The 57671-nt window shown below is 37.6% G+C and carries 43 protein-coding genes (1 of these 43 only partly in view); 21 read left to right on the plus strand and 22 right to left on the minus strand.

Annotation, left to right across the window (positions count from 1 at the left end; genetic code table 11):
* Together JML65_RS01740 and dnaE are read right to left on the minus strand one after the other, a co-directional pair.
* Window positions 1–970 carry the beginning of a fibronectin type III domain-containing protein gene (locus JML65_RS01740; RefSeq protein ID WP_202269716.1) on the minus strand. It extends 2717 nt beyond the left edge of the window, so only the first 970 of its 3687 coding nucleotides appear in the window; the start codon lies at window positions 968–970; its stop codon lies beyond the left edge, outside the window.
* 331 nt (window positions 971–1301) lie between these two features.
* Window positions 1302–5969 (minus strand): DNA polymerase III subunit alpha, encoded by a 4668-nt coding sequence (gene dnaE, locus JML65_RS01745; protein ID WP_115920842.1) that lies wholly within the window; start codon window positions 5967–5969, stop codon window positions 1302–1304.
* Between the two features lie 553 nt (window positions 5970–6522).
* On the opposite strand from dnaE, the gene JML65_RS01750 reads away from it, so the two are divergent.
* From JML65_RS01750 to JML65_RS01760, 3 genes are all read left to right on the plus strand, one after another.
* Window positions 6523–8658: a S8 family peptidase gene (locus JML65_RS01750; protein ID WP_202269717.1), complete on the plus strand. Its 2136-nt coding sequence runs from the start codon at window positions 6523–6525 to the stop codon at window positions 8656–8658.
* Window positions 8659–8733: 75 nt separating this feature from the next.
* Complete coding sequence (locus JML65_RS01755) at window positions 8734–10806, plus strand: thiamine pyrophosphate-dependent enzyme (RefSeq protein ID WP_202269718.1); 2073 nt, start codon at window positions 8734–8736, stop codon at window positions 10804–10806.
* Window positions 10807–11012: 206 nt separating this feature from the next.
* Window positions 11013–12041, plus strand: a complete 1029-nt coding sequence (locus tag JML65_RS01760) for a bestrophin family protein (protein ID WP_202269719.1) — start codon at window positions 11013–11015, stop codon at window positions 12039–12041.
* A 49-nt stretch (window positions 12042–12090) separates the two neighbouring features.
* On the opposite strand, the gene JML65_RS01765 is transcribed toward JML65_RS01760, so the two are convergent.
* Window positions 12091–12549, minus strand: a complete 459-nt coding sequence (locus JML65_RS01765) for an Lrp/AsnC family transcriptional regulator (protein ID WP_202269720.1) — start codon at window positions 12547–12549, stop codon at window positions 12091–12093.
* Window positions 12550–12706: 157 nt separating this feature from the next.
* Between JML65_RS01765 and JML65_RS01770 the strand changes: the two genes are divergently transcribed.
* Window positions 12707–13933, plus strand: a complete 1227-nt coding sequence (locus tag JML65_RS01770; protein WP_202269721.1) for an aminotransferase class I/II-fold pyridoxal phosphate-dependent enzyme — start codon at window positions 12707–12709, stop codon at window positions 13931–13933.
* Window positions 13934–13969: 36 nt separating this feature from the next.
* Here JML65_RS01770 and JML65_RS01775 read toward each other — a convergent pair whose 3' ends face one another.
* From JML65_RS01775 to JML65_RS01785, 3 genes are all read right to left on the minus strand, one after another.
* The gene (locus JML65_RS01775) at window positions 13970–14974 is read right to left on the minus strand and encodes a glycosyltransferase (RefSeq protein WP_202269722.1); all 1005 of its coding nucleotides are present in this window, start codon (window positions 14972–14974) and stop codon (window positions 13970–13972) included.
* Window positions 14975–15235: 261 nt separating this feature from the next.
* On the minus strand, window positions 15236–16663 hold the full coding sequence (locus JML65_RS01780) for an endo-beta-N-acetylglucosaminidase H (protein ID WP_202269723.1): 1428 nt from the start codon (window positions 16661–16663) through the stop codon (window positions 15236–15238).
* Between the two features lie 646 nt (window positions 16664–17309).
* Entirely contained in the window at window positions 17310–18473 is a 1164-nt protein-coding gene (locus JML65_RS01785; protein WP_047494230.1) for a class I SAM-dependent RNA methyltransferase, read from the minus strand.
* Window positions 18474–18609: 136 nt separating this feature from the next.
* Here JML65_RS01785 and JML65_RS01790 point away from each other — a divergent pair, with 136 nt between their 5' ends.
* Both JML65_RS01790 and JML65_RS01795 read left to right on the plus strand, forming a co-directional pair.
* Window positions 18610–19335 carry a class I SAM-dependent DNA methyltransferase gene (locus JML65_RS01790; protein ID WP_202269724.1) on the plus strand — a complete coding sequence of 242 codons (726 nt, stop codon included), beginning with the start codon at window positions 18610–18612 and terminating at the stop codon, window positions 19333–19335.
* The gene (locus JML65_RS01795; protein WP_202269725.1) at window positions 19335–20051 is read left to right on the plus strand and encodes a ZIP family metal transporter; all 717 of its coding nucleotides are present in this window, start codon (window positions 19335–19337) and stop codon (window positions 20049–20051) included. Before JML65_RS01790 ends, JML65_RS01795 begins: the two co-directional genes overlap by 1 nt.
* A 68-nt stretch (window positions 20052–20119) precedes the next feature.
* On the opposite strand, the gene JML65_RS01800 is transcribed toward JML65_RS01795, so the two are convergent.
* Both JML65_RS01800 and JML65_RS01805 read right to left on the minus strand, forming a co-directional pair.
* Window positions 20120–21523: an OmpP1/FadL family transporter gene (locus JML65_RS01800; protein ID WP_202269726.1), complete on the minus strand. Its 1404-nt coding sequence runs from the start codon at window positions 21521–21523 to the stop codon at window positions 20120–20122.
* 31 nt (window positions 21524–21554) lie between these two features.
* Window positions 21555–22643 (minus strand): hypothetical protein, encoded by a 1089-nt coding sequence (locus JML65_RS01805; protein ID WP_047494243.1) that lies wholly within the window; start codon window positions 22641–22643, stop codon window positions 21555–21557.
* A 144-nt stretch (window positions 22644–22787) separates the two neighbouring features.
* On the opposite strand from JML65_RS01805, the gene proS reads away from it, so the two are divergent.
* The 5 genes from proS (at window position 22788) to dnaJ (ending at window position 29126) form a co-directional block, all read left to right on the plus strand.
* Window positions 22788–24263, plus strand: a complete 1476-nt coding sequence (gene proS / locus JML65_RS01810) for a proline--tRNA ligase (RefSeq protein WP_047494246.1) — start codon at window positions 22788–22790, stop codon at window positions 24261–24263.
* Between the two features lie 119 nt (window positions 24264–24382).
* Window positions 24383–25714, plus strand: coding sequence for an OmpA family protein (locus JML65_RS01815; RefSeq protein WP_202269727.1), 1332 nt, complete (start codon window positions 24383–24385; stop codon window positions 25712–25714).
* Between the two features lie 113 nt (window positions 25715–25827).
* A complete protein-coding gene (locus JML65_RS01820) occupies window positions 25828–27162 on the plus strand; it encodes an Nramp family divalent metal transporter (RefSeq protein WP_047494252.1) in 1335 nt (444 codons plus the stop codon).
* Between the two features lie 197 nt (window positions 27163–27359).
* Window positions 27360–27896, plus strand: a complete 537-nt coding sequence (locus JML65_RS01825; RefSeq protein ID WP_047494254.1) for a nucleotide exchange factor GrpE — start codon at window positions 27360–27362, stop codon at window positions 27894–27896.
* 111 nt (window positions 27897–28007) lie between these two features.
* Window positions 28008–29126: a molecular chaperone DnaJ gene (gene dnaJ / locus JML65_RS01830; RefSeq protein ID WP_084086124.1), complete on the plus strand. Its 1119-nt coding sequence runs from the start codon at window positions 28008–28010 to the stop codon at window positions 29124–29126.
* A 120-nt stretch (window positions 29127–29246) separates the two neighbouring features.
* On the opposite strand, the gene JML65_RS01835 is transcribed toward dnaJ, so the two are convergent.
* Entirely contained in the window at window positions 29247–30128 is an 882-nt protein-coding gene (locus JML65_RS01835; RefSeq protein WP_047494258.1) for a DUF808 domain-containing protein, read from the minus strand.
* Between the two features lie 157 nt (window positions 30129–30285).
* On the opposite strand from JML65_RS01835, the gene JML65_RS01840 reads away from it, so the two are divergent.
* The 4 genes from JML65_RS01840 to JML65_RS01855 all read left to right on the plus strand — a co-directional run bounded on the left by JML65_RS01840 (window position 30286) and on the right by JML65_RS01855 (window position 32789).
* Window positions 30286–30783 carry a tetratricopeptide repeat protein gene (locus tag JML65_RS01840; protein ID WP_202269728.1) on the plus strand — a complete coding sequence of 166 codons (498 nt, stop codon included), beginning with the start codon at window positions 30286–30288 and terminating at the stop codon, window positions 30781–30783.
* Entirely contained in the window at window positions 30780–31373 is a 594-nt protein-coding gene (locus tag JML65_RS01845; RefSeq protein ID WP_202269729.1) for a Crp/Fnr family transcriptional regulator, read from the plus strand. The genes JML65_RS01840 and JML65_RS01845 overlap by 4 nt, the downstream gene beginning before the upstream one ends.
* Before the next feature lie 62 nt (window positions 31374–31435).
* Window positions 31436–31864: an SRPBCC domain-containing protein gene (locus JML65_RS01850; protein ID WP_202269730.1), complete on the plus strand. Its 429-nt coding sequence runs from the start codon at window positions 31436–31438 to the stop codon at window positions 31862–31864.
* Window positions 31865–31919: 55 nt separating this feature from the next.
* On the plus strand, window positions 31920–32789 hold the full coding sequence (locus JML65_RS01855) for an alpha/beta hydrolase (RefSeq protein ID WP_202269731.1): 870 nt from the start codon (window positions 31920–31922) through the stop codon (window positions 32787–32789).
* 44 nt (window positions 32790–32833) lie between these two features.
* Here JML65_RS01855 and JML65_RS01860 read toward each other — a convergent pair whose 3' ends face one another.
* The 8 genes from JML65_RS01860 to JML65_RS01895 all read right to left on the minus strand — a co-directional run bounded on the left by JML65_RS01860 (window position 32834) and on the right by JML65_RS01895 (window position 40342).
* On the minus strand, window positions 32834–33532 hold the full coding sequence (locus JML65_RS01860) for a DedA family protein (RefSeq protein ID WP_047494269.1): 699 nt from the start codon (window positions 33530–33532) through the stop codon (window positions 32834–32836).
* 86 nt (window positions 33533–33618) lie between these two features.
* Window positions 33619–34731, minus strand: a complete 1113-nt coding sequence (gene prfB / locus JML65_RS01865; protein WP_084086130.1) for a peptide chain release factor 2 — start codon at window positions 34729–34731, stop codon at window positions 33619–33621.
* Window positions 34732–35014: 283 nt separating this feature from the next.
* Window positions 35015–36121, minus strand: a complete 1107-nt coding sequence (locus JML65_RS01870; protein ID WP_202269732.1) for an NAD(P)/FAD-dependent oxidoreductase — start codon at window positions 36119–36121, stop codon at window positions 35015–35017.
* A 195-nt stretch (window positions 36122–36316) separates the two neighbouring features.
* Window positions 36317–37672, minus strand: coding sequence for an AAA family ATPase (locus tag JML65_RS01875; RefSeq protein WP_202269733.1), 1356 nt, complete (start codon window positions 37670–37672; stop codon window positions 36317–36319).
* A gap of 184 nt (window positions 37673–37856) precedes the next feature.
* Window positions 37857–38966 (minus strand): peptide-methionine (R)-S-oxide reductase MsrB, encoded by a 1110-nt coding sequence (msrB, locus tag JML65_RS01880; RefSeq protein ID WP_047494300.1) that lies wholly within the window; start codon window positions 38964–38966, stop codon window positions 37857–37859.
* A 23-nt stretch (window positions 38967–38989) separates the two neighbouring features.
* A complete protein-coding gene (locus JML65_RS01885; protein WP_047494281.1) occupies window positions 38990–39430 on the minus strand; it encodes a DUF417 family protein in 441 nt (146 codons plus the stop codon).
* Between the two features lie 79 nt (window positions 39431–39509).
* Entirely contained in the window at window positions 39510–39722 is a 213-nt protein-coding gene (locus JML65_RS01890; RefSeq protein ID WP_237390756.1) for a hypothetical protein, read from the minus strand.
* Window positions 39723–39787: 65 nt separating this feature from the next.
* The gene (locus JML65_RS01895; protein ID WP_202269734.1) at window positions 39788–40342 is read right to left on the minus strand and encodes a sigma-70 family RNA polymerase sigma factor; all 555 of its coding nucleotides are present in this window, start codon (window positions 40340–40342) and stop codon (window positions 39788–39790) included.
* Between the two features lie 295 nt (window positions 40343–40637).
* On the opposite strand from JML65_RS01895, the gene alaS reads away from it, so the two are divergent.
* The 6 genes from alaS to JML65_RS01925 all read left to right on the plus strand — a co-directional run bounded on the left by alaS (window position 40638) and on the right by JML65_RS01925 (window position 51261).
* Window positions 40638–43241: an alanine--tRNA ligase gene (alaS, locus tag JML65_RS01900; RefSeq protein ID WP_115918362.1), complete on the plus strand. Its 2604-nt coding sequence runs from the start codon at window positions 40638–40640 to the stop codon at window positions 43239–43241.
* A 193-nt stretch (window positions 43242–43434) separates the two neighbouring features.
* Window positions 43435–44913, plus strand: a complete 1479-nt coding sequence (locus JML65_RS01905) for a hypothetical protein (RefSeq protein WP_202269735.1) — start codon at window positions 43435–43437, stop codon at window positions 44911–44913.
* Window positions 44914–44978: 65 nt separating this feature from the next.
* Window positions 44979–46799 (plus strand): cytochrome-c peroxidase, encoded by a 1821-nt coding sequence (locus JML65_RS01910; protein ID WP_202269736.1) that lies wholly within the window; start codon window positions 44979–44981, stop codon window positions 46797–46799.
* Between the two features lie 334 nt (window positions 46800–47133).
* Entirely contained in the window at window positions 47134–49488 is a 2355-nt protein-coding gene (locus JML65_RS01915; protein ID WP_237390757.1) for a hypothetical protein, read from the plus strand.
* 58 nt (window positions 49489–49546) lie between these two features.
* On the plus strand, window positions 49547–49783 hold the full coding sequence (locus JML65_RS01920; RefSeq protein WP_047487860.1) for a hypothetical protein: 237 nt from the start codon (window positions 49547–49549) through the stop codon (window positions 49781–49783).
* 8 nt (window positions 49784–49791) lie between these two features.
* A complete protein-coding gene (locus tag JML65_RS01925; RefSeq protein ID WP_202269738.1) occupies window positions 49792–51261 on the plus strand; it encodes a M20/M25/M40 family metallo-hydrolase in 1470 nt (489 codons plus the stop codon).
* Window positions 51262–51390: 129 nt separating this feature from the next.
* On the opposite strand, the gene ilvA is transcribed toward JML65_RS01925, so the two are convergent.
* From ilvA to ilvD, 5 genes are read right to left on the minus strand one after another with little or no spacing between them, the layout of a single operon-like run.
* On the minus strand, window positions 51391–52653 hold the full coding sequence (gene ilvA / locus JML65_RS01930; protein ID WP_202269739.1) for a threonine ammonia-lyase: 1263 nt from the start codon (window positions 52651–52653) through the stop codon (window positions 51391–51393).
* A gap of 12 nt (window positions 52654–52665) precedes the next feature.
* Window positions 52666–53712 carry a ketol-acid reductoisomerase gene (gene ilvC, locus JML65_RS01935; protein WP_047487852.1) on the minus strand — a complete coding sequence of 349 codons (1047 nt, stop codon included), beginning with the start codon at window positions 53710–53712 and terminating at the stop codon, window positions 52666–52668.
* Between the two features lie 45 nt (window positions 53713–53757).
* On the minus strand, window positions 53758–54039 hold the full coding sequence (locus tag JML65_RS01940) for an ACT domain-containing protein (protein ID WP_052188586.1): 282 nt from the start codon (window positions 54037–54039) through the stop codon (window positions 53758–53760).
* Window positions 54040–54049: 10 nt separating this feature from the next.
* The gene (ilvB, locus tag JML65_RS01945; RefSeq protein ID WP_202269740.1) at window positions 54050–55774 is read right to left on the minus strand and encodes a biosynthetic-type acetolactate synthase large subunit; all 1725 of its coding nucleotides are present in this window, start codon (window positions 55772–55774) and stop codon (window positions 54050–54052) included.
* Window positions 55775–55784: 10 nt separating this feature from the next.
* Complete coding sequence (ilvD, locus tag JML65_RS01950) at window positions 55785–57464, minus strand: dihydroxy-acid dehydratase (RefSeq protein ID WP_202269741.1); 1680 nt, start codon at window positions 57462–57464, stop codon at window positions 55785–55787.
* Window positions 57465–57671 lie beyond the last annotated feature (207 nt).

The raw sequence follows: 57671 nt of genomic DNA on the forward strand, positions 1-57671 counted from the left end.
CCGGAGAAGAAATAGGTGTGGCCGTAGACTCAGAGACATCTGTCCATCCCGATACACTTGTAAAACCAGCATTAGCAGCTGTCAACTCTGTAGATCTCCATGAATTATCTCCTCTGGAAGGCCATGACCTCCAGTTTGAAACATTAGGCAGATCTCCTACAGAATTTCCATTACCCCAGGCAGAAAAAGTTTCAGTATAAGGCATGGAAGCATAAGACGGAGCTCCAATCCAGTTTCCCGGAGTATATTTAAAACTAAGACCAGAAGCCGGAACCGTATTTCCGTTAGTGGTTCCTAAAGTACAGGATGTAGTTGTAGATCCTGCCCCTGCAGTGGTGCTTGTCCAGTCCGTCCCTACTCTGTTATTCAAATCAGAGCTTTCTCCTCCTTTTAACCCTACCTGTCCACTTAAGGTCGCTGTACCGGAAGCGCAGTCACCATACATAATCTCTACGGTATTAGCGGTTGTATCCAATACGATCTGGAAATTTAACTTTTGGGCAGCAGAACCGCTATTACTCTGAAGGTCTGTAAACTGAATCACCAACTTAGAACCGATTGTTTCGTAAGCAATCTCCGAAGTAGTGGTATTGGCAGCTCTTAAATTAGCTGTAAATCCGGCTACCGCGCCTTCAAATGCGGAGTTGGTTGTCAGAACACTCGTATTACCGGCTGAGGGAGCAATTCCAAAGGTAATATACCCATTGTTGCTGATGTAAATACTGGTGTAGGTTTTACCATTGTATTTAAATGGAGCCGGCAAGGTAATAGCTGCAGAAGCAGCATCTGTATTCAAAGCAGTCCCGGACTGCCAGACAGTTTTACCTGCGGATAACGGAGTGTAGGTACCCAGACTCTGAACAAATCCATAGCCATTATTGGTATTTGGATTCGCAGTTTGTGGAGGACCTACCTGTGCAGATACGCTATAAAAAAAAGCAGCCATGCACGTGAGTAGAAGTTTCTTCATATATAGTAAATAAAATTAGAGGGTAAATGTAAATAAATATTCAATAAAAAATCATAAATTAATTTAAATCAATGTTTAAAAATCAATAAATACCAATTATTTTTAATTAAAATTAAACAATTATTTAATTTTAACGTTTTTTCATCAATCAATGACAAATTATAAAAAACTGATTATCAGTAACTTGCATATATGAATAATAAATCCATATAATAATCAAGCTTCTATTTAACATAAAATAATTTTTGATAAAAAATCACTAAATTCACCAAAACCCAATAAAAAAAGCGGCTAAAAAGCCGCTTTTACAGATATTTATTTACCATTTTTTTTAATTGAGATAAAATTCATACTTATTAAGCAGTTGAATTTCTTTGATAAGATCCCCATTGAGGTCTACAGAATGTTTCATAGACTGGACTTCTATATGAGAATCATCATCAATATTCTTAATAAAGAATTTTAGCTTCTGATTTCCTTTATTCCTTTCGAGAACTGTTCTGAAGAAATCAAGATCTTCAGGTCTTACGTCCATTACGTCCATTACCAGAGATATGCTTTTCGCAAATCTTTCAAATGCTTCCTGAAGCTCAATCACATCATTCACATTCACGAAAACCCGGCCATCTTTTACCTGGGCAAATTTGATTTTAAAAATCACAAACCTCTGAACTTCAAGCTTTTCTTTCAACCTCATATAATCCCTGTCTCCAAGCCTGAAAGAATAAGATCCGGAATAATCTTCAAGCGTTACAAAAGCTACTTTCTCACCACTTCTGAAACCGTCCTGAACTCTATATTCCGTAATTAAACCTGCTACAGTGTATTCTTTTCCACCGCCTCCGTTTTCTCTCTCTTTCTGCAGTGTTTTCCAGTCCTTCTTTTTCTCTTCAAACAATTCTTCCTGTTTATTTGCGAAAGCCTGCTCTTTGTAAGCATCTACCTCATCAAGATTGAGAAATGAAAAAGTCCCTTTGGGCTCTGCCTTTTTGGTTACCTCTTCTATAACTTCCTCTTCTCCTGCAACTACATCATCAGATACAATTTCAGTGAGATCAACCGTTTCATCCTGTGAATCCTGTTCTAAAACAGGTGTTTCATCAGTCCCGGTCTTTTCTCCTTCCTCTTTTTCCAGCACCGACTTCTTGGAAAGCTGCCCCTGCATAAACTGGAACTGGTACTTGAATTCATCCAATGGATGTGCAGAAAGATAGAATCCAATGATCTCTTTCTCCTTATTTAAGGTATGCATATTGGGCCATTCCGGACAAGGAAGTAACTTCGGCTGTTCAATCTGGACCTCTTCTGCAAAATCAGCAAACAGGGAATGCTCCATCTCATTTTTACTCTCCTGAAAACTCTGTCCGTATCTGATCAATCTTTCCAGATTGGTTCTTCCAGCCATATCGATATCAAAATACTGACCTCGGTGGAAGGAGTCCAGTTCATCAAAAGCTCCAGCCAGCACTAAACTTTCTGCAACTCTTTTATTCATCTGAGAAGGCAATATCCTTTCAAAGAAATCATATATATTTTTAAACCTACCGTTTTCTCTTTCTCTGGTAATTCCCTCACTAGGCCCTTCACCAATCCCTTTAATAGCTCCAAGTCCAAAACGGATCTGTCCTTTTTCGTTTACTGAGAATTTATATTGCGATTCATTAACATCCGGACCTAAAACATCAACGCCCATACTTTTACAATCCTCCATAAACATAGTGATCGAATCCGTATTGTTAATGTTATTACTCATTACACTCGCCATATATTCGGCTGGGTAATTGGCTTTCAGGAAAGCTGTCTGATACGCAATAAATGCATAACAGGTAGAGTGAGATTTGTTGAAGGCATATTCCGCAAAGGCCTTCCAGTCATTCCATATCTTTTCCAGCCTCTCCTCATTCAGGTTATTCTTTCGGCCTCCTTCAATGAATTTAGGATACATCTTATTAAGAACATCAATCTGCTTTTTACCCATCGCCTTTCTCAATGTATCAGCTTCACCTTTGGTAAAGTTGGCCAATTTTTGAGACAGAAGCATTACCTGCTCCTGATAAACCGTAATCCCGTAGGTTTCTTTCAGATACTCTTCCGTTTCCGGTAAATCATAAACGATTTCCTCAATTCCGTGCTTTCTGTTAATAAAGTTTGGAATATATTTAATAGGCCCCGGACGGTACAATGCATTCATGGCAATAAGATCGGCAAAAACCGTTGGCTTAAGCTCCCTCATGTATTTTTGCATCCCGGGACTTTCATACTGGAAAATTCCGACCGTTCTCCCTTCTTTAAACAGCTGATAGGTTCTGGTATCATCCAGAGGAATTTCATCAGGATCAATATCAATCCCATGTCTTTCCTTTACAAGCTTCAAAGCATCCTTAATGATCGTCAGTGTTCTAAGTCCCAGGAAGTCCATTTTCAAAAGACCCGCACTTTCTGCCACAGAGTTATCAAACTGTGACACCAAAATATCAGCATCTTTCGCTGCAATGGTTACCGGAACAAGGTTACTTACATCCTCCGGCGTAATAATTACTCCACAGGCATGAATACCGGTATTCCTGATACAGCCTTCCATTTTCTTGGCACTTGCCAGTACTCCATGCCGGGCATCATCAGGACTGTTAAGAACATACCTCATCTCATCAACAAGCATCTGTTCTTCCGGTTTTAATTTTTCATATTTTGCTAATGCTTTTGCAATATTCATCCCTGGTGTAGAAGGAATAAGCTTCGCAATATTATTGGTATCAGGAATCGGAACATCCAAAACCCTTCCGGCATCTTTAATAGCAGATTTTCCACCAAGAACGGAATAAGTAATGATCTGAGCGACCTGATTTTGTCCATATTTATCAATTACCCACTTAATAATCCTGTCCCTTCCTTCATCATCAAAGTCAATATCAATATCGGGCATGGAAATCCTCTCAGGATTCAGGAATCTCTCAAAAAGGAGGTCATATTTTACAGGGTCTACATTGGTAATTCCAATACAATAGGCAACCGCTGATCCGGCAGCAGATCCCCTTCCGGGGCCTACCCAAACTCCCATTTTACGGGCTTCATTACAGAAATCCTGAACAATAAGGAAGTATCCCGGATACCCCGTATTGGCAATTACTTCCAGCTCAAAGTCAAGACGTTCTTTTATCTCCTCTGTGATTCCCGTATCCACATACCTCTTTTTAGCCCCTTCATAAGTAAGGTGAGTAAGATATGCCATCTCCCCTCTTTTTCCTCCATCTACATCATCTTCAGCATGAATAAACTCTTCAGGAATATCAAATTTCGGAAGAAGTACATCTCTTTTGAGGGTATAAGGTTTAAATTTGGCAAAGAATTCCTCATAGGCTTCAAATGCATCCGGATAAGCGAGAAAGGCCTCTTTTATTTCATCAGAATTTTTGATGTAATATTCTCCTGTAGCCAATCCTCTTCTTTTTCCAAATCCCTTACCCACAGGGGTTGTAAGCTTTTCACCATCTTTAATACAGCTTACGATATCCTGAATATTGGAATCATCTTTATTGGTATAAAAAGTTTGGTTTTGAGCTAAAATTTTAACATTATATTTGTCTGCCAGGTACAGCAGAACTTCATTCAGGTGCTCCTCCTCAGGAAGCTGATGATTTTGAAGCTGAACATAAAAATCATCTTCGAAAGTCTCTTTCCACCACTTAAAAAGCTCTTCCCCTTTTTGTTCCCCGGTATTTAGAATGGCATCAGGTATATCTCCAAGAATTCCTGATGTCAGCGCAATAATACCTTCCTTATACTGAGCAATCAGTTCTCGGCTTATCCTGGGAACCCCAAAATAGAACCCTTTCAGGAATCCTATACTGGAAAGCTTGGCCAGGTTTTTATACCCATTAAAGTCTTTTGCCAGAAGAACAACCTGGGTTCTTCTATCGGGATCATCTTTGGTAAATTGTTTCTGTTCGTAACGTTCTGAGATATAAAACTCACATCCCACCACAGGAATCAGTGGTTCTGAAACAGGTTCTTCCTCATTAAATTCCTCTCCTTTTTCTTCCGCTTCCTGTTTTTTAGCCAGATATTCTTTATGTTTTTTTGCTCTGTCTCCATTAGTACCTTCCACAGCGGAAACAAACTTGAAAGCTCCCATCATATTTCCCAAATCGACCATTCCAACGGCAGGGAAGTTTTCATCAGTGGCTTTTTTAATCAGGTCATTGATACTCGAAGTGGCAGTCAAAGTAGAAAACACACTATGGTTATCAAAATTGAAATATTTACCCAGATCAATTTCGTCTATACTTCCAAAATCCTGCTGCTTTTTCTTATTGTTAAAGTCAGCAACCTGTCTTCGGATAACAATTCCAAAAGGTTTGATAGGATCAGGATAAAGACTTTTGAAATAAGCCAGCTGGTCTTCTGATATTTTCAGTATTTCAGCCGGAACCACACCAATCCTCATCATTTCGAAGAAAACCTGAGCCGTGGCATTTACGTCAGCAGCAGCATTATGCGCTTCATCGAATTTATTTCCGTAAAGTTTTTCGTATAATTCTTCAAGTTTCGGAGATTTGTATCTACCTCCACGGCCTCCGCCAAGCTTACAGAAGTCTGTTCCCAGGATCATGGTATCAGCCCTCGGTTTTTCCTGTAAATTATCTTCTAAATTTTTTCTATAAAATTCTGCTCCTACAATATTGTAGTCAAATTCAACATTATGCCCGGAAACTACCCTTACCCTTTCAAGAACTTTTGAAAACTCTTCGAGAATCTCCTGAAGATCACGACCTTCTTCATTGGCGATTTTTGTAGTAATCCCGTGAATTCTGGCAGCATTAAAGGGGATATCATAGCCTTCCGGCTTTATGATGTAATCCTGATTTTCAATTAATTTCCCATCATCATCATGAACCTGCCAAGCAATCTGAACCATTCTTGGCCAGTTATCTGAGTCTGAAAGCGGAGCATTAAAATTCTTTGGTAAACCGGTTGTTTCTGTGTCAAAAATTAAGTACATATAATTTTCTAACTTTTTTAAAAAAGAGAATGTAAAGTTACTTCATTTTTTTCTAATTCTGTTTTAAGACCATAATATAAATAACCGTTTCTATTTTACAAATATTGAAATAATAACGAATTAAACAAACCAAACAGCAATTAAATCAAATTAAAATAAATCAAGTCAATAAATATAGGTATTCACAAAAAAATCTATTTAAAATATTTTAAGTGGGCTTACTAAGGTTTTAGAGACTGATATCAGTCCGTATTTTTTAGTTTAATGAACAAAATGTAGAGATTATCTCCTTAGATATGTTGTCAGCCCCCCTTTTCACAGATATCATCCTACAATTAATTTTTAAAGTAAAATAATTCAAAAACACAAATATCCGGGCTTAGCAATCTTCTTTTCATGAAAAAATAAACCAAAAATTAAATATGAATTAATTAATTAAATCAAACAAAATAATAAATAAAATTAAAAAAGCATGATAATAACCAATAAACAATCAAACAAAACAACTTATTGATAAATTTACATCACACAAATTTAAAACACTATCAATGTCATGAAAAAAATCTTTATTTCGATCAGCACTTTAGCTATTTCATTAATCAGTGCTCAAAAAAGTAATGAGACTCTAATGAGAGAGTTTGAAAAGCAAAGAACTGAGAAAAGCAAAAAATTTGATGCTTACATAGAAAAACTCAAAGACAACAAAGAGGATCCAAAAACAATAGACGAACTCAAAAAACAAAAAAACAGTTTGGCTGGTTTTATGCCTGGGGGAGCCCCCACCTTCTATAGAGTCAAAGACTTCATACAGTCAAAAAATTCAAATGCTGACTACCTTCAGAATGGGCAGATTACCGGTTTATCAAGTTCATTTAATGGAGAGAATATAAAGTATACAGTTTTTGACGGTGGACGTGTTTTAGGGACTCATCAATTATTTAATAATTTACCTAACCGGATTACTAACAAAGAGAATCCGGGGGTAGCATATGACTTCCACGCAACGGCTGTATCAGGGTTTATAGGAGCTAAACCTTATAATCTAACCAAAACTTTTCTCGACGAAGGTGGAAATGTTGTAGCAAACGCCATCAACCTTAACCTGGCCGGTATTGCAAAAAACTCAAGAATGGACTCTTATTCATACGAAGATTCTGTTCTTCCAGGAAATACAACGCCGAGTAGTTTAAATCAAAAAATATTAATAGCACAGCCCAAAATTTCAAATCATTCCTATGGTCAAGAGTATGGTTGGTTTATTAATCAAGACCCCTATAATCCCGGAAACCGAGTATTGTTCTGGGCGGGAGAGAAACCAAGCATCGGCAGCAGGACATTAGAAGGAACCTATTATACAGGAGACAGGGATCTTGATAAAATTGTTTATAGCAATCCTTCATTTACCATTGTTAAAGCAGCAGGTAATTCTTATGGCACAGGTTCAGTGCCCGGTGTTCCCAAATACTATGAACAAAACGGACTACCTGTCCTGTTTACTACGTCCGATCCAGTGCCTCAAAACAATTGTGCACAAGGATATGACTGCCTATCGGATGCTGCAGCAAAAAACATCATTGTAGTAGGTGCCAATGATTTAATCACCACCAATAATGAAAGATACACCGGTATCCCAGACGTTATTCATTCATATTACAGCAGTGCCGGCCCAAGGGATGACGGGGGTATCAAACCTGATATTACTGCTACAGGAACTGATGTTGTTTCAGCTAGTGTAAAAAATACAAACCAGGAGGATTACATATACGACAGTGGCACTTCTTATTCTGCACCAGTAGTAACAGGTATTATCGGACTTTGGATGCAAATCAATAAACAGCTGTTCAATGGGGCAGAACTTAATGCTTCCTCGACAAAAACATTAATGGTCCACTCTGCTCTTGAAGCAGGGAATATCGGACCAGACCCATATTTCGGATGGGGACTGATTAATGCTAGAAATGGGGCAGAACTGCTTGTAGGAAAATCTAACAATTCTGTTATTTTCAATAATGAAACACTAACAAGTGGAATAACTAATACCAGAACGGTAACCGCATCGGGTAGCGAACCCCTGAAAGTTACTATTTCATGGATAGACCCGGCATATACAAATTTTGATGACAGTGACAATGCTTCATGGACACCCCTGTATAACAACAGAGCTTCCAGATTGGTCAATGATTTGGATCTAAGAATTATTGACACCGAAAACAATACGGTATATATGCCATGGAAATTAGATGCTAACAGCCCAATGACCCCAGCTACAAAAGGAGATAACAAAGTAGACAATGTTGAGCAGGTAGTAATCAACACTCCACCTGCAGGAAGAAAATATAGAATTGAAATAAAAAATAAAGGAACACTAATCAATGATGTGGGCGCTAATGCTCCTCAAAACTTTTCCATTATTGTAACTGGGTACTCTTCCGTGTTAGGAACAAAAGAGACCAATGCATTAAACAGTATTGCTATAGCTCCAACTGTTACAAAAGATATTATTAATGTATTAAAAGCTCCTAAAAAATCAACTTTCACTATTTATGATTTGTCCGGCAAAAAATTACAAAGCGGCACCATCAACAGCGATCAAGAAACCGTTGATTTATCAGCTTATACAAAAGGTATTTATATCGTCGAAGTAAAAACCGATCAAGAGGTTATAACTAAAAAAGTAATTAAGGAATAATCAATCAGACCATAATTTTATTGCAAAATACTAACAGTTGTTAGTATTTTGTTTTTTTATGTATATTTGCTTCCTATGGAAAATACACTTCACGAAAAAGTTTCTCAGGATATATTACTTAAAGCGTATAATCATATGATGCTGGCTAAAGCAATGGCCGATATTTACGAAGAAAACAGAAATGTCTGTAAATATGTACACAGCACCTCAAGAGGTCATGAAGCCATTCAGCTAGCAACTGCCTATCAATTAAAAAAAGAAGACTGGATTTCCCCTTATTATAGAGATGAAAGTATTCTTTTGGGAATAGGTTTTGAACCATACCAGCTAATGCTTCAATTATTGGCTAAAGCTGAGGATCCTTTTTCAGGAGGCAGATCTTATTATTCTCACCCATCAAGCAGGGATGAGAACAAACCTAAGATCATCCATCAAAGTTCTGCTACCGGTATGCAGACCATTCCTACAACCGGTGTAGCCCAGGGAATAAAATATATTCAGGACTTTAATCTTCAGCATTTTGAAAATAATCCTGTGGTAGTTTGTAGCCTTGGTGATAATTCGGTAACAGAAGGTGAAGTAAGTGAAGCATTACAATTTGCAGCATTACATCAGCTTCCCATCATATTTCTGGTTCAGGATAACGAATGGGGAATTTCTGTTACAAAGGAGGAAGCAAGAACCTGTGACGCCTATGACTTTGTCGCAGGATTTACGGGATTAAGCAGAATGAGAGTGGACGGAACTGATTTCATAGAGAGTTTCGAAGCAATGAAAAAAGCCGTGGATTTTGTAAGAACAGAAAGAAAGCCATTGGTTGTTTGTGCAAAAACGGTACTGATTGGTCACCACACTTCCGGTGTAAGAAGAGAGTTTTACAGAAACGAAGAAGACTTAACAAAACATAGAGCTAAAGATCCGGGAGAAATCCTTAGAAAACAATTACTGGAAGCAGGTATTGATGAGGATCATTTAAAACAAATCACAAAAAAGGCCCGCCTTGAAGCTGAAGAGGCTTTTGAAAGAGCTAAAAATGCGGAAGATCCAAAACCGGAAACCGTAATGCAGCACATCTTCGCCCCTACTCCTATTACTGAAGAAGCGGGAACCCGTGAACCAGCTAACGGAGAAAAGATCGTAATGGTAGATGCTGCCATCCATGCTATACAGGAACTTATGTGGAAACACCCTGAAGCGTTGCTTTACGGACAGGATGTGGGAGAAAGAATTGGTGGAGTTTTCCGTGAAACGGTGACTTTAGGAAAAAAATTCGGTAGTAAAAGAGTTTTCAATACCGCTATCCAGGAAGCTTATATCATTGGATCTACAGCAGGAATGAGTGCTGTAGGATTAAAACCTATCGTAGAAGTTCAGTTTGCTGATTATATATATCCGGGGATCAACCAACTGATCACCGAAATTTCCAAATCAAGCTACCTAAGCGGAGGGAAATTCCCTGTCAGCAATATTATCCGTGTTCCTATTGGAGCATATGGAGGTGGTGGACCTTATCACAGTGGCAGTGTTGAAAGTATCCTGGCCAATATTAAAGGAATTAAAATAGCCTACCCAAGCAATGCCGCAGACTTCAAAGGACTGTTAAAAGCAGCCTATTATGATCCTAACCCTGTAATAATGCTGGAACACAAAGGATTATACTGGAGTAAAGTTCCGGGAACTGAAGATGCCAAAACAATAGAACCTGCTGAAGATTACATCCTACCGTTTGGAAAAGGAAAAGTAATTATTGAAGCAGATCAAAATGAAACTGAAAAAGGCAGAACTTTACTAGTTGTTACCTATGGAATGGGAGTTTACTGGGCTAAAGAAGCTGTTAAAAACTTCAACGGCAGAGTGGAAGTTATTGATTTAAGAACTTTAATCCCACTGGATGAAGAACTTGTTTTTGAAAGAGTAAAAGCTCACGGAAAATGTATTGTTCTGACAGAAGAACAGCTTAACAATTCCTTCGCAGAAGCTTTCGCGCACCGTATTTCGAAAAACTGTTTCAAATATCTCGATGCGCCGGTAGAAACGATGGGATCTTTGGATGTCCCTGCCGTTCCTATCAATCTGGTGTTGGAAAAGGAAATGCTACCCAATGCGGAGAAGCTCTCCAAAAAGATCGAAGAAATGCTGCAATATTAAGCTTATCTAAAATAACAGCCTCTAATTTTTTTTAGAGGTTTTTTTTATGTTTTTTTTCATTACTTTTAATAAAGATTATCCATCTAAATCCCAGACCATTGTAACCAGGAAAAACTAAAAAATCATTGCTGACAGACACTTTACAATAAAACTCTATTGCAGTTTGGTATTCATTTTGTCTGCACACCAAAAACACATTCTTCTTTATGATCACTACAAAATACGTTAATTATAAACAGGTTCTTAATCTATCCGGTGCCCACCTCATCTTAATTTCCATCTGGTGTACACTGATTGCAGTCCTGTTTTATTTCTTCAATTGGCAATGGATGACTATTCCCTGGGTTCCGGTTGCAGTCATTGGTACGGCAGAAGCTTTTTTAGTTGGATTTAAAAACAACCAGGCCTACGACAGACTTTGGGAAGCCAGAAAAATATGGGGTGGAATTGTGAATTCCAGCCGGTCGTTTGCTTCCATGGTACAGGCCTTTGATACTAAAAATGAAGAAATAGGGGTGTTTGATCTGGAAGACCGAAAAAAAAGAATTATTTACCGTCATATTGCATGGTTATATACTTTCCGGGAGCAGCTTTTAATCCCTACGGAATGGGAGCATATCAGTACTGAGAATAAACTCGGAAGAATCAATTTAAGAAGAAACAGGCTGATCAAGGCAGGATTTCCGGATTACGGGAGAGCTCCTATTTTCCTGCATAAATATCTTTCTGAAGAGGAATATGAGCTTAAGAGTGAATATAAAAACTTTGCGACCTATCTGATCTCTCAGCAAGCCAAGGATATCAATGAGCTAAAAAATATGAATGCTATCACAGACTTCAATCAGGTGCAACTACAAACCTGTTTGAATGAGTTCTATGGTTTCCAGGGACAGGCAGAAAGAATCAAGAAATTCCCCTCCCCAAGACAGTTTGCCAGCACCGCATTTGTTTTCAACATCCTGTTTATCATGCTACTCCCTCTTGGATTAGTGAATGAATTTGCCAAACTGGGAGACTGGGGCATCTGGACCTCCATTCCTTTCTGTATCACCATTGGCTGGATCTATATTATTATGGAACTGGTAGGAGACTATTCTGAAAACCCTTTTGCCGGGCTTATGTTTGATGTTCCTATGCTTTCCATATGCAGAACTATAGAAATAGACTTGCTTCAAATGACTGGTGAGACTGATCTTCCGGATCCTATAGCTTCTAAAAATGGAGTCCTGGTATAAATAATGGTTGATGATCACAAGATAAAACAGATAATCAATATACCGTCTTTTACAAAATAATAGCTGTGGTATTTTTTACTTCAGAAATCATAAACGAGCTGTGCGTACTTGCGATGTGCTGAAGCGTCGTAAGTTTCGTCAGCATAAAACTACGGTAGTCTTCTATATCTCTCACCCCTATCTTGAGAATATAGTCGTAATCACCACTTACATGAAAACATTCTGTAACTTCTTCAAGATTCATCACTTCTTTCTCAAACTGCAATACAAATTCCTTTTTGTGCTGCGTTAATTTTACATGACACAGAACAATAAAATTCCGGTGGATCTTATTCCTGTCCAGTAAAGCTACATATTTGGAAATAACACCTGCATTTTCCAGCTTTTTCACACGCTCATAAATAGCTGTTACAGATAACCCAAGCTTGCCAGACAGTTCTTTGGTAGTTTGTTTACAATCTTCCTGTAAAAACAGGAGCAGTTTTTTGTCAGTTTCATCAAGTTCCATAGATAAATTTTTGGTCAAAATTTAATATCTCCGAAGATACTAAATATATTTTCTAAATAAACAAACAATCGCAGTTTTATATTCTATAAATTCAAATTTATGTTGTAATAATTATGAAAATGATGCAATTTGGTTCCATAAAATAAAGACAACGCTTATGGAAAATTTCAATGCAGCCAATGAAATACAGGATCTCCAGTATTTTGGTGAATTCGGGGGAGTGAATCCTTCTATTTCAGACAGCTCTACTTATACTTTCCTTTCCGCAAAAACAATGTTTGATACTTTTGAAGGAAGTGCGGAAGGATGTTATCTGTATTCAAGACACTCCTCTCCAATGAATCTTTATCTGGCTCAGGCACTTGCCAAATTGGAAAATACAGAATCTGCCAATGTAACAGCTTCCGGAATGGGTGCTATTACTTCCGTTCTGATGCAGGTATGCAAAGGTGGGGATCATATTATTTCCAGCAGAACAATTTATGGTGGAACCTATGCGTTTCTTAAAAACTTTCTGCCACCTTACCATATTGAAACATCCTTTGTAGATATCGGAAATTTCGAATCTATAGAAAATGCCATACGTCCTAATACTAAAGTCATTTACTGTGAAAGTGTAAGCAACCCGCTTCTTGAAGTGGCAGACCTTAGAAAGCTTTCGGAAATCTGTAAAAAACATAATTTAAAACTGATTGTCGACAATACTTTTTCACCTCTTTCCATTTCTCCAACATCACTTGGTGCGGATATCGTGATCCATAGTTTAACGAAGTTCATTAATGGAAGCAGTGATACTGTAGGTGGTGTCTATTGTGGAACTCAGGAATTCATTAACGATACAAAAAATGTAAACTCAGGGGCCTGCATGCTTCTTGGTCCTACTATGGACAGTTTCAGATCTGCCAGCATCTTAAAAAACCTGAGAACCCTGCACATCAGAATGAAACAGCACAGCTACAATGCAATGTATCTTGCCGAAAGATTTGAAAAAGACGGATTGAAAATATCTTATCCGGGGTTGGAGTCTCATAAAAACCATGAATTAATGAAAAGTATGATTCATGAAGAATACGGATATGGAGGACTATTGACGCTGGATGCCGGAACTACGGAAAAAGCCAATGAGCTGATGGAAATGATGCAGACAGAAAATCTGGGCTATCTGGCTGTAAGTTTAGGGTTTTATAAAACCTTATTCTCATGTTCCGGAAAATCTACTTCTTCTGAAATTCCGGAAGAAGAGCGTGCTTCCATAGGAATTTCTGATGGCCTGATCAGATTCTCCATCGGTTTGGACCACGACATAAAACGAACATACCAAAAAATGAAAGAATGCATGCTTAAAGTAGGTGTTCTTACCCATGAAAACATTCCTATACTCTAAATTTATTGTTATAAAAGCTGCCGGTTTTGGCAGCTTTTATTTTTTATGGTAATGATGAGGAAAAGCATCCTCCGGTTTCATCTTAAAAATATTCAGTAAAACCCAGGATTTCAGGAAGCCGTAGCCGTAAGAAAACATCTGGATATAAGTGGAAATAACTGCCATACCGGCAATACTTATATTTTTAGTAAGAACTAAGGCATGGAAAAGTACCAAAAAGGTATACAGCCCATAAAAAGCAAGGATAATCCCTCTTCCCAGCACAAAATATTCCAGAAACCCCATTATATATCCCAGCATAAATAACGTGGGAAAAGCAAAAGAGATCTTCACATAATCAGGATGTCTTTGATTAAGAATAGGCCTTGCACAACCGAATTGATAGACCTGTTTGGAAAATTTTCCAAAATCCACTCTTCGTTTGTGATACACCGCAATATCATCAAAAAAGGCTGTAGTAAAACCATTTTCCCAAAGTGTCATTGACAAATCGGGATCCTCTCCTATTCTCATTTCTGAAAAACCACCTACTTTTTCAAAAACCGCCTTTTTTACACCCATATTAAAACTTCTGGGCTGAAATTTTGAAACCGCTTTTTTACTCCCCCTGATTCCTCCTGTTGTAAAAACAGAAGTCATAGAATATGAAATAGCTTTCTGCATCAGATTAAAACCTTTATGCGCTTTATCTGCCCCACCAAATGCATCACAAGGAATACTAACGATATCTTTTTTAATATGCTCAATGTAATCCTTCTCAACGATTACGTCACTGTCTACAAAAACCAACCATTCATTGGCGGCTCTTGCTGATCCGTAATTCCTTGTCAATCCCGGTCCTGAATTATCCTTTCTGAAATATTTAATATCCAGAACTTCGTCAAAATGATGTATCGTAGGTTTCAGGTCTATCACAGAGCCATCATCCACAATAATAATTTCAAACTCTTTATCCGTCTGTTGGGTAAGGGAGGTCAGCAACTCAAAAAGCTCGTCTTTTCGGTTGTAAATAGCAACAATAATGGAAATACTAGGTTTCAAATTGAAAATTTTTCAAAATTAACCATTCATGAAGGAATTCACAAACAGTTTAACAGGTATTCACCGAAATTAACACCATCATGCTTTTAGACAGCATTTTAATCACGGGCTCCTGAGACAGTAATTCCCTTCGTTTGTTGATTTTAATATATTAAATTGACATTTTAAATAAATGAGAACCTATACTATTGATGGAAATATAAAAGATCCTTTCAAAAAAAAGAACAAATTTCAATTTGAAATCTGTTCTTTAAATAGAAACTATAATTTTACTAATTTCCATTTTTGGGCATTGCCGGTATTGGCTGCCCAAATCTGGATTTTTGTTCCATTGGCTGCAGAGCCATTATTAACATCAAGATTAGCACCTGGTGCATGAGCGGGAGACAGACTATAATAATCATTTCCCAGCGATGTTATTTTCCATTTTTGAGCATTCGTTCCATTATCTGTATATATCTGTACCTGAGTTCCATTGGCTGTACCTGAATTGGATACATCTAAAGATTTTGTAGGAGCATTAAGCGGCTGTAGCTTGTAGTATCCTCCACCCACATCAGTAATTTTCCATTTTTGGGCGGTATTACCATTAGAAGCCCAAAGCTGAACTTTTGTTCCGTCTGTTGTCCCTGCATTCAAAACATCCAATACACTAGTACCATTCGTTGCAGAAACCAACTGATAGGTGGCTCCGGAAGTAATTCCGCCTATTGGCGTTGTTCCGTCTCCATACACCGTATTTTGTCCATACAGCACATTGGTAGCACCCGAGAAATAGGAAGCTATATTGGTAGCACCCAAATCATAATACAGAAAAACACCATACCCATCATTTTTAGTTCTCTGTGCAAAGTTTGTAGCGGTAGAACTACTTGTAAAAGAAGAAGTTCCCGGATTTACATTCACTGCAGCAGCACCTTTATGAGCATTATCCAAACCCGGTATATTAGGAGCAGAATACGTACTGTAATAAGGATTCCAGGCATAATCTACTTTCGATCCAACCGTTACTCCATTATAAGAAAGATTGCTCGCGGAAGGACCAATATTGTAAAAAGAAATAATCTTTGTAGGAAGTAGGTCCCTAAGGGCAGTCACCAGATAAACAAATGAAGACTGATTAGGCTGAGCAGTTCCATTAGCCCCATAATTGGCGTATTCATCATCAAAGTCAATACCATCCAAGCCATAAGTATTCACAGCATCAGCTAATTCCTGAGCAAAAGCCTGGGCTGCAGCCTGAGTCGGAAAATTGGCAAATCCAGCTCCCTGGTGGTTGCCTAGAATTGATAACATGACTTTAATTCCTTTATCCTGCAGAGGTTTTATATAGGTATTTTTATTAGTAAGTACATTGGTAACCTGATCATTAAAATGCAAATAGGCCTTCTGGGTAGAAGTATTATAGTTGATGTTGGCAGCAAAAATAATGGCCACATCAAAAAGCTGCCTTCCATCCGCCAGTTTATATTTACCTACTTCCCGGATATCATTATTATTCACCTCAACATACATAACAGAAAGAGGATTCTTTCCAAAAGCAGCAACTTTGGAATTCAAATCTCCCCTGGCTGATAAAGATTGACCTTTTGAAGTTGTTGAATCTTCCAAACGATCAGAATTACATGAAACAATACAGAACATGCTCATCAATAAAATACATAGAGATACTAAACTAATTTTTTTCATAATACAATTGTTTATTTCAAATGTAAAATAAGACCCAGTAAATCATTAATGATAAATTATCAAAATCATACACTATTTTATCAAAAAGAAATAAATAAAATAAACAATAGTAAATAAAAATACAAAACAAACAACAGATTCTTATTTTTTCAAAAAATAAGATGATATTAAAAAAACAAACCGGAATTAAAATATAAACATATGACTAAAGCTGTTGAAAGAAAAAGTAAACAGCAGCAGAAAAAAAACATAGAAAATAAGCTTCTGAAATAAAACAATCCAAGAATATAGAGTGCAAAACAACAGACTGATGAAATCAAAAATCCAATTAAAATAGTAATAACCCATACATGTAAAGAATATTGAACGGGTCTCGGGTTTTTAATAACAAAGAAGAATAATACGAAGCCTATGCAAGCAAGGCCAATACTTATCCACTCTAGTTTGTATTTGGATCTTCACTTTTTTGGAGGTTGATGACCCTTCTCATTGGAAGTCGACGAACCTCCCAACAACTCCAGCGCATCAAAAACAACACCTATTATATCAAAAATATTCCAGGACATAGATTAACTTAAAGGTTAAACAAAATTTTGAATATCTAAAAGCAAAAACCCTTCCATAACAGGAAGGGTCTATAAAATATTTATTGATTTTCGAGTTTGTGGATCTTTTTAGTTCCTTCATACATCTCATATTGTAAAAATCTGGTTTCCAGTTTTCCATTGAAAAGTTTAATCTTTCTGGAAGGACGCAGCCCTATTTTTTTAACAGCTTCCAAATCGGATGAAATTAACCAAGCTAATGTATTCGGATAGTTTGTTTTAAAGGTATCCCCTATTTTTTTGTAGAAATCATCGTCATTGATAGAGATTCTTTCATCATAAGGAGGGTTAAATACCATCAGTAATGGGAAAAGTTCTTTCTTGGAATCAAAAAAGTTCTGTTTTTTGATCTCAATCACATCTTCCATTTCCGCCGCATCAATATTTGCTTTGGCAGCATTCAGCATTTTGCCATCAATATCATATCCTACAATCTTTCCATCGAACTGTTTCACTCTATTAATTCTGAACTCTTTGATTTTCGAAAACAGATCAGCATCATAATTTTTCCAGTTTTGGAAAGCAAATCCTCTTCTGAAGATCTGTGCAGGAAGGTCCAGTGCAATCATAGCAGCCTCAATCAGTAATGTTCCCGAACCACACATAGGATCCAGGAAGTTACCTTTCCCATTCCAGCCGGCAAGCTGAAGCATCCCGCTGGCAAGGACTTCATTAATAGGCGCTTCTCCCTGCTCTCTTCTGTATCCTCTCTTAAATAAAGGATCTCCTGAAGAATCCAGTGAAATCATCACCAATTCTCTGTCGATATGAAGATGGAATTTAATATCCGGATTTCTTGTTTCTACATTAGGACGTCTCTTGAATTTATCCTGAAAATAATCTACAATAGCATCCTTCATTTTTAATGTCACAAACTGTGAATGCTTAAATGTTTCAGAATTCACTGTTGAATCAATAGCAAAAGACTGGTCAACACTCAAAAAGTCTTCCCATGGAAATTTAAAAAGCCTGTCATAAAACTGATGCTGGTTAAAAGCCTTAAACTCATGAATCGGCACTAAGATTTTTAATGCTGTTCTTGCTGAGTAATTAACTTTATAAAGAAAACCAAGATCTCCTTCACAATTTACCGCTCTGTTTTTAATTTCGACATTTCTTCCCCCTAATTTCTTGATTTCTTCCGCCAGAATCTGCTCAAGTCCGAAGAATGTTTTTATCTGAATTTTTATATTTTCTGTGTCCATAAGTAAAAATTAAAAGTATAAAGGTTTAATAATTAAAAGATTAGCTATCCAACGTATTGATCAATTGAATTTTTCAATCTTTTAATGTTGTAAAATACTTTGCTTTTAACCGCACAAATTTAGTTATTTTTGCATTATGGAATGGTTTGAATCTTGGTTTGATACCCCTTATTATCATTTGCTCTATAGCAACAGAGACTATACTGAAGCCGAAAACTTCATTACAAAGCTTACTGCGGACCTTCAGCTTCCGCCTAATTCAAAAATTATAGATCTTGCTTGCGGCAAGGGAAGACACTCCGTTTTCCTGAACAAACTGGGATATGATGTTTTAGGACTTGACCTGTCCAGACAGAGTATTGAATCTGATAAACAATTTGAGAACCAGACACTGGTTTTTGATGTTCACGACATGAGAAATCCTATTGATGCAGACCCTATGGATGCTGTTTTCAATTTATTTACAAGTTTTGGCTATTTTGATAATGAAAATGATGATAAAAAAGTTTTTCAGTCTGTATACAATGCTTTAAAACCGGGAGGTTATTTTGTACTGGATTATCTTAATGAAGAATATGTAAGAAAAAATATAGTTCCTGAGACCGTAATCACAAGGGGTAACATTGATTTTAAGATTCTGAAAAAAATAGAAGGCAGACATGTGATTAAAGATATTCGTTTTGAAGCAGATGATAAGCCTTTTCATTTCTTTGAAAAAGTAAAACTCCACACATTAGAAGCCATCAACACCTATGCTTCTGAATGTGGGTTTGAAAGAATAAAAATCTGGGGAGATTACCAGCTGAATGAATTTGATAGAGAAAGTTCCCCACGTTGTATCAATTTATTTAAGAAAAAATAATGACCACAGTACTTTTACTGATTTTAAGTGTAATTGCAGGAGTATTTCTGGGAAAACACTTTGGCAAAAAAGAAAAACTGGCTAAAAATCTCTTGATCTTAAGTGCCGGTTTTTTGATTACGATATGCCTGAATGAAGTCTTTCCACAGGTTTACACCTCATCAGAAAGCAAGAATCTTGGAATATTTGTGATTGCAGGTGTTCTTTTGCAGATGATTCTGGAAGCATTAACCAAAGGTTTTGAACACGGACATTTTCATCACCACAGCGAACACAATATACTTCCTGTTGCTTTAATGGTAGGGCTATTTATTCATGCCTTTATAGAGGGAATCCCTCTTGCCAATGAAGAACATGAATTGTCACCTTACCTACTCGGGATTGTATTTCACAATCTACCGATCTCTTTTATTCTGGGAGCATTTTTGTTCAACAGGCATGAAGAATCAAAAAGTAAATCATCATATCCTTCTTTACTGATTGTCGCTCTTTTTGCACTCGCTTCACCTATGGGAATGTTATTAGGAAATTATTTCAACCCAAATCTGCAGCCCTATTTTCTGGCTATCGTAGGAGGGATTTTCCTTCATATTTCCTCAGTGATTATTTTCGAGAGCAATAAAAACCACAATATAGACTGGGTAAAAATAGGACTGGTAGTCCTGGGAGTTTCACTGGCGCTTTTTATGCATATCTTCCACCAGCATCCACATTAATATATACTTTAAAAAAATAAAAAAGCTCCGAATATTCTTCGGAGCTTTTTATGTATATGTTCAGAAACTTAGAATTTCCATCCCAAAGTAAGGAAGAAATTATTTCTGGTATTTTTCACATTGGAAACTGCATAAGCATCGCTGCTTACAATATTCGATGGAGAGTAATAAGCAGAATCTACCTGATCTGAAAGCACTCCTCTCAAGAAAGGATTATTGTACTTTGATGTTATATTCTGGTAAGAAGCATCAATATAGAATGATTTGAAATCATATCCTATACCGAATGAAATAAGATTTCTGTCACTCAACATAAGATTACTGTATGACTGATTGTCCTGGGCAATACCGGCATCATTATAACTGCTGATAGCAATAGCATCCATAGGACTGGAAATATAAGAATAACCTCCTCTCAGTCTGAATTGCTGTACTCTGTATTCAGCCCCCAGTCTAAGCTCTGATAAGTTTTTGTAATTATCCTTAAAGAAATCGTTCAGTTCTCTTTCCGCTGATCCATACACTTTATAATCAGGCTTTGTAAGTCCTAGTGTATAATCTACGTTCAATGAAAAATTCTTATTGGCTACGAATGCAGCACTTACCGTTGCCTTAAGCGGTGTAGTAAGCTTTCTGTTCTCATACCCTATTCCATCTCCTGTATTGGCATCGTTATAATAATTATAATCTCTGTCAATAGTCCAGAAAGTAGGTGTTTCCAAAGCTGCTCCCACTCTGAAATTAGGACTTAGCTTCCCTATTACCCCTAATGAAGCAGAAAACCCTGAAGATCTTTCAAAATATGGAGTATTCTGCTTACTGAAATATTCTATAGATTTATTTTGAATAGATTGGAAAGCTGCTGCATCATATTGATCGATTGATGTACTCAAAAAGTTAAGGCCTGCTCCAACATAGAAGCTATGATTATAATTCGCTCCTACCCCAAAACTCATTTTTGATAAATGACCATATCGGTTATAAGCGTGTCCTGCAAATGCTGAACTTTTATCCGTATCAAAATCATAAATCATTTTATTATTCCCAGCCGATTCTACATAATTATCAAGAGACTGATTGGAATAGTTGATCCCTATGTTGATAAACTTCCATGCTGTTTCGGTCATCAATGGAAAAGCAATAACACCTCCCACATTTCCAAGATCAGTCTTGGTTTTGCTATAGTCTAAGGTAGAACCTGCCCAAGTACTGCTGTTTTTATTACCGGCAACAGATAAAGTTCCTGAAATCTCTCCGGAAATAGCAACTCCTAAACCTGCCGGGTTGGTAAGCAACGAGTTGGCATCACCTCCCAATGCTCCATTAGCACCTGCCATCCCATTAAACTTAGCCGATCCCACCATAGGAGAACTGGAATAAACATCTACAGTATTCCTTATCACGGAAACATCCTGTGCCTGCGCAAAGAAAGCCGCAGAAACACTCATTAATACTAAAGATTTTTTTAACATTATTTATTAATAGTTTATTTTAATTTGAAAATTATCTGAAGCCTCCGCTACCTCCGGATCTCATGCCGCCTCCGCCGCCAGATCCACCTCTGAAGCCACCGCCTCCGGAATTGAAACCACCACTTGATCTGAAGCCTCCGGAATCATTAGATCTGAAACCTCCGCTGTTATTATATCTTGGTTGTTGATTATATTCAGGTCTTGGTTGTGGAGAAGAATTACGGAATCCTCCAGAATTTCCTTGTCTGAATCCACCATTAGTATTAGAATCTCTGAAGCCTCCGGTATTTCCTTGTCTGAATCCTCCATTGGTATTAGAACCTCTGAAACCTCCGGTATTTCCCTGTCTGAAGCCTCCATTTGTATTGGAATCTCTGAAACCATTGTTACTGCCGTTTCTGAATCCTCCTGTGTTACTTGGTCTGTAAACATTATTGGTTACCCCCGGATTACCAACGAATCCTCTTCCATCAGCACCACTTCTTCTGTATGCCGGTCTGTTGTAGTAACCACCACCCCAGTAGCCTCCTCCATAGCCCCAATATGGATTACCATAGTATCCACCCCAGAATGGATCATAATATCCGCCCCAGTAAGGACTTCCCCAGCCAATAGAGCCTCCCCAGCCCCAGCCGAAAGATCCGCCCCAGCCCCAGGACAATCCCATATTCCATCCCCAGCCACGGTTCCAACCCCAATATGGGCTATAGCCACCGTACCAGCCCCAAGGAGATCCATATCCCCATGAGTTGTCATAATAATTGGTTTGAGAGCCTGCATACATTCCCCAATCGGAATCTGTTGCATTGGTATTCCAGCTTGGATTCGTACCGCTCCATTCGTTATATTTATTTTGTTGGTCTCTTGAATTCTCCTGTGCATTCTGAATCACGTTAGAATCCTGATAGTAGTCATAATATTCGCCTACTCTGTTTCCGCTACCATTAATGATCACTCCTTCCGGCAGCGTATCCTTGTTAGGGTCATAATAAACCCCGTCTGTCTCGCTATACCCTCCCATCTGAGCACCACAAGACATAAGCAATAATCCGCCTGAAACGGCTAAAATCCCTTTAGATTTAAGCAGGCCAAGCAAATTTTTATGTATATTTCTTTTCATGATAACGTAAAAATTTTTAAATTAAATTATATTTGCAATCTGTACCAAAAATGTACCAAAAGACTGGTAAATAAATCTATCAAAAATAGATTTTTATTTTTAGATAACAATAATGTACAAAAGTTAAAAAAATTTAAAAAAATAATGGCAAAATTAACCTCAAGAAGCGAAGATTACAGCAAATGGTATAATGAGTTGGTTGTAAAAGCTGATTTAGCTGAAAATTCAGGAGTGCGTGGATGTATGGTGATCAAACCATATGGCTATGCAATCTGGGAAAAAATGCGTGATGAAATGGATAAAAGATTCAAAGAAACAGGTCACGTTAATGCATATTTCCCGCTTTTTGTGCCCAAAAGCTTGTTTGAGGCAGAGGAAAAGAATGCGGAAGGTTTTGCAAAAGAATGTGCCGTAGTTACCCATTACAGATTAAAAACAGATCCAAATAATCCGCACAAACTGATTGTAGATCCTGATGCTAAGCTTGAAGAAGAGCTTATTGTACGTCCTACTTCTGAAGCGATTATCTGGAATACCTATAAAAACTGGATTCAATCTTACAGAGATTTACCGATATTGATTAACCAGTGGGCGAATGTTGTACGTTGGGAAATGAGAACCCGTTTATTCCTTAGAACTGCAGAGTTTTTATGGCAGGAAGGACATACGGCTCATGCTACCAAAGATGAAGCTGTAGAAGAAGCTGAAAAAATGAACGATGTATATGCAGACTTCGCAGAGAAATTCATGGCTATGCCGGTTGTAAGAGGTTTAAAAACACCATCTGAAAGATTTGCAGGAGCAGATGAAACCTATTGTATTGAAGCATTAATGCAGGATGGGAAAGCTCTTCAGGCAGGAACCTCTCACTTCCTGGGTCAGAATTTCGCAAAAGCATTTGATGTAAAATTCACCAACAAAGAAGGAAAAATAGAACATGCATGGGCTACTTCATGGGGAACTTCAACCCGTTTAATGGGAGCGTTGATCATGACTCACTCTGATGATTTCGGATTGGTATTGCCTCCAACTCTGGCCCCTATCCAGGTGGTTATTGTGCCTATTTTCAAAGGAGACGAACAGCTGAACCAGATTAGTGAAGTGGCTTTAGATATCCAGGCTAAACTAAAAGCCAAAGGTATTTCTGTGAAATTTGACAATGACACTCAGAATAAACCAGGCTGGAAATTTGCAGAATACGAATTGAAAGGTGTTCCTGTAAGAATAGCAATAGGACCAAAAGATCTTGAAAACAAGTCTGTAGAAATCGCAAGAAGAGACAATCTTACTAAGCAGTCACACTCTATTGAAGGGTTAGATTCTTATATCGAAGAATTATTAAAGACTATACAGGAAGATCTTTATACGAAAGCTTTAAACTTCAGAAAAGAAAATATCACTCAAGTAGATACTTATGAAGAGTTTAAAAAAGTTTTAGAAGAAAAAGGAGGTTTCATTTATGCACATTGGGACGGTACTGCAGAAGAAGAAGAGCAGATCAAGGACGAAACTAAAGCTACCATCAGATGTATTCCTTTGGATGATGATGTGGAAGAAGGGGTTTCTATGATCTCAGGAAAACCTTCTAAGAGACGTGTATTATTCGCAAAAGCTTATTAAAAATTTTAATAATTTCAAAAAAAATCATTAATTTCTAAAGAAATATTCAAAAAAAAGTGACTTTTGGACGGATTTTTGTTTAAATTTATCACAACATTAATCCAAAAAAATTTATTATTATGTCTTTAAATGTCATTGATTTAATTAAAGGACAATTAGGTCCCGCTTTGGTTTCGCAGGCTGCATCGCAGTTTGGAGAAAGTGAATCCGGTATTTCTAAAGCAATTGGTGGTTTATTGCCTGCCGTAGTAGGCGGATTAGCCAATAATGCAGACAATCCTGGTGTATTGGATGCAATAACGAAAGCCTCTTCAAGCGGCATATTAGGAAATTTATTGGGTGGATCATCCAGTAATCCTATTATTACCAGCTTATTATCTTCTCTTTTTGGAGATAAGGTGGGTGGACTTGTAAATTCCATTGCCAGTTTTTCAGGAGTCAGCAATAATACTGCAGGTTCCCTATTAAATCTGGTAACAGGAGCTACTGTAGGTACTGTTGGGAAATATGCAACAGATAATAACCTTGGAGCTTCAGGGATTTCCAGTTTATTGAATGATCAGAAAGGCATTATCTCTTCTTTACTGCCAGCAGGTCTTTCTTTAGCTTCTTTTGGTTTAGGTGCTGAAAATTGGTTTGGCCAGGCTAAAGAAACCGTTTCATCAGTAACTTCTACTGCTAAGGACAACATCGCCGAAGGTGTTGCTACAGCCAGAGAAAGTGTTTCTGAAGGAGCAAGAGAGGTAAGAGAGCAATTTAACAATAATAACAATAACAATGAAGGCGGTGGCTCAATCTGGAAATGGTTGCTTCCGCTTTTATTATTAATTGCAGCCGGATATTTCTTATGGAAACAGTGCGAGAAAAAACAGACGACAACGACCACTACAGCTGCGTCTGATTCAACAGCAACTGGTACTACTGTGGATACAGCAGCTACGACTGGAACAGCAACCCCTGCTCCAGCTACTGTTAAAACAGATGAAAACATTGACCTGAACGGAGTAATGCTAAAAGGTTACAAAGGAGGTCTTGAAGATCAGATGATTTCATTCCTGAAATCTGGCGGTTATAAAAATGCAGCGGATGATGCTGCATTGAAAGATAAGTGGTATGACTTTGACCATGTTAATTTTAAAATGGGAAGTTCTACAAACTTAGAAGCAGGTTCACAAGGACAATTAGATAACCTTGTTGCTATTTTAAAAGCTTTCCCGGATGCTAAAGTTAAAATCGGGGGATATACTGATAAAACAGGAAACGAAGCTTCTAATGTAAAATTATCTCAGGCAAGAGCTGACTATATCAAAGCTGCTTTGGCTAAAGCAGGAGTTGGAGCACAAGTACTTGGAGCAGAAGGTTACGGAAGTAAATTTGCTACAGTAGATGCTAAAGCTTCTGATGCTGAGAGAGCTGCTGACAGAAAAATGTCTGTAAGATTTGCAAAATAATCTTTAGATTCAATACAAATTTAATCCCGGAAAACAATTTCCGGGATTTTTTTGTCCTTTGATTTCCTCATTTATATTTATTTAATTAAATTTGTTAGTCATTTCTAACATTTATGAATTTCAACTTAAAAAACGCCTGGCGTAAAGATAAAACCCTACACTCATTACCAGAGGTTTATTCCTCTATTAAGATTCCTAAAAATGCATCATTCTGGAGAAAATATCTGGCATTTGCAGGCCCGGGTCTTATGATTGCTGTGGGATATATGGATCCCGGAAACTGGGCTACAGATATTGCCGGAGGTGCTCAATTTGGATACACCTTACTTTCCGTCATCCTTATTTCCAATATTTTTGCCATGGTGTTACAGCATTTATCCGTAAAACTCGGAGTTGTAGCAGAAAGGGATCTTGCACAGGCCTGCAGAGACCATTTCAATCCTACGACCAACTTTATACTCTGGATTTTTTGTGAAATAGCCATTGCGGCCTGTGACCTCGCCGAGGTGATAGGTTCTGCTATTGCCTTAAATCTTTTATTTCATATTCCTTTGACCTGGGGGATTGTTATTACAACGGTTGATGTTTTGATTATTCTTTTGCTTCAGGCGAAAGGATTCCGCTGGATAGAAAGCATTGTAGGCGGGCTTATATTTATCATCCTGTCCTGTTTTGTTTATGAAATCGTTATATCCAAACCTGCTTTTAATGAGATCCTTGGCGGCCTGGTACCACAGAAAGAAATTATCCAAAATCCGGCAATGCTCTATATTGCCATCGGAATTTTGGGAGCTACCGTTATGCCTCACAATTTATATCTCCACAGCAGTATTGTGCAGACCAGGGATTACACCCGGGATAGAGAAGGGAAAAAAGAAGCGATAAAATTTGCCACTTTAGACAGTACAGTATCCCTTATGCTTGCTTTTTTCATCAATGCTGCTATCCTTATTCTTGCAGCTGCAACATTCCATACTACAGGGAACGAACATATTGCTGACATCCATGATGCCTATAAAATGCTGACCCCTATTTTAGGAGCTTCCATGGCAAGTATCGCCTTTGCTATTGCACTGCTTGCTTCAGGACAAAATTCAACCCTTACCGGAACCCTGGCGGGCCAGATTGTAATGGAAGGCTTTTTAAATATCAGATTAAAACCATGGCTAAGAAGGCTTATCACAAGACTTATTGCTGTTATCCCGGCTTTAATTGTCGCTATTCTTTACGGGGAACAGGGAACAACAGATTTGTTGGTACTAAGCCAGGTTATCCTTTCTATGCAGCTTAGTTTTGCAGTAGTCCCTTTGGTAATGTTTACCAATGATAAAGCTAAGATGGGTGAATTTGTCAACAAACCTTTTCTTAAAGTATGTGTGTGGATCATCTCTATCATTATCATTATTCTAAACCTTTATTTACTGTATCAGACGTTTGCTGGAGAATAGAAACGTGAATAATGAACGAACACAATAATTTCAAATAGGCTGTTGAACCATCACATTAAGGATTGTCAACAGCCTATTTTGCTTCACAACGTCCCCTTTTTTCATCAGCAACAATGCTTTTCTTTTTCTGCCTTAATGTCCTGATTTTTTGATTTGGCAGAATCTTTGTCAAACAATCTGTAAATAAATATTGAATTATGGAAAACCAGGATATTAACGAAGAAAGCATCAATAATCAAGGAGAAAACAATATTCAGAACGAAGCCGTATCTGAGGACAATGTGACAGCTACTCCTTCTGCTGAGGAACTTTTGGCAGAAGAGAAGGACCGTTACATCAGATTGTATGCTGAGTTTGAAAACTATAAAAAAAGAACATCTAAAGAGAAGATGGAATTCTTCCAATATGCCAATCAGGATATGATGGTATCTATGCTGGGAGTATTAGATGATTTTGAAAGAGCATTAAAAGAAATTGCTAAAAACGGAAACCCATCTGATTTACAAGGCGTTGAACTTATCTATCAGAAATTCAAAAACAGACTTGTGGAAAAAGGGTTAAAAGCAATCGAGGTAAAAGCCGGAGACAGCTTCAATGTAGACTTCCATGAAGCTATTACTCAAATCCCTGCTCCATCAGAAGATTTAAAAGGGAAAATTGTAGACGTTATTGAAACAGGATATACTTTAAGTGATAAAGTAATTCGTTTTGCAAAAGTAGTAACAGGAAACTAATAGTATAAACGGTAAATGATGAGTGGTAATTGATAGGTAGCTATACTTTTATTACTAAATTTTAAATATCTTTTATCATTTATCAATCATCAATTATAGATATAGAAAGTCATGTCAAAAAGAGATTACTACGAGGTTCTGGAGATCAGCAAATCTTCATCAGCCGACGAAATAAAGAAAGCATACCGAAAAATGGCCATCAAATTTCACCCGGATAAAAATCCAGGAGATAAAGAGGCTGAGGAAAAATTTAAAGAAGCTGCTGAAGCCTATGAGGTGTTAAGCGACGACCAGAAACGTGCCAGATATGACCAGTTCGGTCATGCCGGAGTAGGTGGAAATGGTGGTTTCGGAGGCGGAGGCTTCGGAGGCGGAATGAATATGGAGGATATTTTCAGCCAGTTTGGAGATATTTTCGGAGGTGGTTTCGGCGGTTTCGGCGGTGGCGGCGGAGGACGCCAGCAGGTGAAAGGTTCTAATTTAAGAATCAGAATCAAGCTGAACCTTGAAGAAATGGTGAACGGTACCCAAAAAACCATTAAAGTTAAAAAAATGAAAGTAGCAGAAGGTGCTACTTCAAAAACATGTCCTACCTGTAACGGTTCCGGTGTTCAGGTTAAAATAATGAACACGATGTTCGGTCAGATGCAGACACAGGCTACCTGTGGTACCTGCCAGGGAATCGGGAAAGTTGCAGATAAAATTCCTGCAGGCGCTAATGCACAGGGGCTTATCAAAGATGAAGAAGAAATCACTATTAATATTCCGGCCGGTGCCAGAGATGGTATCCAGCTTAATGTAAGAGGGAAAGGAAATGATGCTCCATTTGGAGGAATTCCGGGAGACTTACTGGTTATTGTAGAGGAAGAAGTAGATGCAACGATCAAGAGAGAAGGTGACAACCTTCACCAAGAACTGTATGTATCATTTGCAGAAGCTGCACTGGGAACCAAGAGAGAGATTCCTACTGTAGGAGGCAAAGTGAAGATTACCGTAGATCCGGGAACACAGTCCGGAAAGATCTTAAGACTGGCAGGAAAAGGTCTTCCAAGCATCGACAGCTATGGAAAAGGTGATATGTTTATTCACATCAATGTTTGGACACCACAGAAGCTGACCAAGGAACAGAAAGATTTCTTTGAGAAGCAGATGTCCAGCGGAGAAATGGTTGCAGAACCATCCGGTAAGGAAAAAACTTTTTTTGATAAAGTGAAAGATCTATTCAATTAATATAGAGAGGCCTTAGGGTCTCTTTTTTTCACTACACCCTAACGGAGCTGATCAAGTCAATATAAAAAATAAAATCCTGTACTGCAATAGTACAGGATTTTTATAATATCTTAATTGGTTTTATTTTTTAGTAGCTAAAGAATATATTCCCTTACCTATAGTGAATAGGGCTACAGCACCCAATCCTCCTACAATTCCAAAAGTAAATTCTTTAAGCATAGCTGGCCATGTTGGTAATAATTCATGCAAATAATGGATATTATGAGCGAAAATCCCTCCTGAAACCAGAATCAAAGCGATTGTTCCTACTACTCCCAAAACTTTAATAATAATAGGCAACGCTTTTACCAATAAGTGTCCAAGCTTGGAAAAGAATCCCTTATCATGGCTTTTTTTGATCAGCTTAAACCCAGCGTCATCCATTCTTACAATAAGAGCAACAATTCCATATACTCCTACAGTGGCTATAAATGACACAAAAGTTACTGTTAAGATTTGGGTAATCAACGGGTGGTTTTCCTGAATAACAGTACCTAATGCAATAATGACAATCTCAATAGAAAGAATAAAGTCTGTTCGGATAGCTGAATTTATTTTTGCTTTTTCAGATACTTCAGAATTGTCTTCCTCTTTGCTTTCTTCCACTACTTCATGTCCTTTTTTAGAACGGTGAAACAGGAATTCAATAATTTTTTCTACCCCTTCAAAAGCCAGATACAGACCTCCCAGAATAAGAATCATCTCAATAGCAGGCTTATACAGCCAGTTGAGCAAAAAGGCAATGGGAAGAATAATCAGTTTATTAATAAATGAACCTTTGGTAATAGCCCATAAAACCGGAAGCTCCCTCGAAGAAAGAAAGCCTGTAGCTTTTTCAGCATTTACAGCCAGGTCATCTCCTAAAATACCTGCAGTTTTCTGTGTAGCTATTTTACTGGTAACTGCTACATCATCCATCAATGCTGCAATATCATCTAAAATTGCAAAAAAGCCTGAAGCCATATTTTAATATTTTTTTAATATTTGTTAAGTCCAGCAAAAATAATTATTTAATTCCGTTTCCTTATTCATAATACGACAATAATTTTAAGAATAAACAAAATCATAAAGGAGTGCATCTTTTTCAACATTTTATATCTTTGTTTAAATTGTTATAAAAATGAATGACCAAGCCAACTGGGAAACCCAATTACAGTCTATCTGGCTGAAATTTGGAAAAATAAGCAATGAAGAATTCATTCAACAGATTAAAGATCATACAGTATTATTTTCAGGTTCACAGGCTATCCCCCATTTTGAAATGGCGTGTGCTTTTGACTCCACGGGACATGAAAAGGAAGCTGAACCATTATACCGATCTGCATTAAATCTCGGATTATCAGGTTTACGAAGAAGAAGAGCAAGAATTCAGTTGGCAAGTACATTAAGAAATAATGGAAAAATAGAGGAAAGCATCCATATTTTAAGAGAAGAAAAAGCAAATTATTCTGATGAATTGAATGATGCCATCGATTCTTTTTTAGCCCTTTCCCTCTATTATGCAGGCGAAAACAAAGAAGCATTATCTCTAGCCTTAAAAGCATTATCCCAACATCTCCCCAGATACAATAGTTCTCTGTACCGATATGCTGAAAACTTAGAATCCCCTCAACCATGAGCAACATACATATTGATCTTGAACATAGCCTTACTTCATATTTTACTAATATTGATGCTGATGATTTAAAAACAATCGTGTCTTTTTTTAAACCGGAAGTTCTTAAAAAGAATGATTTTTTCCTGAAGTCAGGGAAGAAAAGCACAAAATTAAGTTTTATCAGGTCGGGATTTTTAAGGATCTTTTGTGAAACTGAAAAAAAAGAGATCACACAATGGATTTCCACTCAGGGATATTTTGTAACGGATCTTTCCAGTTTTATGTCTGATATTCCTGCAAGATGGACTATTCAAGCTCTTACGGATACAGAATTATACACCATTGATAAAACTGACTACGAAAAACTACAGAGCCGGGTTCCTCAATGGCATATCTTGGAAAAAGCCTTCATTATTCACTGTTTCACTACTATTGAAACAAGAGTTTACGGGCATTTATCAATGACGGCTGAAGAAAGATACTTATGTTTTTTCAATGAAAACCCTCAATTATTCAATCAAATTCCTTTGCAGTATATCGCCTCAATGCTTGGGATGACCTCTGAGACTTTCAGCAGGATAAGAAATAAAATTGCTACAGGAAATCTTTGATTTTTGTCAAGTGGATTTTTAGTATTCTCACCGAACTTTGCCTACATAAAAATCATTTTATCATGTCAAAGAAAATAGAAACAGAAATTACCATTCATGCCAGCCCTGAAAAAATATGGAAAATATTAACCAATTTTCAGGACTATCCAACCTGGAATCCCTTTATTACCAGTATCCAGGGATCTGTAGAAGAAGGTAATCAAATACAGGTTACCATTGAACCAAAGGGAGGAAAAGGAATGGTTTTCAAACCTGTCGTTTTATCCAAAAAAGAAAATAAAGAATTAAAATGGTTAGGAAAACTGTTGTTCAAAGGAGTATTTGACGGTGAACATTATTTTGAACTGATTGATCATAAAAACGGCACCACCCGGTTGATCCAGTCAGAACAATTTTCGGGTTTACTTGTTCCCTTTTTTAATTTTGACAATACAGCCGCCGGCTTCAATATGATGAATCAAAAATTAAAAGAATTAGCTGAAAAAAGCTGACCGGGAATTATTCGGAACGGTCTCCAAATCGTCATATTTTTCTTACATTTGATGTATGAAAAAGCTAGTCCTCAGATATCATTTCTTTGTTTTAGGATGTATAAGCTTTATATTCCACTCATGTAATACCAGATTCAGGGTTTGGGTAGGTCAGGGAGGCCAGCAGAAAATCTATAATTTACAATATGGTGAGCATAAAAGGCAGAAAATGGATATTTTTCTTCCCAAAGATTATGCCCAGGATTCTCCTGTAGTTCTTATTGTTCATGGGGGTGCCTGGACGTTAGGAAAAAAGGAACACATGATACAGGTTCAAAAGATGCTTTTTAAAAATAAAATTCCAAGTATCAATATGAACTACCGGCTGGTTTCTAAACGAAAAAAAATCACATATAAACAGCAGCTCGAAGATATTGGATCTGTTATTGAAAGATTTAATTCTTTAGCAGAAAAAGCAGAACTGCTTCCCAACAATTATGTTTTACTTGGAGAAAGTGCCGGCGGGCATCTTGCTTTGCTATACGGATATCAGCATCCTGATCAGATCAGGAAAATCATTTCCTTAAGCGGTCCCACAGATTTTTACAGTCCTGAATATCTTAATTCTTTTTATTCCAAATATACTTCTCCTACCTTTCAAAAAGTGGTGGGAGCTAAGTTCGACAGAAAAAATGTTTCTGAAGCCTTTAAAGAAGCCAGCCCAATAGCCAATATCACCAGGGTTCCTACTTTACTTTTCCAGGGGAATAATGATTTTTTAGTCAATCCGCATCAGGGTATCGCCATGGATTCTGCACTTACCACCATGAATGTTCCTCATAAATTGGTTTTTATGAAAAAAACAGGTCATGTCCCCCGGTTTTTCAGCAAAAGAAAAAGAGACAGTATTATTTATCCGAATATTCTGGAATGGATAAAAAAATAACCTGCTAAAAAAGCAGGTTATGTATTGAGTATATCGTTTGTTTACTATTCAAAATCTTTGTTGTCATACTTGGAAGAAAGATCCTCTTTTTTCCCGAAAACAAACTTAACAATCACAGGAAGTGTGGTTACCAGTACAATAATAATGATAATGTACTCCAGTTTTTCTTTCAAATTGATTCCAAACTGTTCCATGAATAATTTGTCAAGATAATGTCCTGCAAAGATCAAAATGAATGACCATAAAACAGCACCAATAATATTATCTCTTAAGAATTCTTTTTTGTCCATTTTTACAATACCTGCAACAATGGGTGTAAAGGTTCTCACAACAGGTAAAAACCTGGCCATAATAATGGCTAATGCTCCATGCTTTTCAAAGAAGTCATGAGCCTGATACAGATATTTCTTCTTAAAAAGCATTGTATCCGGTCTTTTATACAAGGCAGGACCTGCTTTTCTTCCAAAATAATATCCTACTTCATTTCCTATAATTGCAGCTAATGCAACTCCGGTTGCCAAAATAGTAGTATCTAAGAAATCACTCCCCGTGGAGCCAAATGTCTCTTTGATAATTTCAACGGCATAAATCCCCGAAACGAACAATAAAGAGTCTCCAGGAAGAAAAAATCCTACAAAAAGACCTGTTTCAGCAAAAACAATAAACAAAATAAGCCAAAACCCTCCCATTTTAATGTAAAACTCCGGGTTTAATAAATCCTTCCAGCTATTAAAATCTTCCATATATCTCGATGAACAACAAAAATAGGTCTAAAATACCTGAAACAAAAATAAATTATAAGATTTTAACTAAAAATAAAACATGATATTTATAGCTCCATATCATCATCGGAAACCGCCGTTCCATCCGCCATTAAGAAAGCTTTTAAGAAAGGGGTGATATTTCCGTTCATTACAGCATCCACATCTGATGTTTCATAAGCTGAGCGTACATCTTTTACCAATTTGTAAGGATGCATCACATAATTTCTGATCTGGCTTCCCCATTCGATTTTCATCTTATTGGCTTCAATCTCATTTCTGGCTCTCATACGCTCTTCCAATTCCATTTCATATAATCTTGAACGAAGGAGCTGCATTGCCTTTTCTTTATTCTGAAGCTGTGAACGGGATTCTGAGTTTTCAATAATAATTCCAGTTGGTGCGTGACGTAGACGTACGGCAGTTTCTACCTTGTTTACGTTCTGACCTCCTGCTCCTGAAGATCTCATGGTTTCAAAGCTGATATCAGCAGGGTTAATATTGATTTCAATAGTATCATCTACCAAAGGATACACATATACGGAAACAAAACTTGTATGGCGTTTTGCATTACTGTCAAAAGGTGAAATTCTTACCAAACGGTGTACTCCATTCTCTCCTTTCAGATACCCAAATGCATATTCTCCTTCAATTTCCAGGGTAACGGTTTTTACACCGGCTACATCTCCTTCCTGAAAATTAAGCTCACGGATTTTATATCCTTGCTTATCTGCCCACATGGTGTACATTCTCATCAGCATTGATGCCCAGTCACAGCTTTCTGTACCTCCGGCTCCCGCGGTAATCTGAAGAACAGCAGAAAGCTCATCCCCTTCATTGGAAAGCATGTTCTTAAATTCAAGATCTTCGATTTTTTCTACCAACTGGGGAAATGTTTCATCCAGCTCTTTTTCAGAATCCGGGTCTTCTTTAGCAAAATCCGCTAAAACCTGAAGATCTTCGAATTGAGTCTGGATTTCATCATAACCTTCTACCCATTTTTTCTTGGAACGAAGCTGTTTCAAAAAGGCTTCTGCTGTTTTAGGATTATCCCAAAACTCCGGGGCAGCCGTTTTTTCATCATCGTTGGCTATTTCTATTTTCTTTTTTTCTATCTGAAGGTATCTGTGTAAGTCTTCAATTCTGGATTGAACTTCTTTTATCTGGTCGTTGTTGATCACGATTTATTCTTTTTGCAAAAATACGGATTTCTTTTAGAGTTGAGAGGTCAAAGTTGAAAGTGTTGTGAGGTGAGGGATTCGGGGTACGAGGTGCGAGATACGGGGTGCGAGGTACAAAATGCGAGAAGGCAAGCTGTCGGATATAAGATGTAAGGCTAATTATTCTACCTACTTACCTCTTGGCTCTTGATTCTTGATTCTTGATTCTTGACTCTTGATTCTTTAAAATCTAATACCCCAACGTCAACTTCTGAAATCTGACATCTGACATCTGATATCTACCCTAAATCATCTCCACCACTATTTCCCCAATCTTTGGAGCGAGCGCCACTCCCATTCCGGAAAGCCTTACTGCACAGAACTGTTTTTCTGAAAGCTGTTTTATGATAGGTGTTTTTTCTGATCCCATGGCCATGATTCCTGACCATCGGAGGGCTATTTTATATTCATGATCCGGTAAGATCACTTCTTTTAAAAAGTTTTCCAGGTGATTCTGCAAGAATTCGGTGGTTTCAAAGGTTGTAGTTTCTTCTGTTTTAAAATCCTGATTCCGACCTCCTCCCAACAAAACCCTGTTTTCTAAATTCCTGAAATAATAGAATCCTTCGTCGTAATGAAATGTACCTTTTAATTTCAGGTTTTCTATAGGCTCTGTAAGAAGAATCTGTCCACGGGCTGGGATAATCTCTTCTTTTTCCAGGAATTTTGAACTGAAAGCATTGGTGCAGTATATCAGCTGATCTGTTTTTACAGAAAGACCTTCTGAAAGATGAACCAGCACCTCATCAAGGTTTTCGTCAATATTCTCCACTGCTGTACCGAATAAAAACCCCACTTTAAGTTCATGGCATTTTTCTAAAAGCTTCTGCATCAGTTTCCCGGAATGTAAACTTCCTTCACAGATATTTTCAATCAGAAACTTTGATTTTCCCAAACCGAATTCTTCTATTTTATCCTGTTTCAGATGATAGGTTTTTTCAAGTCCGGTAACAGATCTCAGTTTTTCATTAACGATATCAAGATGCTGTAAAGGCTCTTCATTATTCAAAATTTCATATCCTCCACTAAGTTCAAAGTCTATCTCGTCACTTTTAAAATATTCCCTGATCTTCTGAAGCCCATTAAACCTCATGGCAACCAAATCCAGGGTCTTTTCCCACCCCATCTTTTGTGCATCGGCAATCACCTCTGTCAGGCTTCCAAAACAGGCAAATCCGGCATTGCGCGTTGAAGCCCCAAGTGGCACTGCATTACGCTCGATAATCAACACTGATTTTTCAGGATATTTTTCTTTAATGGAAACAGCAGTCCAAAGCCCGGAAAAACCTGCTCCTATAATGATAATATCTCTTTTACTGTAAAAGGTTTCTAGTTCCCAGATGCTGATCATTTGTACAATGTGTAATGTAAAAAGTAGGATGTATAGATTTGAGACATGAGACGTTGAGAGTGGAGATAAGGGATAAGAATCATGAACCAAGAACCAAGAGCCAAGATTTCAGATTTCAGATTACACATTATTAAACCTTGTATCCACTATCACACACTCTTAAATCCGCATCTCGCATCTCGAACCCCGAATCCTCTACTTAGTCTTCTTCTCCTCATCATTATGAGAGAAACCTATAGCCCGTCTTGGTTCTTCCACAACTTTATAAGTTTCCAGTTCTGCTTTAAGTGCCTTGATTCTAAACTGGAATTCATCAAAATTATTGATAATGGCATCAGCTAAAAATCGGGCTACCTGATCAAGATATTCTTCAGTAAGTTTCCCTGCAGCATCTCTGAGAGCAGCATTCAAAAGCCCCTGATCAATTTTAAGCTTTTCATTCTTTGTTCTCTGGTATAGATTTTTAATTCTTTTTTTCAGACTTTGAGTAAAATCAATCAGCATGGTATTGCTGAAAGCTTTCATTTTTGATGAAATCTCGTGCCAGAACGGAACATTATCCGCTTTATTGTAAATGAGAATTTTGTACAGGAGAGAATCCTCTTCCAAGCCTCTGGTCATCGCATATAAAATAATTTCTGACCGTTCTGAAGCATTGGGAGGGAATATAGGTATCATCACATCAAATCTTCCCGGTGCCAGAATCTCCTCATCTATTTCTGAAACAGAATTGGCAGATCCAACCATCAACACCCCTTCTTTTTCAAATTTTCCGATATAATGAAGGATAAGCTCCTGGGCTTCAAGATTACAGGAAGCAATATCTGTCTCTGCTTTTCTCTGCATCATAATTTCGTCAAAATCATCGAGAAAAAGCAGTAATTTATTTTCTTTCATCATAGACATCAGAAAGTCACTGAAATTAATTTCATTCCCATCAATCAGAGACGTTCCTAAATAGTGCTTTTTGACTTCTTTAAAACTGTATCCTATGATTTCAGCAATTTTATTGGCCCAGAAAATCTTCCCACTTCCGGGAGGTCCATATAAAATAATCCCTGCCGGTTTATTGATTCCCCAGTCTTTGATCTGCTGAGGATTCAGAAAAGGCTCTAAAACCGCCGAAGTGTAGAAAAACAAATCTCTATACCCTATAAAATCTCTTTTTTTCAGACTTGTCTTATGCCCAAAATAATCATAGACAAACTGATAATTTCCTCCTAGTTTATTATCAATGCCATAACTTGAAATAGAGGATTTGAAAAAGCCATTGTCAAAAATATTAGGATTATTGTCCTTAATTGCTTTTTCTACTTTTTCTTTAGGCTGATTAATTACCTCAGCAATCTGCTCCAGAGTTTTATTTTTATCAAGATCTTTTTCATAGAGCTTTAAAAAATCCAGGTTTTCACGAGCGAATTTTTCAAAATCTTCTTTCACTTCAAAATTCGTACTGATACAGTCTACCAACTCAAGGTCAAAATCCTGTATAAACTGTTTGATCGCTTCTGCAGAGACTTTCAATTCTTCTGCCAGTTCAATTAACTTCATATTTCCCTATTAGTTCTATCAAATTTAATATTTTAATCTTAAATATATAATCTAACTCAATATTCTTTTTGACTTTCATAAATCAAAAACAGTTTAGTTCTAATTCAGCATTAAATAAAATCTTCAATTAAGACGTTATTAAGTTTAAAATAAAAGGCCGCCTGATGGCAGCCTTTCTTTCACTTTACTTTTTATCTAATAGCGGAATATATTCTCCGTATCCTTTTTTCTGCATATCTGCTTTTGGAATAAACTTCAGGGACGCACTGTTGATACAGTAACGCAATCCTCCTTTATCTTCAGGACCGTCATTAAAGACATGTCCCAAATGAGCATCTCCTGTTTTACTTCTTACCTCTACTCTAGTCATGCCTTGCGACTTGTCCAGTTTTTCGTCTATTAATTTCTTCGTAATGGGTTTAGAGAAACTAGGCCATCCACATCCTGACTCAAATTTATCCGTTGAAATAAATAAAGGTTCTCCGGTGGTGATGTCTACATAAATTCCTTCACGGGTTTCATTCCAGTATTCATTTTGAAAAGGTCTTTCCGTACCATTTTCCTGAGTTACATTATATTGTTCGGCAGTGAGTTTTTCTTTCAGAACTTTTTTGTCCTGTTTCTCATACTGTACTTTCGGTGCAGCTTTCGGAAGAGGGTTTGCTTTTTTGGCCATTTCAAAAAGTCCCGGTTCAATATGACAGTAGCCTCCCGGATTTTTATCCAGATAATCCTGGTGATAGTCTTCTGCTCTATAAAAATTTTTCAAAGCAACAGTTTCTACCACTACTGGTTTAGTGTAGTTTTTAGCCAACTTTTCCACTTCACCTTTCACAATGGCTTCGTCATTTTTATCTTTAAAATAAATTCCTGTACGGTACTGATTTCCTCGGTCGTTTCCCTGCTGATCCTTACTGGTAGGATCAATGGTTTTAAAATAAAGGTCAATCAACAGTTTCAGGTCAACCTGTTCAGGATCATATTTTACTTTTACTGTTTCTGCAAAACCTGTGGTATGGCTTACCACTTCTTCATAGGTAGGATTCTGTGTATTTCCGTTGGCATATCCAACTTCTGTTCCCACTACTCCACGAATCTGCTGAAAGAAATGTTCTGTTCCCCAGAAACATCCACCTGCAAAATAAATTTCTCTGACATTTTTATTATCCATAGTTTCCTGATTTTCTTTTTTTATTTCTTCTTTTCCGGATTTCTTATTTTTAAACAGTCCGGAACCTGCAGCAAAGACTGCAATACCCAGAATAATTCCGAGTACAATTAATATATTTTTCATTTTTTTATTTTTATTCATTTTTATTATTTTTGAATGACCATGAGCCCAAATCCTAAAAGCATGAGATCTTTTAAAATAAAGAAGTCGGTTACAGGTACACCATCCACTATTTTCCACATTCCCGGGCTTGTAAAGAGATAGCTTAACGTTACCAAAAATGTCACTATCATTCCTATTCCGGCATACTTTTTCAATACTGCAAATTTCACACTAAATATCAGTAATAAAGCAATGATAATTTCTATCGTTCCGATAAGATTTGACACTGCCTGAACGCTCATAATCTTATATACGAAAAAAGTTAGAAAATGGTTTTCTACCAATGGTTTTATAGAAACGGCTTCAGTGGGGGTAAATTTGAAAATACCGATCCAGAGCAAAATAAGAGCTGCTCCAAAAAGCGAGACATAATATCCTAATGAGGATCTGTTTGTGTTTTCATTAGATTGTGTTGTTCCGACCATGTTTTTACATTTTTTAAATTATACTTTTTTATTTTCAAAAGTATAGTCGGAGCTATTTCGAAATCCTGACAAGATTCTTTTAAAAATCTAATTTTTCAATCATTTTATTTTTAAAATCCTGTATATCAGATTCTTTAATTTCAGATTCCTTTTCAGAAAGGGTCTTTTTAAATAGAGTATCCAGTAATGCCAGTTTTTTATTGTACATCTTACACCATTTGCAAATCATAAGATGCATGCTGAGTTTCCAGTTTTCTTTGGAAGAAATAGCCTGGGCATTACGTTTTTCCATGAGCAGTGTGGCTTCACTGCATGGTAGAAATAATAGATGTAGAACTTTCTTTACCATTGTCATTGTTATAATCTTGAAAACCAGTTAAATTCCAGACATTCTCTAAGCTGCATACGGCTTCGCTGCAAGATCTTCCAAAGGTTAGTCGTTGAAACATTAAATTCCTGACTCACCTCAGGTGCTTTTTTTTCTTCAATATAATACATTTTCAAGAGGATTTTCCATCTGGAAGGCAGTTCTTCCATACATTCTTCCAACGTCTTATTAAAATCCTGATCATCCAGCAGTTCAGATTCTTTGCCCGCGGCATTCCAGTCATTCAATACATCATTATTTTTCCATGAACCTGTTTCATCAAAAAAATGATCAAGCCTGATATTGGGTTCAGATCTGTATTTTTTACGGTAAAAATCAGCAACTTTCCTTTTTAAAATGGCCATCAGCCAGGTCAGCGGCTGGCTTTTTCCTCCAAAAGAATCGTATGATGAAAATGCTGCGATGAATACATCCTGAACTATATCCTGTGCTTCTTCTTTATCCGAAAGCAGATAAAAAGCCTTCTTTAAAAGCGGTTCTGAATATTGTTCTATCCAGTTTTTCAGCACCTCATTTTTCATCATTTCTTATGTTTATTTTTATCTTATTCAGATCATAACGAAGGTAATAAGTTAAATGGAAAATTGCAAAGTTATACTGAATAATGATTATTTATTTTATCATAAGGCTGATTGCCCGAACCCATATAATCCTTTTATGAGCATCCCCGTGGCTAAAAATAAAAGCCATACCTGATTATTATGCCGGACATTTGATAAAACCTATCCGAAAATATTCAATAGTAGATATTAAATCACCTAAAAACATTAAATTTGCATCTTATCAAAATTTGATACGTTAAAAAGCAAAAGCAATACTATGACATCACAAGAGATACGTCAAAAATTTTTAGATTATTTTAAAAGTAAAGACCACCTGATCGTTCCTTCAGCTCCTATTGTGCTGAAAGACGACCCTACCCTTATGTTTTCCAACTCAGGAATGACGCAGTTCAAAGATTTTTTCTTAGGCTACAAAACGCCTACCGCCCCAAGAATTGCCGATACACAAAAGTGTCTGAGAGTTTCAGGGAAGCATAATGACCTGGATGATGTAGGTAGAGATACTTATCACCATACCATGTTTGAAATGTTAGGAAACTGGTCTTTCGGGGATTACTTTAAAAAAGAGGCTATTGCTTTTGCCTGGGAATTATTAGTTGATGTATACGGAATTCCAAAAGACAATTTATATGTCACTATTTTTGAAGGGGATGCTTCTGAAAATCTTGACAGAGACCAGGATGCTTATGACTTCTGGAAATCTCATATTTCAGAGGACAGAATCATTAACGGAAATAAAAAAGATAATTTCTGGGAAATGGGTGAAAGCGGACCATGCGGACCGTGTTCAGAGATCCATATCGATTTAAGAACTCCGGAAGAAAAAGCTGCTGTTCCCGGGATTACACTGGTAAATCAGGATCATCCACAGGTAGTGGAAGTATGGAATCTGGTTTTCATGGAATTCAACAGAAAAGCAGACAAATCTTTGGAAAAACTTCCTGCTCAGCATGTGGATACAGGGATGGGCTTTGAGCGTCTTTGTATGGCACTTCAAGGAAAGTCTTCCAATTATGATACCGATGTTTTTACACCGCTGATCTCTAAGGTAGAAGAACTTTCCGGGAAAAAATATACAGGTATTCTAGAGGACGAAAAAGATATTGCTATCCGTGTGGTGGTAGACCACATCAGAGCGGTTTCTTTTGCTATAGCTGACGGACAACTGCCTTCCAACGGAGGTGCCGGATACGTTATCAGAAGGATTTTAAGAAGAGGTATTTCTTATGCTTACAGATTCCTAGGAATGAAAGAACCTTTCCTTTTTGAATTGGTAACTGTTCTTCAGGATCAAATGGGTAAATTCTTCCCTGAATTGGAGAAACAAGGCAAACTGGTTTCAGAAGTTATTAAAAGTGAGGAAGAATCATTCTTAAAAACCATTGAAAACGGACTGATCAGAGTTGAAAAATTAATTCAGCAGACCATTGCTGATGATTTAAAAGTATTACCAAGCGAGGAAGTTTTCGAACTGTATGATACCTATGGTTTCCCGGATGACTTAACAAGAATTATTGCTGAGGAAAAAGGGTTAACCATTGATGAGGCTGGGTTTAAAGCTGAGATGGAAAAGCAGAAACAACGTTCCAAATCTGACTCTGCTCAAAAAGTATACGATTGGGTAGTTTTAGAAGAAAAGCCGGAAACATTCGTTGGATATGACCAAACGGAATCCGAAACCTATATTACCCGATACAGAAAGGTAGAAAATAAAGACGGAGAATTTTATCAGGTAGTACTGAGCAGCTCTCCATTCTATCCTGAAGGTGGTGGACAAGTTGGAGATAAAGGAATGCTGGAAAATGCTGCTGAAAGTTTTGAAGTATTGGAAACGAAGAAAGAAAACGGATTGATTATTTCATTGATCAACGGTCTTCCAAAAGATGCAGGAGCGGTTTTCTACGCTAAAGTAAATGCTTCTGACAGAAAAAATTCTCAGGCTAACCACTCTGTGACTCACCTTTTACATGAGGCATTAAGAGATGTTTTAGGAACTCACGTAGAACAGAAAGGTTCGTATGTAGGCCCTGATTATCTTCGTTTCGATTTCTCTCATTTCAATAAAATGACGGAAGAAGAATTAGCTTTAATTGAAGAAAAAGTAAATCATAAGATCAAAGAAAGTATTGCTTTACAGGAATTCAGAAGTATTCCTATTAAGGAGGCTTTGGAGAAAGGAGCAATGGCTTTGTTTGGTGAAAAATATGGTGACAGTGTGAGAATGATCCAATTTGGAAGTTCAAAAGAACTTTGCGGAGGAACTCACGTAAAAAACACCAGTGAAATTGGTCACTTCAAAATCACTTCTGAAGGTTCTGCTGCTGCAGGAATCAGAAGAATTGAAGCGATTTCTGGTGATAAATCTGAAGAATATTTCAAAAACCTGGAACAGCAGATTATTGAGCTTTCTCAATTACTGAAGTCTAAAGATGTAGTAAGATCTATCGAAAAACTTATCGAAGAAAATGCATCATTAAAATCTGAAGTAGATGCTCTAAAAAAAGAGAAGGCAAAAGGAGAAATCGGCGACTGGAAAAATGCTTATGAGCAGAAGGGAAACAAACAGCTTTTGGTAAAGAAAACTTCTTTGGATGCAGGTTCTGTTAAAGACATCGTATTCCAGCTGAAAAGAGAAATCCCAACTTCTGTGACTATCATTCTGTCTGATGCAGACGGAAAACCTATGATCACTGTGGGAGTATCTGATGATCTTGCAGCAGATTATCAGGCCGGAGCTATCGTAAAAGATCTTGCCAAAGAGATCCAAGGTGGTGGTGGTGGAAACCCTGGTTTTGCAACTGCCGGAGGTAAAAACCTTGATGGATTAGAAAATGCTTACCAAAAAGCATTACATATTTAAAATAGAGTATTATTACCATATTTAAAATGGCTGTTTCAGATGAAACAGCCATTTTTTTATTTATAACCGTTCTAATTATTGATCTTATCTTAACAAACCATTGCTTAATCTTAAACTATTTGTTTTGTCTTATTAAAACCCAGTTAACACCAGACCATTAGTTTTGTCCTAATCGAAATTCAAAAAAGTAATTATGAAAATTAACAAAACTATTGGCACTCTATTGTTTGCTGCTCTTGTATTCCAAGGCTGTAATGACGACAATAACGGGGATAGCAATACCCCTGTCAATGATAAAATCAAACTTGAAAATTTTTCTAAAGAATCCGCTTTCGTTTTTGGAATGCCCGGTTTTGAAAATTTAAATATCACCACACTTATTTCAAGTTCTGATATTCTTTCAGGTTCTCCAGACTTTGTTTTTGGAGGTCAGCCGGACGGAATGGGCATCATGAGGGATCCTAATTCAGACGGTTATCTGATGATCACCAACCATGAGATCAAACAATCTGTATCAAGAGTATATTTAGATAAAACTTTCAGACCTGTAAAAGGGGAATATATTCTTAATGGAACAGGAGGAATGACAAGATTGTGTTCTGCTACATTAGCTACTCCTGAAACTCATGGTTTCAGTGCTTTTCTTACTGCCGGAGAATCTGGTGAAGAAAGTATGGTTCATGCTTTAAATCCATTAGCAGCAGTTTCCCAGGCATCAGATAAAACCAGAGTAAAGCCAGCCTTAGGAAAAGCTTCTATGGAAAATGCGGTTCCTCTTCCTAAAGATGTATCAAACGGAAAATCTTATATCATCATCGGTGAAGATCAGTCTTATTCTTCTTCTCATCAGTCTGCAGGACAATTGATCATGTACGTAGCCAATACACAGGGAGATCTGGATAACGGAAAGTTATATTCTTTAAAAAGAACAAACAATAACTATACTGAAACTGACATGGTAAAAGGCAGCAGCTATGATGTAGAGTTCGTTGAAATTCCTAATGCTAAAAACCTGACAGGAGCTCAGATCAATCAGAAAAATATAGATAATAATGCAATCCGTTTTTCAAGGGTTGAAGATGTAGATTACAGAAAAGGAGCAGGAAAAGGAAGAGAAGTTTATTTTACAGCTACCGGAGAATCTTCTGACGGAGTGAACCCAAAACCGGGATTAACGATGTGGGGAAGGGTTTATAAGCTTGTTCTTAATTCCAATAATATGTTGACAGGAAAGTTGGAAGTTGTTGCAGAAGGAGATTCCAATCCTGGTCATAATCTTATCAATCCGGATAATCTGTGTGTTACTGAAAACTATGTATATATTCAGGAAGACGGAGATTCTTATTATAAGGCTGCAGGTCATGATTCCTACATATGGCAGCTTAATATCGGTACGAAACAATATAAACCATGGTTGAATATGAAACACAACAGAAATGATTCGGCATGGCAGACTGCATATAACCAATCCGGAGATCTTCAGAAATTCGGTTCATGGGAATTTGGAGCAATGACTGATATTTCAGACATCATAGGTGTTCCCAACACCTTTACGGTAAACATTCATTCTCATACGTGGCAGCTGGATAAATTTAAAAATCCTGACGGTTCCGGAGTCAATACCAATAAAGAGGGCGGGCAGGTTGTCATTATCAGAAACGTAGAAAAATAATTATAATCACCTCATAAAAATCAAAAGTATCAATGGAAAACTTCTGTTGATACTTTTTCATACCTATGAAGAAACTTTCAAAATATCCGATATTCCTGTTTTTATATTCAGCAGCTGCTCTTTTCATTCTTTCCTATTGTAAAAGTGATAAGCATCTGCCTGCTTCTGAGGATCTGGGTTCTGTAAAAAATCAGATTATCAAGAACAATGATACCTTTGAAAAACAGATCAATGAACTGACAGTTCTTGTTTCCAACAATTCTGATGAAAAAAAACTTCAGGAGAAGTTTGAGGAACTTAGAAAAACCTACAAAAAAATGGAATGGGCTGTGGAATATTTCCTTCCCCACTCTGCCAGATTCATTAATGGTCCTGCTCTGCCGGAAATAGAAATGGACGAACATACGGAAATAGAACCGGAAGGTTTACAGGTATTGGAAGAAATGTTGTATCCTTATGATCAGGGAAACAAAGAGGAGGTTATCAGGTTTTTAAAAAAATTAATAAATAAAAGCAATACTATAGAAACCAATTTCCAGGTCATCACTGTCAGTAGAGATCAGGTTTTTGATGCTTTAAGACAGGAAGTTTTCAGAATTTCAAGTTTGGGTATTTCGGGTTTTGACACTCCTATTTCCGGAACATTTTTGAAGGAGATTCCTTACTCTCTACAGGGGGTTAAGCAAACATTGCAGCAGATTTCCACTGATCAGTCAAAGAATAAAGCATTGAAAAGCATACTTAATGAAATTGATACAGCTATTGAGATTCTGAAAAAAAATACGGACAAGAATACGTTTGATTATGTCAATTTTATTCCGGACCACTTCAATAAGATCACCTCTTTACTGCTTGAATTTAAAAATCAGGAAAAGATTCCTGATGTTGAGGTAACTACTGCTCTTCATAAAAACGCAGCTACTTTTTTTTCTAAAAATGCATTCAATCCCAATGCCTTTACACCTGGAAAAGAATTTGCATTTTCTAATGAGAAAGCAGCTCTTGGCCAACAGCTTTTTAATGATAAAATGTTATCCAATAACAACAACAGAAGCTGTACAACATGTCATATTCCTGAAAAAGCATTTACTGACGGACTCGCCAAGTCTATGTCGCTTGAAAATTCGGAACTGTCCCGGAATGCTCCTTCTCTTAATTATGCAGGGTTTCAGCATGGGCAATTTTGGGATATGAGAAAAGATGATCTGGAGGGACAAAGCTCCGATGTTATCTCAAATAAAGAAGAAATGCATGGAGACCTTAATGTAATCCTTGCTAAGATCAACCAGGACAAAAAATATCAGACAGCCTTTACAAAAATTTATCATTCTCAAAAGACAGAGGCATGGCAACTGCAGAATGTATTGGCCAGCTACATCCGTTCTTTGGCAAAATTCAATGCTGATTTTGATGAATATATGCGTGGAAACAAGTCTGCCATGACAGCTCATCAAAAAAGAGGGTTTAATCTTTTTGTGGGAAAAGCACAATGTGCCATATGTCACTTCATCCCTTTATTCAATGGTACCGTACCTCCAACTTTCAAAAAAACAGAGCAGGAAGTATTGGGAGTCGCTGTGAACGGACATAACACCACTTTTGACAACGATTTAGGAAGAGGAAAATTTCATGAAACAGTGGCAACATTACAGCATTCTTTTAAAACACCTACGCTTAGAAACATCAATAAAACAGCTCCTTATATGCACAACGGAGGCTATAAAACATTGAAAGAAGTCATGAACTTTTATAATAAAGGTGGCGGAAAGGGTGTTGGATTTAAAGTAGATAACCAGACACTTTCCGATGCTCCTTTACAACTTACGGATCAGGAGATGGATGATATTATTGAATTTATGAAGGCACTGGATGATAAAAAACCGTAAAACCAAACACCAAATATGCAATTTGTCACCCTTCGAATAGAGAAAAAATACAGCTCATCAAACAGAAGTCCAGTGAAAAGCTGTACCAATGGTGAAGAGTGGTATAATACCCCCCAATTTTTCATTATGCATTCCGAATCCCATAGCTTGTACCCCTAACCCTAATAAGTCTACTTTTAGTGTTCACAAACCTTGATTTTACCATTATAAAATTAGATGAAATCAATGTTATAGTCCGTTAAAAACTTTTCTAAAACAATAAATATTAGTACTTTTGACGTAGTTTTTTCAAATGAAAAGGGGTTTACTATTACTATTTTTTTTAATCAGCTTTTTGGGGTATTCACAATTAAAAATTAAAATTGTTGATGACACCAATCAAAAGCCTGTTCCCAGCGCTAAAATCTCCTGTGGCGACAAAATCCTTGGCTACACTAATGCTCAGGGAGTTCTGGAATTCAAATCAACATGTAAGTCCATAGATATTGAAGCTGAATCTTATCAAAAAGAAACGGCAACGGTAGAAAGCAGCATGGAAATTTCGCTGATAAAAAAAACGGCAAAAACCACCTCTATTGATGCTGTTGTCATTGAAGACAAAAGCGATCCAAGGGCATTGGAGATCCTGAAAAAAGTCAATAAACTTTTCTATGAAAACTCTCCAAAAAGTTTAGGCTCCTATTCTTATAAATCTTATGAGAAAATATCTCTGGATATTGATGAAGACAGCATTTCTCAGTTTCAGGAATATTTCAATGACTTAAACATGTTCAAGAAAAAGAGAGAAAAAGATTCATTAAACAATATTTCCGCAAGAAAAATCTTTGCCAAGAGTAAACTGTTTCTTTGGGAAAGAGCACAGGAGTTTTTATATTCGAAAAAATACGGTGAGAAGATCAATATTCTGGACAACAGGATTTCCGGGCTGAAACAGCCGATCTATGAAATGATCGCACTTCAGCAAAGTAACAGAGATGTGGTTCCTGAGCAGATCCAGCAGGAGAACAGAGGCTTATACAGATTCTATCTATCCGATACCGTAGAATTGGATGGCAGAAAAAATTTCGTCATTCGTTTCCGGGAGGTGAATTACAAAAACCCAGACAGAAAAAGGAAATACAATGGTGCTATTTATGTAGATACCGAGACCTACGGCGTTAAAAAAATTGAAAATTTCAGTAAAAATAAAAACGACGGAATTATCACCAGCACCTGGGTCTTTTACAATAACAAATGGTTTCTTGCCCACGAAAAAACAAAGCTTAAAATGGGCAAAATGGCCATGGATGACAAAGACCGTCTTAACAAAAAAGATAAAAAAAGCTTTGCTACCTATGCCTTTCTCACTTCAAAATATTTTGACTTTGAGTCTCCCATTGATGAGAATCCTAAAGATTTTAAAGGATATACCTTCTCTGTAAAGAATATTGACGGACATTCACTAAACCAGTACAGGACTGATCCGCTTACCGAAAGAGAACAGAATACTTATAAAACAATAGACAGCTTAGGAAAAAAATATAGAATAGACGGTAAAGCCCAGATTTTATCCGGTTTACTCAACGGGCAAATCAGAATTCGTTCTGTAGATCTTGCCGTGGATGAAATTGTAAATTACAACTCTTATGAGGGATTCAGACTGGGATTAAAAGCCAAAATCAATGAAAACTTCAATCCTTATTTTTCCCCGGATTATTATTTTGCTTATGGAGTAAAAGACAGAAGATGGAAATATGGAATGGGATTAGACATGAAAACCACTCTGGAGAAAAATTCATTCTTCAGGTTTGAATTCTATGACGATGTAACGGCTTCAGGTGAATTCTACCGCAGACTCTGGAACTTCAAGATGAGGATGATGAATTTTGGAAACAACCTTAATAATGATAAGTATTTTCATTTTAAAGGAGTTTCTCTATCTTACCTGAATGATGTCACCAACGGCCTTACCCTTGCCTTTGCGGTGAGAAGAAATATTGAAGAGGCTCAATTTGACTATCAGTTCAGAAATGAGGGTTCGTCATTCAAGAATTTAAATACTTTGTTTACTTTAAAATACTCTCCCAACTCAACCAATATTATGACTCCCCAGGGGAAATCCCTGATTGATCAGAAATATCCCGAGCTCTATTTTAACTATGAACAAAGCTACAGAATAGCGGGTGGAGATTTTAATTACTCCCGTTTTGATGCCCTTTTCGTCCATAATTTCAAAACCCCCATTGGAACTACCGGTTTCAGATTATATGGAGGAATGGTTTTCGGAGAAGCTCCTATCTGGAAAAACTTTACCATGAACGGGCTTGCCTCTCCAGGGAAGGATTTCAATTTCAATCTTACCTCATATCTTGGGTTTGCAACACTGGAAGGTGGAAAATATTACAATGATAAGTTTGTGGCGTATTACTTCACCCATAAGCTTCCGTTTTATTTCAAAAGCTTTGGGCATAATGTTTCCAGCTTTGACTTCGTCTTGAGAGGAACGATTGGAAACATGAAATATCCCGAGTACCATCAGTTCCGGTTCAAACCTCTGAATCACCTGTATCAGGAAGTTGGTCTGGAATGGAATAATTTCCTGTCAAGTTATTTTAACCTTGGATTATTCTACAGGGTAGGCTATTATACCACCCCGAATTTCAAACAGAATTTCGCCATACAGTTTAAATTGAAGTTCTTAGAATTTTAAGCCTTCAGGCCCCTACTCCCCTAACATTATACATTATACATTATACATTAATAATAACATGCAGAAAATCGAAATACAAGCAGAACAGTTTTTTGAATTATTAAGATTAAAAGATACCTCCATGTGGGCAATTTTCTCACAGATGATGGATGGAAATGAAAAGGAAATCATATTTTTAGATAATGATCATAAAATTCTTTTCAATTATATTTTACCTTCCACCCCTGAAAAGCTGGAAGAAGACAGAATAGAATTTTCAAAACAGTTTTCAGAAAAACTGGCTCACTTTAATTAAAAATTCACATGAATAAATACTCTATTTTTTCCTTGCTGAGTTTACTTTTCTTCAGTATGGGAAATGCTCAGAATTATAAAAAGCCTTTGGTTTCTGCCCTTAAAGAAGCCGATCTTAAAAAGGATATGTATGAGCTCGCTGCAGACCAATTCTGGGGACGTGAAGCAGGAACTTTAGATGAATTAAAAGTTTCCATGTGGCTTGCTGACAAAGCTAAAGAAGCAGGAATGAAACCTGCCGGGGATAACGGAACATTTTTCCAGTTCTTTGATATGTACAGGCATCAGGTTATTCCACAAAGCAGTCTGAAAATTGGAGATAAAAACCTTAGATTATGGAAAGATTTCCTGGTGGCAGAGCCTGTAAATGCATCGGTGGATGCTGAAATTGTGTATGCCGGAAATACCGAACCTGAAAATCTTTCTACCCTGAATATCAAAGGAAAGGTGCTTGCAGTCTATGCTTCTGATAAAAACATAGACAAAGAAATGACCCTTTTTGTAAGAAGATATCCCGGATTTGTACGCACCAAATATTACAATAAAGCTTATGAACTGGGAGCTAAGGCCATTATTTTCATCACTGACGATATGTCTGAGCAAAGCTGGCCGGAAGTACTTCCTCAAATGACCAGAGGCAGCTACGGTGTAGAGGGCCTAAGAGAAAAAATAACCCAGAACATTCCTGTGCTATGGATCAAAAGGGAAAATGCAGGCTGGGTAAAAAACAACCCTAAGATCTCACTGAACCTGATGACGGAAACTTACAAATATCCGTCCGTTAATATCATTGGAAAAATAGATGGAACAGATCCTGCACTTAAAGACGAATATGTTTTATTGAGCGGACATCAGGATCATGACGGGATCAGACATCCTGTAAAAAACGATACGATCTATAATGGTGCTGACGACAATGCCAGTACCTGTGTAGCCATGTTGGCCATGGCAAGAGCTTACAAAAAGCAACCTGGAAAAAGAAGTATTTTATTTGTTTTCCACGGTGCAGAAGAGAGAGGATTATTGGGTTCCAGGTGGCACGCCGCCCATCCTGTAGTTCCTAAGGAGAAAATTGTAGCCGTACTGAATGGTGATATGATTGGAAGAAATTCTAATGATGAAGCAGCTTTATTAGGAGGAAATGCACCCCACAAAAACTCTGAAGAATTGGTAAAAATGGCAGAAGATGCCAATAATGAAAGTACAAAATTCCGCTATTTAAAAGATTGGGACTCCCCTAATCATGCAGAATTTTTCTACTTCAGAAGCGATCATCTTCCTTATGCTAAAATTGGAATTCCTGCAATATTTTTCACCAGTGTACTGCATGATCAGTATCACACTCCGCAGGATGAATCTGAAAATATCAACTATAAAAAGCTTTATAAAATGACTGAATGGATGTACAGAACCTCCTGGAAAGTAGCTAATGAAGTGGAAAGACCCAAAGTAATTTCAAATTTTTCCCTTGAAAGATAAATAACAAAAAGCTTCACAAGTTGTGAAGCTTTTTTCATCATTGAGTTTTTAAACAGGAATAAAAATAAATAAGGAAATTTCTTTACTTTTTATTTTATATTCCCAAATGCCTGATTGTATTTTGAGTAACTAAATAAGAAGGTTCATTAAAGACGGATCATTGTTCAGGTAATTAACGAAAAAATCATATTTCTTCATGTTATGGATCAACGGTGTAAAATCTTCATTATGCTTTAAAGCGATCCCCACAACGGCTATTCCTTTTTCTTTTGAATTTTTTTGGGTATACTCAAAAAAGGTAATATCATCATCTGGTCCCAAAACATCGATTACAAAAGTTTTCAATGCGCCGGGACGCTGCGGAAATCTGACCAGAAAATAATGCTTTAACCCGGCATGCAGCAAAGCTTTTTCTTTGATTTCTTCCATACGGGTGATATCATTATTGCTTCCGCTGATGACGCAGACTACATTTTTCCCTTTTATTTCGTCTTTATATCTTTCCAGTGCTGCTACTGATAAAGCTCCGGCTGGTTCTACGACAATGGCATCTTTATTATACAGAGATAATATGGTTTCACAAACCAGCCCCTCATCCACTGTAGCCATGTCATATAATACATCTTTACAAAGCTCAAAAGTAAGATTTCCTACCTGCTGTACTGCAGCTCCGTCTACAAACCGGCTTATCTTTTCAAGCAATACAGGCCTTCCTTTTTCCAGCGCTTTTTTCATACTTGCAGCAGCGGAAGGTTCTACACCAATGATTTTTGTTTGTGGAGACAGTTCCTGAAATACAGAACAAACCCCTGCAGCCAATCCTCCTCCTCCTATTGGAACAAAAAGATAATCTACCGGTTCTTTTGACTGCTCCAGAATCTCAAGTCCTACTGTAGCCTGTCCTTCAATGATCGCCGGATCATCAAAAGGATGAATAAATATTCCTTCATTCTCACTGCAGAACCTCATCGCAGCATCTTTGGCTTCGTCAAAAGTATCTCCATGCAATACAACATCTATATAACTTCCTCCAAACATCTTTACCTGTTCCAGTTTTTGTCCCGGCGTAGGTAAAGGCATAAAGATCGTTCCTCTGACTTTCATGGTCTGACACGCAAAGGCAACTCCCTGGGCATGATTTCCGGCACTCGCACAAACAAGTCCTCTGCCAAGATCTTCCTGAGACATCGTCGCCATTTTATTGTAAGCCCCCCTGATTTTATAAGATCTTACCCTTTGAAGGTCTTCTCTTTTAAAACTGATATTCGCATCATACACTGCTGACAGATTATTATTAAGTGCTAAGGGGGTTTTTACAACCACATTTTTTAGTCTTTCCTCCGCTTTATAGACATTCTCCAAAACGGAGGACCCTATTTCCTCTTTCATCATTTTTTCGGGTGATTAATTATTTTCAGGTCTCAGGCTTCGGACCGTCTTTCCTGCTTTCCACATTTCACTTTCTCTCAGTTCAGTCAGTTCTACTTCTAATTTTTCCCTGTAGTCTGGCTTGCTGTTGCTGTCAATAGAACGCTGTGCCTCATTTCCTTTAGCTACACTGTCGTACAGTTCCTCAAATAAAGGAGATGTAGCATCTCTAAAACGTTTCCACCAATCCAGTGCTCCTCTTTGCGCTGTCGTACTGCAGTTGGCATACATCCAGTCCATTCCGTTTTCGGCAACCAAAGGCATTAATGACTGAGTTAATTCTTCTACAGTTTCGTTAAATGCTTCGGAAGGGCTATGTCCGTTTTTTCTTAAAACATCATATTGTGCGGCAAATATTCCCTGTACAGCTCCCATCAGTGTTCCGCGTTCTCCGGCAAGATCACTGTATACTTCTTTTTTAAAGTCGGTTTCAAATAAATAACCACTTCCAATTGCTATTCCAAGAGCTGATACTCTTTCTCTTGCATTTCCCGTAGCATCCTGATACACTGCAAAACTACTGTTCAGTCCTCTATTTTGAAGGAACATTCTTCTCAATGAAGTTCCCGAACCTTTAGGGGCTACTAAAAAAACATCAACATCTTTCGGAGGCACTATTCCTGTACGTTCATTAAAAGTAATTCCGAAACCATGAGAAAAATACAGTGCTTTTCCTGGGGTAAGATGCTGTTTTACTTTAGGCCAGTATTCTATTTGTGCAGCATCACTTAAAAGATAGCAGATAATACTTCCTTTTTGTAATGCCTCTTCTATTTCAAATAATGTTTCTCCGGGAACAAAACCGTCCGCTACTGCTTTATCCCATGATTTGGAATTTTTTCGCTGTCCCACAATGACATTGATTCCGTTATCTTTTTGATTAAGGGCCTGCCCCGGACCTTGTACTCCGTATCCTATAACTGCTACCACTTCATCTTTTAATACTTCCTGGGCTTTTTCTAATGGAAACTCATTTCTTGTTACTACGTTTTCCTCTACTCCTCCAAAATTCAATTTTGCCATTTTTTTGATTTTATTTGTTATTGATTATGTTGATTTATTATATATTTAGCTTGCATATTCTATGACCGACAGATGTGGATTCCTATGATAATGAACTTCCAAAACATCTACCTGTTTTTCTACCTGCCGGGTAATCTTCTGAACCGATTCTTCTGTTTCTTTGATTACAATGACAAACTTTTTCACTCTTTCTATTTCAGAAGGTCCCACATTGAAGGTAACCATAGAGATCCTTCTTCTGGAAAAAATGGCATTGATCCTGCTGATCAACCCTAAATAATCTTCTGTATACGCTGTAATGGTATATTCTTTATGTTCTGTTTTCATCTTTCTTTTTTTAAAACTTATTATTCAGTACAATCTCTGAAACACTTTTTCCCTGTGGGATCATTGGAAATACATTATGCTCTTTCCCTGTCATGACTTCGAGGAGAAAAGCTCCATTATAATCAAGCATTTCACGGAGAGCTTCTTCGAGTTCTTCTCTTTTGGATGTTCTTCTTCCGGCAATACCATATCCTTTTGCCACCTGTACAAAATCCGGACTCTGAATATCCACTGATGAATATCTTTCCTGGTGAAATAGTTCCTGCCACTGTCTTACCATACCCAGGTAACAGTTGTTCAGAATTAGAATTTTGACGTCAGGGCGAAACTGCATAATCGTCCCCAGCTCCTGAATATTCATCTGAGCACCTCCATCTCCCATGATCGCAATAACAGGACGATTGCTTAATGCATATGAAGCTCCCACTGCAGCAGGAAGACAGAACCCCATTGTTCCCAATCCTCCACTTGTCACATTGGTTCGTGAATGCTTAAACCGTGAATACCGGCAGGCAGCCATCTGGTGCTGTCCCACGTCTGTTACTATTACAGCTTCACCCGCTGTCATTTCGTTGAGACACCGAATAATTTCCCCCATGGTCAGCTCACCCTCTTCAGGATACAATTCATCATTGATCAGGTTATCTTTTTCAGTTTCAAAACAGTCTTTAAATCTCTGATGCCACTCCGGGTGCGCTCTGTTTATAATTCTCTCTGTGAGAAGAGGCAGGGTTTCCTTACAATTTCCGAGGACAGGCACATCTGCTTTTACATTTTTATTGATCTCTGCTTTATCAATATCCAAATGAATGACCTTAGCCTGCTTTACATACTGATCTAGCCTCCCGGTAACCCGGTCATCAAAGCGCATTCCCACGGCAATCAGAACATCACATTCATTAGAAAGTATATTAGGCCCATAATTTCCGTGCATTCCTACCATTCCTACTGCCTGGGGATGGTCTGTAGAAATAGCACTCATCCCTAAAACAGTCCAGGCTACAGGAATTCCTGATTTTTCGGCAAATTCTAAAAACTCTTTTTCAGCTTTTCCCAGTAAAATTCCCTGTCCGGCAATGATAAACGGCTGCTTAGCATCATTAATGAGACTTGCCGCTTTTTCAATATTTTCAAGACAAGGATCAGGATCAGGTTTATAGCTTCTTAATGAATAACATGGAGAATATCCTTTATATATGACATTCTGTAATTGTGCATTTTTGGTTACATCAATCAGTACCGGTCCTGGGCGGCCTGATTTTGCAATATAGAATGCTTTTGCCAGTACTTCCGGAAGTTCATGAGCATCCGTTACCTGATAATTCCATTTGGTAACGGGACTTGTTATATTCATGACATCAATCTCCTGAAAAGCATCTGTTCCCAGAAGGTGCTCAAAAACCTGCCCCGTAATGCATACCACAGGCGTATTATCCAGTAAAGCATCCGCTAACCCTGTAACAAGATTCGTCGCTCCAGGCCCGCTGGTAGCCAATACGACCCCTACTTCTCCTGAAACTCTTGCCAATCCCTGTGCTGCATGTACTGCTGCCTGCTCATGACGAACCAGGATATGTTCCAGCTTTCCCTGATAATCGTAAAGGGCATCATAAATAGGAATAATAGCTCCTCCGGGATATCCGAAAACTGTTTTTATCCCTTCCTGAAGAAATGCTTCAAGTATAATCCGGCTTCCGCTAAGTTCTGTTTCTATCGATAAATTTAAATTCTCCATGATGTTGTGATTATGATATTTCGTCCGTCACACAGCCTTCGGCAGCTGATGATACTGTTAATGCATATTTATAAAGCAATCCTTTCTGTACTTTAAGGGCTGGTTTTTGCCATCCTTCTTTTCTTTTTTCAATCTCCTCGTTTGAAACTTTGAGCTGTATGGTATTACTGACAGCATCTATTTCGATAAGATCATTATCCTCTACAAAAGCAATCAACCCTCCTTCATAGGCTTCCGGAGTAATATGTCCCACTACAAAACCATGAGTTCCTCCACTGAATCTTCCGTCCGTAATTAAAGCAACACTGCTTCCTAGCCCTGCCCCGATCAAAGCACTGGTAGGCTTCAGCATTTCCGGCATTCCCGGAGCTCCTTTGGGACCTTCATGGCGAATAACAATAACATCACCTTTCTGTACGGTACCATCCTGAATTCCTCTGATCAGGTTTTTCTCACCGTCAAACACCCTGGCCTTTCCCACAAATCGTTCTCCTTCTTTTCCTGTTATCTTTGCCACACTCCCTTTTTCCGCAAGATTACCATACAGTATTCTCAGATGTCCCGTAGCTTTTACTGGTTCAGACAAAGGTTTAATGATCTTCTGTGTTGTAAAATCCAGTGTCGGAACGTCTTCCAGGTTTTCAGCTAATGTTTTTCCCGTAACCGTCAGACAGTCACCATGCAATAAACCTTGTTCGAGTAAATATTTCATTACAGCCGGTATCCCTCCATGATCATGAAGATCCTGCATCAGGTATTTTCCACTGGGCTTAAGGTCTGCCAGTACAGGTGTACAGTCGCTCATTTTCTGAAAATCATCCTGAGTTACAGATACCCCTACGCTTTTTGCCATGGCTATAAAATGCAGAACCGCATTGGTACTTCCTCCAAGGATCACAATAAGACGGAGTGCATTTTCAAAAGCCTTACGGGTCATGATATCAGAAGGCTTAATATCTTTTTCCAATAATATTTTCAGGTATTTTCCAGCTTCAAGACACTCTTGCTGCTTTTCAATACTTAAAGCCGGATTGGAAGAAGAATACGGAAGGCTCATCCCCAGTGCTTCTATGGCGGAAGCCATTGTATTGGCCGTATACATTCCACCGCATGCTCCTGCTCCGGGGCAGGAATTTTTGATCACTCCATTAAAATCTTCTTCAGATATTTCTCCGGCAATCTTTTTACCTAGAGCTTCAAAAGCCGAAACAATATTAAGCTGCTCCCCTTTGTAACATCCGGGAGCAATGGTACCTCCATAGACCATGATTGACGGTCTGTTGAGCCTTCCCATAGCGATGATAGTCCCGGGCATATTTTTATCACATCCCGGTAATGCAATCACTCCGTCATAATACTGTGCTCCACAAATCGCTTCGATACTGTCTGCAATCACATCCCTGCTTACCAGAGAATAGCGCATTCCATCTGTACCGTTGCTCATTCCGTCACTTACTCCAATGGTGTTGAATATCAATCCTGCCAGTCCGTGCTCCCAAGTTCCTTTCTTTACTACTTTAGCAAGATCGTTGAGGTGCATATTGCAGGTATTTCCGTCATATCCCATACTCGCAATTCCGACCTGGGCTTTCTGCATATCATTTTCTGTAAAGCCTATTCCGTAAAGCATTGCTTTTGCGGCGGGCTGTTCGCTGTTTTGTGTGAATGTTTTTGAATATTTATTTAACATATTATCCTGCATTTGCTATTCTTCTTATTTCTTTACAATTCTCTTCTCCGGCATCTTGTCCCTTGCTTTCTCCGGAATTCATAAAAGATGTTTTTACTTAATTTTGACCCAAAACTACAGCTTGTAATATCGTTTTCATTTTCAACTTTTCTGAAAACTACAATATTCAACTGTTTGGAAAACAGATTCATATTACTGAAAATCAGC

Source organism: Chryseobacterium sp. KMC2, from assembly GCF_016756935.1.
Taxonomy (GTDB): Bacteria; Bacteroidota; Bacteroidia; order Flavobacteriales; family Weeksellaceae; genus Chryseobacterium; species Chryseobacterium rhizosphaerae.

Bases quoted from the DNA above. Each gene is read 5' to 3' on its own strand.
- dnaE (WP_115920842.1), bottom strand. From the start codon at position 5,969: ATGTACTTAATTTTTGACACAGAAACAACCGGTTTACCAAAGAATTTT.
- JML65_RS01750 (WP_202269717.1), top strand. From the start codon at position 6,523: ATGAAAAAAATCTTTATTTCGATCAGCACTTTAGCTATTTCATTAATC.
- JML65_RS01755 (WP_202269718.1), top strand. From the start codon at position 8,734: ATGGAAAATACACTTCACGAAAAAGTTTCTCAGGATATATTACTTAAA.
- JML65_RS01760 (WP_202269719.1), top strand. From the start codon at position 11,013: ATGATCACTACAAAATACGTTAATTATAAACAGGTTCTTAATCTATCC.
- JML65_RS01765 (WP_202269720.1), bottom strand. From the start codon at position 12,549: ATGGAACTTGATGAAACTGACAAAAAACTGCTCCTGTTTTTACAGGAA.
- JML65_RS01770 (WP_202269721.1), top strand. From the start codon at position 12,707: ATGGAAAATTTCAATGCAGCCAATGAAATACAGGATCTCCAGTATTTT.
- JML65_RS01780 (WP_202269723.1), bottom strand. From the start codon at position 16,663: ATGAAAAAAATTAGTTTAGTATCTCTATGTATTTTATTGATGAGCATG.
- JML65_RS01785 (WP_047494230.1), bottom strand. From the start codon at position 18,473: ATGGACACAGAAAATATAAAAATTCAGATAAAAACATTCTTCGGACTT.
- JML65_RS01790 (WP_202269724.1), top strand. From the start codon at position 18,610: ATGGAATGGTTTGAATCTTGGTTTGATACCCCTTATTATCATTTGCTC.
- JML65_RS01795 (WP_202269725.1), top strand. From the start codon at position 19,335: ATGACCACAGTACTTTTACTGATTTTAAGTGTAATTGCAGGAGTATTT.
- JML65_RS01800 (WP_202269726.1), bottom strand. From the start codon at position 21,523: ATGTTAAAAAAATCTTTAGTATTAATGAGTGTTTCTGCGGCTTTCTTT.
- JML65_RS01805 (WP_047494243.1), bottom strand. From the start codon at position 22,643: ATGAAAAGAAATATACATAAAAATTTGCTTGGCCTGCTTAAATCTAAA.
- proS (WP_047494246.1), top strand. From the start codon at position 22,788: ATGGCAAAATTAACCTCAAGAAGCGAAGATTACAGCAAATGGTATAAT.
- JML65_RS01815 (WP_202269727.1), top strand. From the start codon at position 24,383: ATGTCTTTAAATGTCATTGATTTAATTAAAGGACAATTAGGTCCCGCT.
- JML65_RS01820 (WP_047494252.1), top strand. From the start codon at position 25,828: ATGAATTTCAACTTAAAAAACGCCTGGCGTAAAGATAAAACCCTACAC.
- JML65_RS01825 (WP_047494254.1), top strand. From the start codon at position 27,360: ATGGAAAACCAGGATATTAACGAAGAAAGCATCAATAATCAAGGAGAA.
- dnaJ (WP_084086124.1), top strand. From the start codon at position 28,008: ATGTCAAAAAGAGATTACTACGAGGTTCTGGAGATCAGCAAATCTTCA.
- JML65_RS01835 (WP_047494258.1), bottom strand. From the start codon at position 30,128: ATGGCTTCAGGCTTTTTTGCAATTTTAGATGATATTGCAGCATTGATG.
- JML65_RS01840 (WP_202269728.1), top strand. From the start codon at position 30,286: ATGAATGACCAAGCCAACTGGGAAACCCAATTACAGTCTATCTGGCTG.
- JML65_RS01845 (WP_202269729.1), top strand. From the start codon at position 30,780: ATGAGCAACATACATATTGATCTTGAACATAGCCTTACTTCATATTTT.
- JML65_RS01850 (WP_202269730.1), top strand. From the start codon at position 31,436: ATGTCAAAGAAAATAGAAACAGAAATTACCATTCATGCCAGCCCTGAA.
- JML65_RS01855 (WP_202269731.1), top strand. From the start codon at position 31,920: ATGAAAAAGCTAGTCCTCAGATATCATTTCTTTGTTTTAGGATGTATA.
- JML65_RS01860 (WP_047494269.1), bottom strand. From the start codon at position 33,532: ATGGAAGATTTTAATAGCTGGAAGGATTTATTAAACCCGGAGTTTTAC.
- JML65_RS01870 (WP_202269732.1), bottom strand. From the start codon at position 36,121: ATGATCAGCATCTGGGAACTAGAAACCTTTTACAGTAAAAGAGATATT.
- JML65_RS01875 (WP_202269733.1), bottom strand. From the start codon at position 37,672: ATGAAGTTAATTGAACTGGCAGAAGAATTGAAAGTCTCTGCAGAAGCG.
- msrB (WP_047494300.1), bottom strand. From the start codon at position 38,966: ATGAAAAATATATTAATTGTACTCGGAATTATTCTGGGTATTGCAGTC.
- JML65_RS01885 (WP_047494281.1), bottom strand. From the start codon at position 39,430: ATGGTCGGAACAACACAATCTAATGAAAACACAAACAGATCCTCATTA.
- JML65_RS01890 (WP_237390756.1), bottom strand. From the start codon at position 39,722: ATGGAAAAACGTAATGCCCAGGCTATTTCTTCCAAAGAAAACTGGAAA.
- JML65_RS01895 (WP_202269734.1), bottom strand. From the start codon at position 40,342: ATGATGAAAAATGAGGTGCTGAAAAACTGGATAGAACAATATTCAGAA.
- alaS (WP_115918362.1), top strand. From the start codon at position 40,638: ATGACATCACAAGAGATACGTCAAAAATTTTTAGATTATTTTAAAAGT.
- JML65_RS01905 (WP_202269735.1), top strand. From the start codon at position 43,435: ATGAAAATTAACAAAACTATTGGCACTCTATTGTTTGCTGCTCTTGTA.
- JML65_RS01910 (WP_202269736.1), top strand. From the start codon at position 44,979: ATGAAGAAACTTTCAAAATATCCGATATTCCTGTTTTTATATTCAGCA.
- JML65_RS01920 (WP_047487860.1), top strand. From the start codon at position 49,547: ATGCAGAAAATCGAAATACAAGCAGAACAGTTTTTTGAATTATTAAGA.
- JML65_RS01925 (WP_202269738.1), top strand. From the start codon at position 49,792: ATGAATAAATACTCTATTTTTTCCTTGCTGAGTTTACTTTTCTTCAGT.
- ilvA (WP_202269739.1), bottom strand. From the start codon at position 52,653: ATGATGAAAGAGGAAATAGGGTCCTCCGTTTTGGAGAATGTCTATAAA.
- ilvC (WP_047487852.1), bottom strand. From the start codon at position 53,712: ATGGCAAAATTGAATTTTGGAGGAGTAGAGGAAAACGTAGTAACAAGA.
- JML65_RS01940 (WP_052188586.1), bottom strand. From the start codon at position 54,039: ATGAAAACAGAACATAAAGAATATACCATTACAGCGTATACAGAAGAT.
- ilvB (WP_202269740.1), bottom strand. From the start codon at position 55,774: ATGGAGAATTTAAATTTATCGATAGAAACAGAACTTAGCGGAAGCCGG.
- ilvD (WP_202269741.1), bottom strand. From the start codon at position 57,464: ATGTTAAATAAATATTCAAAAACATTCACACAAAACAGCGAACAGCCC.